A 57381-nucleotide genomic window follows, 5' to 3' on the forward strand; every position below is an offset into this window, starting at 1 on the left:
TCTCGACGCCGCTGAGGACGGCGAGTTCGTCTGCCCAGGCGCCGGCGGCGTTGACCACGACGGCGGACTGGAAGCCTTCCTGCCCGGCACCCAGTTCCCAGCCGGTGCCGAGCCGCTGGGCCGAATGGACCCTGGCGCCGGTGATGATGTCCACGCCGCCGGCCTCGGCACGGCGCCGGTGGTCCTCGAGCAGGACGGGGGCGTTGCAGGCGAAGGATCCCGTGTCCAGGCCGGCGGCGCTGAAGGATTCCGGGACAAGGGCGGGGCACAGCTCCAGCGCCTCGGCGTGGGTGATGGGGCGCATGTGGCCGCTGGCCTCCGCCCGGACGGTGGCGTCGTCCCCGATCAGCATGAAGCTGCGCGGCGTGAGCACCGGTTCCGGACGTTCGGCGTCCTGGGCCGCGATGAGGTCCAGGGTCCGGACGGTCAGTTCCTGGACCACGGGCGGGCCGTAGCTGGGAATCAGTTGCCGGGCCGAGCGGGCCGAGGTGTGGTAGGCCAGGGTCTGCTCGGCTTCGATCAGGGCCACGCTGCATTGCCCGGCCAGGGTGGAGGCAAGGGACAGGCCGGCGATACCGCCGCCGACAATTACGACATCGTAATGAGCTGACATGGTCCCATCCTTGCAGATTGTGGCGTCAGGCCGCTCCAACACCTGCGCCAGCGCGGCCGCGTGCCGGCCCGGGACATGCCCTTCCCCGGTCCGCACGACTGGACATGTCCCTCGTTGCCGCGTGCCGGCCCGGGACATGCCCTTCCCCGGTCCGCATCGCTGGACATGTCCCTCGTTGCCGCATGCCGGCCCGGGACATGCCCTTCGTTGGTCGTGGCCGTTGGACAAAGTGGCATTATGTCCAGTCCTCGCTGCCGGAGCTGGGCATGTCCCGCGGATAAGCCAGTGGAGGAAGCCTGGATGAACGAGCACGGCCGGGGCAGGCCGGACCCCTGGAGTGAGACCGGACCCCGTGCTGAACTGGGGCCCGGCCTCAGGGATCAGCCGCCCTAGGCTGCGGCCACCGCCGCGCGGCTGCGCACGAATGCCTGGACGCAGGCCTCGACGTCGTCCGTGCTGTGCGCGGCCGAAAGCTGGACGCGGATCCGCGCGGCGCCCTTGGGCACCACTGGGTAGCTGAACGCCGTGACGAAGACGCCGTTGTGGAGCATGGCGTCGGCCACCTTGGCCGCCATGACGGCGTCGCCGAACATTACCGGGACAATCGCGTGCTCGCCGGGGAGCAAGTCGAAGCCTTCCTCGCTCATGCGGTTCCGGAAGAGCTCCGCGTTCGCGAAGAGCTTGCCGCGCAGTTCGCCGGAGTTTTCCACGAGGTCCAAGGCTTTGAGCGTGGCCGCGACGATCGCCGGGGCCAGCGAGTTGGAGAACAGGTACGGGCGGGCCTTCTGGCGGAGCATGGCGATGACTTCACTGCGGCCGGAGACGTAGCCGCCGGACGCGCCGCCGAGTGCCTTGCCGAACGTGCCGGTGTAGATGTCCACGCGGTCTGAGACGCCGGCGTGTTCCGGCGTGCCGGCACCGGTGGCGCCCATGAAGCCCACCGCGTGGGAGTCGTCCACCATGACCAGGGCGTCGTACTTTTCGGCGAGGTCGCAGATCGCTTCGAGCGGGGCCAGGAAGCCGTCCATCGAGAAGACGCCGTCGGTGACGATGATCTTGCGGCGCGCCGGGTTCTCCTGCGTGCTGGCCGCGATCAGCTTCGCCTCAAGGTCCGCCATGTCCTGGTTGGCGTAGCGGAAGCGCTGGGCCTTGCAGAGCCGGATGCCGTCAATGATGGAGGCATGGTTCAGGGCGTCGGAGATGACGGCGTCTTCCGGGCCGAAGAGGGACTCGAACACGCCGCCGTTGGCGTCGAAGCAGCTGGAGAACAGGATGGTGTCTTCAGTGCCGAGGAACGCCGAGACGCGCTGCTCCAGTGCCAGGTGCAGGTCCTGGGTGCCGCAGATGAAGCGCACGCTGGCCATGCCGAAGCCGCGGGTGTCCATCGCGGTCTTCGCCGCGGCAATGATGTCCGGGTGGTCGGCGAGGCCCAGGTAGTTGTTGGCGCAGAAGTTCAGCACGTCGGCGCCGGACTCGCCGATCTGCCCGGCCTTGATGCGGTTGGCCTGCGGCGAGTCGATGTGCCGCTCGGTCTTGAACAGTCCGGCGCTGCGGATCTCATCGAGTTCGTGCTGCAGCTGGTCCTTGATGGCGGAATACATGGGTTGGCTCCTCGGCTGGTTGGATGCGGGGGCAAATGCTGTGCGTGGAAGGCGGTGTCTGGCAGGGGGGTTCTGAAAAGCGGCGGGCCTAGAAAACGGTCCAGTCGAGGACCACCTTGCCGCCGACTCCGGCGCGGGCCACCTCGAAACCCTTTTCCCAGTCGGTGGCCGGCAGCGTGTCCGTGACTACGGCCGAAATGTTCGCGTGCAGGACCGGGTTGGAGGAGAGGATGGCGCTCATCGCGTACCAGGTCTCGAACATTTCGCGGCCGTAGATGCCCTTCATGGTCAGCATGTGCGTGACCACCTTGCCCCAGTTGATGTCGATGGACTGGCTGGGCAGTCCCAGCATTGCGATCCGGCCGCCGTGGTTCATGTTGTCGATCATCTCAGGCAGCGCGGTGGGGTGTCCCGACATTTCCATGCCGATGTCGAAGCCTTCGCGCATGCCGAGTTCGCGCTGGGCGTCCTTGACCCGCATCTTCGAGACGTCGATCGCGAGGTCGACGCCGAGCCTGCGGGCCAGTTCCAGCCGCGGCGCGGAGACGTCGGTGATCGCGATCTTCCGCGCCCCGGCGTGCCGGGCGACGGCGATCGCCATCAGGCCGATGGGCCCGGCCCCGGTGATCAGGACGTCCTCACCGACGAGCGGGAAGCTCAGGGCGGTGTGGACGGCGTTGCCGAAGGGGTCGAAGATGGCGCCGAGTTCCGGCGTGACGGAGGGGTCCTGGTGAACCCAGACGTTGGTCTCGGGGATCACCACGAACTCGGCGAAGGCGCCGTCGCGCTGGACGCCGACGCTGACGGTGTTGATGCACATCTGCCGCCGGCCGGCACGGCAGTTGCGGCAGATGCCGCAGACGATGTGGCCTTCACCGGAGACCCGGTCCCCCACCTTGACGTCCAGGACGTCCTCGCCGGTCTCCACCACCTCGCCGTAGAACTCGTGGCCGGCGATCAGGGGGGCGTTGATGATGCCCTGCGCCCAGGCGTCCCAGGCCTGGATGTGCAGGTCGGTGCCGCAGATGCCGGTGGTCATGACGCGGATCTTGACGTCGCCGGGGCCGGTCTTCGGCTCGGGACGGTCGACGAGCTCGAACCCTGCGTGGGCGCCGGCCTTGTAGAGAGCCTTCATGGGCCTTCCTAACTGTGCTTTTGTGGGACAACTCACCCCATTAGACCCATCAGAAAGCATTAGCACAACCGAATTTTTCTCAATCGACGAATTAGGAAATGCTGTTGCATAGAATGGCTGGCATGGAAATCCACCAGTTGGAGATGCTGCGCGAACTCGGAGCCTTGGGCAGCGTCAAGGCCGTCGCCGAAACCCTCCTCGTGACGCCGTCGGCCGTGTCCCAGCAACTGGCCGCGCTGCAGAAGACCGTTGAGGTGCCGCTGACGCGCAAGGAGGGCCGGAACCTGGTGCTCACGGAGGCCGGCCAGGTCCTGGCGGATGCCGGAGCCGCGGTGGTCAGCGCGATGGCGGATGCGAAGATGGCGATCGGCGCCTACCACGGCTCGCCGGTGGCGCCGGTGACGCTCAGCGGTTTCCACAGTGCCGGGCAGGCCTTGTTCGCGCCGCTGGCCCGGCTCCTGGACGGCCCCGGGCAACCCCGGATCCTACTCTCCGACGAGGACGTCGCCCAGCAGGATTTCCCGGCACTGACGGCCCGCTACGACCTGGTCCTGGCGCACCGGATGGATCACAGCCCGCGCTGGCCCGAGGAACGCGTCGCGGTGATCCCGCTCGCGCACGAGCCGCTGGACGTGGCCCTGCCGGCCGGGCACCGGCTGGCCGGCCAGCCGGCGGTGACCGCCGACGACGTCGTGGGCGAACCGTGGGTGACGAGCCGTGCCGGCTACTCCCCGGCAGACGTGCTGTCCGCCGTCGCGGCGGTCTCCAGCCGTGAGCTGAACATCGTGCACCGTATCAACGACTACTCGACTGTGGCGGCGCTCGTGGCGGCTGGCGGCGTGATCGGGCTGCTGCCGCGGCACACCGCACGGCCGGTGTTGAACCCGGACATTGTGCTGCGGCCGCTGGAGGGCATCAGCACCCGGCGCCGGATCGACCTTCTGGCCAGGCCGGAGAACCTTAAACGCACATCGGTCATGATGGTCTGCGAAGCTCTGCAGACCATCATGACCGATTTAGTGGGCGGCTAGGGGCTAGCCTTCGACGCCGAGGCGTTCCAGGATCAGCTCCTTGACGCGGCCGGCGTCGGCCTGGCCGCGGGTGGCCTTCATGACGGCGCCGACGATCGCGCCGATCGCCTGGATCTTGCCGCCTCGGATCTTGTCCGCGACGCCGGGCTGCGCGGCGAGGGCCGCGTCGATGGCTTCGAGCAGCGGTGCGTCGTCGGAGACCACGGCGAGGCCGCGCTTTTCGACGATTTCCGCCGGGGTGCCTTCGCCGGCGAGCACGCCGTCGAGGACCTCGGTGGCCATCTTGTTGTTGATCTTGCCGTCCTCGACCATCTGGTTCAGTTCCACGATGGTCGCCGGTGCGACGCCGAGCTGGCCGGGATCGACGTCGGCGTTCTTGGCGCGTCCAACGATTTCGCCCATCCACCATTTGCGGGCCACGGTGGCGGTGGCGCCGGCCGCGATGGTTTCCTCGATCTCGTCCATGACGCCGGCGTTGACGACGTCGCGGAACTCCAGGTCCGAGTAGCCCCAGTCGGCCTGGAGGCGCTTGCGGCGGGCGGCCGGCGGCTCGGGCAGGGTGGCCCGGAGTTCCTCGACCCATTCGCGGGACGCGGTGATCGGGACCAGGTCAGGCTCTGGGAAGTAGCGGTAGTCGTCGGCGTCGGACTTGGCCCGGCCCGACGTCGTGGTCCGCGTGTCCTCGTGCCAGTGGCGGGTTTCCTGCGTGACCGGCTCGCCGGAGTCCAGGACGGCGGCGTGCCGCTGGATCTCGTAGCGGACGGCGTGTTCGACGGCGCGCAGCGAGTTGACGTTCTTGGTTTCCGAGCGGATGCCGAAGCGTTCGCGGCCGTGCGGGCGCAGCGAGACGTTGGCGTCGCAGCGGACGTTGCCGCGTTCCATCTTGGCGTCCGAGACCCCGAGGTTCTTGACGATTTCGCGGACCGCGGCCACGTAGGCCTTGGCGAGTTCGGGTGCGCGGCTGCCGGCGCCCTCGATCGGCTTGGTGACGATCTCGACCAGCGGCACGCCGGAGCGGTTGTAGTCCACCAGGGAGTAGTCCGCGCCCTGGATGCGGCCGGTGGCGCCGCCCATGTGGGTCAGCTTGCCGGCGTCCTCCTCCATGTGCGCGCGTTCGATCTCGACGCGGAACATGGTGCCGTCGGAGAGCTCAATGTCCAGGTAGCCGTCGTACGCGATGGGCTCGTCGTACTGGGAAGTCTGGAAATTCTTCGGGGTGTCCGGGTAGAAGTAGTTCTTCCGGGCGAAGCGGCACTTCTCGGCGATCTTGCAGTTCAGCGCCAGGCCGATCTTGATCGAGGACTCGATCGCGGTCTTGTTCACCACCGGCAGCACGCCGGGCATGCCAAGGTCCACCTCGTTGACGTTCGTGTTGGGCTCGTCGCCGAAGACGTTCGGCGCGGAGGAGAACATCTTGGTCTTGGTGTTGAGCTCCACGTGGACCTCGAAGCCCAGGACGGGATCGTACTTCTCCATCGCCTCTTCGAAGCTGAGGGTTGCGTCAGTCATTAGTGTGAACCTCCGTGGCTTGAAACGGCAGCGTCAGTAAGGGAAGGAGCCTTGTCCAGCAGCGGGCCGCCCCACTGCGCCTCGAGCAGGGATTCCAGGACTGCGCCGACGCGGTACAGCCGGGCATCCTGGCGGGCCGGGGCCAGCAGCTGGATGCCGACAGGCAGTCCGTCCTCGTCAGCCAGGCCGCCGGGCAGGGACAGGCCTGGGACGCCTGCCATGTTGGCCGGGATGGTGGCGACGTCGTTGAGGTACATCGCCAGCGGGTCGTTGAGCTTCTCGCCCAGCTTGAACGCCGTGGTCGGCGCCGTCGGGGAAATCAGCACGTCGGCCTTGGCGAACGCGGCCTCGAAGTCGCGCTGGATCAGGGTGCGCACCTTCTGGGCCGAACCGTAGTAGGCGTCGTAATAGCCGGCGCTCAGGGCGTAGGTGCCCAGGATGATGCGGCGCTTGACCTCATCGCCGAAGCCGGCGGCGCGGGTGGCGCCCATGACGCGTTCGATCGTCAGCGGTCCCTCTTCGGGCAGGACCCGCAGGCCGTAGCGGACGCCGTCGAACTTGGCCAGGTTGGAGGAGGCCTCCGAGGGCATGATCAGGTAGTAGGCGCCCAGGGCGTACTTGAAGTTGGGGCAGGAGACCTCAACGATCTCGGCGCCCGCGCCCTTGAGCAGCTCGAGGGATTCGTTGAAGCGGTTCTCGACGCCGGCCTGGTAGCCCTCGCCGTGGAGCTCCTTGATGATGCCGATCTTCATGCCCTCGACGTTGCCGGTCCGGGCCGCGGCCACGAGGTCCTCGAGCGGATCCGGCAGCGAGGTGGAATCGCGGGGGTCATGTCCGCCGATCACCTGGTGCAGCAGGGCCGAGTCCAGCACGGTGCGGGACACCGGGCCGATCTGGTCCAGCGAGGAGGCCATGGCGATGGCGCCGTAGCGGGAGACGCCGCCGTACGTGGGCTTGACGCCGACCGTGCCGGTGACGGCGCCGGGCTGGCGGATGGACCCGCCGGTGTCGGTGCCGAGGGCCAGCGGGGCTTCGAAGGCCGCGACGGCGGCAGCGGAACCGCCGCCGGAGCCGCCGGGGATGCGGTCCAGGTCCCACGGGTTGTGCGTGGGGCCGTACGCGGAGTGTTCGGTGGACGAGCCCATCGCGAACTCGTCCAGGTTGGTCTTGCCCAGGATCGGCATCTTGGCGGCGCGCAGGCGCTCGACCACCGTGGCGTCGTAGGGGCTGTTCCAGCCTTCGAGGATCTTCGAGCCGGCCGTGGTGGGCTGCCCGATCGTGACAATGAGGTCCTTGACGGCGATCGGCACGCCCGCGAGGACATGGAGCTCGGCGGCGGCGGCACCGCCGGCGGCGCGGATCGCGTCCACTTCGGCGGCCACGGCGAGCGCCTCGTCGGCGTTGACGTGAAGGAAGGCGTGGACCTTGCCGTCGACGGCGGCGATGCGGTCCAGGTAGGCCTGGGTGACCTCGACGGCGGTGACCTCCCGGGCGGCCAGCTTCTCGGCGAGCGCCGCGGCGGAGAGGCGGATCAGTTCGTTGTTCTCAGTCATGGTCTTAGTCCTCATCCAGGATTGCCGGGACCTTGAAACGGCCTTCGTACGCGTCGGGGGCACCGGAGAGGGACTGCTCGGCCGTAAACGTGTGGCCCACGACGTCCTCGCGGAACACATTGGTCAGCGGAATCGGGTGGGACGTGGCCGGGACGTCATCACCGGCAGCTTCACTGACGGACTTCACTGAATCCACGATGACGGCGAGTTCGCCGGCCATCCTGTCCAGCTCTTCAGCACTCATCTCGATGTGCGCGAGTTGCGCGAGATGCGCGACGTCGTCGCGGTTGATCGCAGCCATGGATCTCCCCTGCAAGTAAAGGATTATTTTCCGTCCCAGTCTACGTGGGTTGAACTGCTGTTACCGTCGGACGCCGAGACGACAGTTCGCGGCAGTGTTTTGTACAAACACTGCCGCGAACTGTCATCTCGTGGGGTTGGTTAGCCGATGCCGATGGCTCCCGTAAGGACTCCTACTCCGAGCATGACCAGGGAGATCACGGCCGTGCGCCAGAGGACCTTCTTGTGGTGGTCGCCCAGGTCCACCTTGGCGAGGGAGACCAGGAGCAGGATCGCCGGGACCAGGGGGCTCTGCAGGTGGAAGGGCTGGCCGGTGATGGAAGCGCGGGCCATCTCGGCGGCGCTGACGCCGTAGTGGGCCGCCGTCTCGCTAAGGACCGGCAGGACGCCGAAGTAGAAGGCGTCGTTGCTCATGAAGAACGTCATCGGGATGCTCAGGACGCCGGTGATGATGGCCATCAGCGGGCCCATGTCGGACGGGATGATCTGGACCAGCCATTCCGACATTGCCTTGACCATGCCGGTGCCGTTGAGGACGCCGGTCAGGACCGCGGCGGCCATGACCATGCTGACGACGGCGACGATCGAGGGTGCGTGGGCGATCAGCTGGGCGCTCTGGTCCTTGACCTTGGGGAAGTTGACCAGCAGTGCAATGGCGGAGCCCACCATGAAGACGAACGGGAGCGGAATGACGTTGGCGACGAGCGTCACCATGACCGCGGCCGTCAAGCCGAGGTTGAACCAGAACAGCTTGGGACGCAGGGTCTTGCGGTTGGGGTCCAGGGCGGTGTCGGCCATGGCGGAGTCGCGGTCGTCAACCAGGTCCTCGGTGCGCTCAAGCACTGCAACGGAGGAACCGCCGGTTGAGGGGCTTCCGACGGCGGCAATGCCGCCGGCGGGGCCGGAAACCTTGGGGCCAGCGCCCTTGCGGCCGAAGCCAAAGCGGCCGGTGCGGCTGCCGCCGTCGAACGATTCAGCTGAATCCGGGACGCCCCAGATCTCGGGGGCGGTGCTGCGGAGGCGGTTGCGTTCCTGCAGGCCGAGCAGCCAGGAGAAGACCAGCACCACAATGAGTCCTGCGATGAGGGACGGGATCATGGGCACGAAGACGTCGTTGACGTCGAGCTTCAGCGCGGTTGCGGCGCGGGCGGTGGGACCGCCCCAGGGCAGGATGTTCATGGTGCCGTTGGCAAGGCCGGCCACGCAGGTCAGGACCACGGGGCTCATCTTGAGCCGCAGGTAGACCGGCAGCATGGCCGCGGTGGTCAGGATGAAGGTGGTGGAGCCGTCGCCGTCGAGCGAAACAGCTGCTGCGAGGATGGCCGTGCCGAGGACCACCTTGGCGGGGTCGTTGCCGAGCTTGCGCAGAATGAACCGGACCAGCGGGTCAAAGAGCCCGACGTCGATCATCAAACCGAAGTAGATGATCGCGAACATCAGCAGCGCCGCCGTGGAGGTCATGGACTTCATCGAGTCCAGCACCATCGGGCCGATGCCGAGGCCCGCGCCGGCGAAAAGCCCGAAGACTGTGGGGACGATGATGAGCGCCAGCACGGGCGTCAACTTCTTCGTCATGATCAGCACCATGAATACCGCGATCATGGCGAATCCTAGTAATACCAGCACGGCCGGCTCCTTCTTCGTTGAATGACACCACTCCGGTGTGATGCGCACTACAGACGTTAGAGTGGCGCCCGTCACGACTGGGCCTTTGGCTCAATTGATTGGCATACTGCTTATTGGATGCATTTTGCGCATTTTGCTCACGTCCGTTCCAACCCCAGGCAGGAGCCCGATGAAGCGCCGCACAGCTCTGCCGGCCCTGCGCTTTTCGACCCAGACACTGTTATTGCAGCTCGGCGTCGTGGCGCTGGTGGTGTTGCTGAGCAGCGCCGTCCATGCCTGGCTGACCTACGACCGGCTGGGCCGGGAGGCGGAGAACCAGGCGCTGACCCTGGCCCGGACGGTGGCCTCGGACCCGTCCGTGCGGTCGCAGGTCCGGTCCATCAGCGCCCTTCCCGCCGCTCCCCCCGCGGCCGAGCTGTTGTCCGGTCCGTTGATGGCTGCCGCGGAGGGTGCCCGCACCCGCACCGGGGCGCTGTTCGTGGTCATCACGGACGAGACCGGTATCCGGCTGGCGCACCCGGACGCGGAACGGCTGGGTGAAAAGGTCAGCACCGACCCCTCGGAGGCCCTTGCCGGCCGGGAGGTCACCACCCGCAACACGGGCACGCTGGGACCGTCCGCCGGCGCCAAGGTCCCGGTGTACGCCCCGGATTCCGGAGCGGTGGTGGGTGAGGTGAGCGTGGGGTACTCCACCGAAACAATCAGCCAAAGCCTGGCCCGGGACATCATCCCCATCGCCGCCACGGCCGCCGGCGCGCTGCTGGCCGGCGTGCTGGCCTCCTTCCTGCTGCGGCGGCGGCTCCAGCGGCTGACGCTCGGACTGGAGCCCGAGGAGATCAGCACCCTGGTGCACGACCAGGTGGCCGTGTTGCAGGGCGTCGACGACGGCGTGATCGGCGTTGCGGCCGACGGCAGGGTCAGCGTTTTCAACGCCGCTGCCCAGCGGCTCCTCGGCGTCCCCGACCTCGCGGGCACCGCCTGGGCTGCCGCGCCGGTGCCGGCGCAGCTGAAGGCCCTGACCCGGGCCGACGCGGCGGAGGGCGAGGCGGTGGAGCTCGTGGCCGGCGGCCGGGTCCTGGTGGCGAGCGCCCGCAAGGCCCTGCATCGCCGCGAGGACCTGGGCTGGGTGGTGATGCTCCGGGACCGCACCGAGCTGCAGCAGCTGACCCGCCAGCTCGACGCCGTCGGCACCATGTCCGCTGCCCTGCGGGCGCAGCGCCACGAATTTGCCAACCAGCTGCACACGATCGCAGGCTTCATGAGCATCGGCCAGCCCCAGCAGGCGCAGGACTATCTGGCCAAGCTGGCGGGCACCGGGCCGCTGGCGTTCCCGGTGGACCAGGCTGAGCTGCTTCAGGATCCCTACCTGCAGGCCTTCCTGGGCGCCAAGGGCGTCGAGGCGGACGAGCGTGGCGTGAGCCTGCGCCTCGGCCCGGAATCCGTGGTCCGCGGCCACGTCACCGAACCGCAGGACGTCACCACCGTGCTGGGGAACCTGATCGACAACGCCGTGAACGCCGCCGTCGCCGGTTCGGCGGCCGAGCGCTGGGTGGAAGTGGAAGTCCTGGACGAACCGGGCATCAACGGAGGCGCCGGCACACTTCACATTGTGGTGGCGGATTCCGGTGACGGCCTGGGCACCGGACTGACAGCCGCGGAGGCCGAAGGGGTCTTCACGGAAGGCTATACGACCTCGGATCGGCCGGCGCGGGCGGGTGCCGGGCAGGGCCTGGGGCTGGCGCTGTCCCGGCAGCTCGCGCGCCGCCGCGGCGGAGACGTGCGGTTGCTCGAAGCCGGCTCCCCCGGCGGCCCGGGCGCCGTGTTCGTCGCCACCCTGCCGGGAACCACCGAATCCGGGCCAACAATGCCGGGAACCACTGAATCAAGCGGAGAGGACAACGATGTCTGAAGATTTCAGGGTGCTGATTGTCGACGATGATTTCCACGTCGCCAAGCTGCATGCCGCTTACGTGGATTCGGTGGCCGGGTTCCTGGCGCTGCCGCCGGCCGGCTCGGCGTCGCAGGCCCTGCAGGCCATCCACAGCCTGCGCCCGGACCTGGTACTGCTGGACGTCTACCTCCCGGACGCCTCGGGCCTGGACCTGCTGCACCAGCTGGACGTGGACACCGTGGTCCTCAGCGCGGCCTCGGACACGGCCTCGCTGCGCCTGGCGTTCCGTCGCGGGGCACTGGGCTACCTGCTCAAGCCGTTTACGTCCGAATCCCTCTCGCAGCAGCTGCGCTCCTATGCACGCTACCGCCGGATCCTGGCGCAGCCGGGGTCCGTCAGCCAGGAGACGGTGGAGCGCGCCAAACGCGCCCTGATCCCGGGCGACGTGGTCGCCTCGGCGCGTCCCCGTTCGGCCACCGAGGCCGCGGTGCTGGAATCCCTGGTTCCCGGTGAGCAGTATTCGGCCGCCGACGTCGCTGCCCGTGTAGGCGTGTCCCGGGCCACCGCCCAACGGTATCTGTCCGCGCTGGCGGACGACGGGGCCGTCGACATCCAGCTGCGCTACGGCACCACCGGGCGGCCCGAGCACCGCTACGGGATCCCGGCCACGGCCGGCCACTAGCCCCGGCTGGGCAGCACCGGGACACGGGCAACGCTTCTAGCTGGTCCCGTCACGCTCTTTCCGGGCTGCGGCCTGCTCCGCCTGCACGGCCCGGTAGACGTTGCCGTGAATCATGTCCGCCCCGATGCGCTCGATCACGCCGTCGCGCTCCAGGACCGCCCGAACCGCGGGTTTGAGCCGGGTCAGACGCAAGTTGACGTCCGACTCGCGGGCGAGGGTCGCGATGTCCGCCATCTTTGCTGCACCCTGGGAGTCGACGAAATTGATCCCGCCGCAGTCGAGCACAATGCCAGTGAGCCCCGGTGTTGAATGAATGACCTCGCGCAGCCGGTCCTCCAGCGCGTCGGCGGTGGCGAAGAACAGGCCGCCGTCGAACCGGATCACGGCAACGCCGGGAACGATTTCGTCGCTGGGGTGCCCATCGGCTTCACGAAAGACCTGGGTGCCCGGTTCGCGGCCCAGCGACGGCATCTCCGGGTGAGTGGCCACCCGGACGAGCCAGAAGATCGAGAGGCCGATCCCGATCACGACGCCCGCGAGCACGCCGAAGATGAGGGTGCCGATGATCGCTGCGACCGCAATCCAGAAGTCGAACCTCTGCACCCGGGCAAGCCGCCGCATCTCCGGAAAGTTCATCATGCCCATGACGACGGCCTCGATGATCAGCGCCGCCAGCACGGGCTTAGGCAGGTTCGAGAACAGCGGCGCCAGGAAGAGCAGCGTCAGCAGAACTGTGACCCCAGAAGTGAGGGAGGCAAGGCCGGTCTTCGCCCCGGAGTGGTCGTTCAGCGAGCTCGCTGACAGACTCGTCGAGACGGGCATCCCCTTGAACAGTCCAGCGGCAATGTTGGCCAGCGACTGGGCAATCGATTCCTGGTTGATGTCGATCTGGTAGCGGTGCTTGGCAGCGAACGCCCTCGCATCCCCGGCGGTCTGGGAGAAGCCGATCAGGACCACCGCCACCGCCGCGAGAGCCACGGTCCCCACGTGGTCCCACATCAGCTGGCCGTCCGGGACCTCGAGCGAGGGCAGCCCACTGGGCACGTCCCCCACCAGTGCAACCCCTTTGGCCCCGAGATCGAACAGCGCCTCAGCCAGCAATCCGCCCACCACCAGGACCAGGGCACCTGGGACTGAAGGCGCGACAGCTTTCAGCCCGAAGACGACAGCCAGGGCGATGGCTCCCACCAGTACGGTGGTCGGCTGCGCCTCGCCCAGGGTCCCCAGCCAGGACCACAGTTCCTGAATCGGGTTGGAGCCGGTGACCTCGGTACCGGTGAGCTTGGGGAGCTCCCCGATGACGACGTCGATCGCCGCGCCGAAAAGGAAGCCGGTGACCACGGCCTTCGAGAGGAACTGCGCAATCCAGCCCATCTTGAAGACGGCAAGAAGCAGGAACAGGATCCCGGCGGCGAGGGTGATTCCCGCAACGAACGAGGCGATATCTTGCTCGCCGGTGATGCCTGCCGCGAGCACGGCACTCGCGGCCACCGCCGCCAGACCCGAGCTGGGCCCCATCGAGATCTGCCGGCACGTGCCGAAGATCGCGTACACGATGGCGCCGGCGGCCGCGGCATACAGCCCGTTCTGCAGCGGAATCCCCGCGATGCCTGCATAGCCCAGGTTCTTAGGAACGATCAGGGCCGCGACGGTGACGCCGGCGATCAGATCGCCCCGCAGCCACGAGCGGTCATAGGAGCGGAACTGGCCGATGAGGGGAATCCTGGTAGGCCCCTGCCCGTGCGCCTTGGTCATGCGCCCTTCATACTCCAAGTCCGGACGTTCCGCCAGAGTCCCGGTTCCAGCAACGCGGGGTCAGCCACGGCCCAAGGGGAGCGCCGGAACGGGCGGTAAGACCCCGCGTTGGTTTCTAGCTGGCGCTCTTCTGGGCGACGAGTTCGATCTCGACGAGCATCTTGGGATCCAGGAACGGCAGCACATGCACGAGGGACAGCGTGGGACGGATGTCGCCGAAGACCTCGCCGTGGGCGCGGCCGGCCTCTTCCCACTTGCTGATGTCCGTCAGGTACAGCTTGGACTGCACCACGTCCTCGAAGCCGAAGCCGGCCTCGGCCAGCACTGCGCCGAGCTTCTGCAGGATGTAGCTGGTCTGGGCATAGAAGTCGTCGCCCACAATTCCGTCCTCGCCGCTGGCGGCGGTCGCGGAGATGTAAAGGGTGTTGTCCACCTGGACAGCCCGGGAATAGCCGAGGGCCTGTTCCCAGGTGGAGCCGGTACCGAAGGTCTTGCGCATGGTGGGCCTTTCGCAGTTGCCGCAGGGGATCGGCACAACTTTAGGTCGCCAGGGCCAAGAGCTGCCAAACCGGGTTGCTTTGTGTCGGCGGCCCTGCGCGGGGCCTCTGCCCTGGCTAGAGCTCCTGGCGGTAAACGAGCAGTTTGATGTTTGTGCCCGGCACCAGCCAGTCGCGCTCCGGCGCCCGCAGGAAGCCGGTCTTCCGGTAGAGGCCGTGGGCACTTTCCCAGCTCTCGCCCGTGGTGAGGGCCACGGCGTGGATTCCGGGCAGGGCCTTGGCGTGGTCGATGATGGCCTGGACCATGGCCTTGCCGGCGCCGCTGCGCTGGACGGACGGGTCCACCACGAGCATCCGGAACTCGAGCTCGTCGCTTTGGGCGATGTCCGCGTAGGGCTCACCGGCGACCGCCAGCGTCACGGAGCCCAGGATCCGGCCCTCGCGCTCCGCGACCCAAACCGTCGCGGCGGACGCGCGCTGCCCGACCTTCTGGATCTGCTGCATGTACGGGTGGTCGGCGCTCTCAAAATAGCCCGCCGCCAGGTAGGCGTCCCGGGTGATGCGCGCTATGGCGTCGTAATCGGCCGGAACGGCGGGGCGAATGAGGATCTGCGAAGGCACCTGTCAATGGTACGGGCGCCCGGACCGGGCCGTGCCCGGAAAAGCCGTTTCCGTGACTGAACTATCACTCGGAGGCCCATCACTCAGGAGCATCATTCGGGCCCATCATTCCGGCCAGGGCCGGCCCGGCGAGACGACGTTAGAGCGGGAACTTGCCGGAGAGTTCCAGCGGTCCGGCGCACGTCCATGCGGCGAGGCGCTCGTCGTCGGAGGGGCCGCCGGCCAGGGGGCTGGTGAGCCGCGGCCTGCGCACCCAGCAGCCTGCTTCCTCGGCGATCAGGGCCCCGGCGGCGAAGTCGTGTTCGTTGAGCCCACGCTCACCGTAGGCGTCGTGGGTGCCGTCCGCCACGAGGCAGAGGTCCAGCGCCGCCGAGCCGAGCCGGCGCATGTCGGCGAAGCCGTCCATCAGGCTGCCGAGGCCTGTGGCCTGTTCCGCCCGGACGTCGGGATCGTAGCTGAAGCCGGTGGCCAGGATCTGGCCGGTCCGGCCGGGGACCGGCCCGAAGAGGGCGGTCAGCTGGCCCTGCTCCTGGAGCCAGGCCCCCTCGCCGCGGGACGCGTAGTAGGTGCGTCCCAGCGCCGGTGCGCTGACGACGCCGGCCAGCCAGACGCCGTCGGCGTCCGCCACTGCCACGGAGGTGGCGTAGTAGACGATGTTGCGGATGAAATTGGTGGTGCCATCGAGCGGGTCGATGGACCAGCGGTAGCCGCTGGGCGCCGCCGGCAGGACGGTGCCGCCCTCCTCCCCCGTGATGATGTCCCACGGCCGGGCGGCGGTGATGACGTCCCGGACGGCGGCCTCGGCGGCGAGGTCGAAGGCCGTCACCCAGTCTCCTGAGTCGCCCTTGTTGCTGACGTCCAGGGCGGCGGTTTTCCGGGTGGCCAGGACAGCGGCCCCCGCCGCCGCGGCCGACTTGGCCAGCTCCAGCAAGGCAGGAATGCCGGGCGCGGACTCGGGAGGACCGGCGGGGCGCGTGCTCATTCGGTCGCCGCAGCCTCGACGCCGAGGAACTCGCCGTCGTCGCCAGTATCCTGGACGCCTTCCGGGACGCCGTCCGTAACGCTGTCCGCGGTGGTCCGGGCCGGCCCGTCCGCCAGCAGCGCCCGGAAGCCGTCCTCATCCAGCACCGGGACTCCGAGTTGTTCGGCCTTGTCCAGTTTGGTGCCGGCGTTATCGCCCGCCACCACGTAGCTGGTGTTCTTCGAGACCGAGCCGGCCGCTTTGCCGCCGCGGATCAGGATGGCTTCCTTGGCTTCATCGCGGCTGAAGCCCTCGAGGCTTCCGGTCACCACGATGGTCAGCCCTTCCAGGGTCCTGGGCGTGGACTCGTCGCGTTCGTCCGCCATCCGGACGCCGGCGTCCGCCCAGCGGTCCACGATGTCGCGGTGCCAGTCCTCGGCAAACCATTCGGTCAGCGCCTGGGCGATGACCGGACCCACGCCGTCGACGCTGGCGAGCTCCTCCTCGGAGGCCCGCCGGATGGCGTCCATGCTGCCGAACGCGGTAGCAAGGGCGCGCGAGGCCCGCGGGCCGACGTGCCTGATGGACAGGGCCACGAGGACCCGCCACAGCGGCTGGGACTTCGCTTTCTCCAATTCCCGGAAGAGCTTGTCCGTGGTGGCCGTGGGCTTGGACGGGGTCTTGGTGGTGGCCTTGGTGTAGAAGTAGGGCACCAGCTCGATTTCCCCCGTGCCCACGCCCTTGGAGCGCTTCTCCCGGCGGACGCGGACGTCCGCGAGCTGCTCCGGAGTGAGGTTGAACAGGGTCGCCTCGGTGGTGAGCGGCGGCGTTGCGGGCTCGGCGGGCTGGGTCAGGGCGATGGCGGCTTCCCAGCCGAGGGCCTCGATGTCGAAGGCACCGCGGCCGGCGAGGTGGAAGACGCGCTCGCGCAACTGCGCCGGGCAGGACCGGGAGTTGGGGCAGCGGATGTCCACGTCCCCTTCCTTTCCGGGGGCCAAGGGCGTGCCGCAGGCGGGGCATTCGGTGGGCATGATGAAATCGCGGACGGGCGGGTCCTGGGCGTCCCGCAGCGCCAGGACCGGGCCCACAATTTCCGGAATGACGTCTCCGGCCTTCCGCAACACCACGATGTCGCCGATCTTCACGCCCTTGGCCTTGACTACTTCCTGGTTGTGCAGGGTGGCCATTTCCACGGTGGAGCCGGCAACCTTGACTGGTTCCATCACGCCGTACGGGGTGACCCGGCCGGTGCGGCCGACGTTGACGGCGATGTCGAGCAGCTTGGTGTGGACCTCTTCGGGCGGGTACTTGTAGGCCACGGCCCAGCGCGGCACCCGGGTGGTGTAACCCAGCGCCCGCTGTGTGGCGAAGTCGTCCACCTTGATGACAATGCCGTCGATCTCGTGGGTGAGGCTGTGCCGTTTGTCGCCGTAGCGCTTGATGAAGTCCAGCACGTCCGCCAGCCCGGCGAGGACCTCGAAGTAGGGGCTCGTGGGCAGTCCCCACTCGGCGAGCTTGCGGTAAGTCTCCGACTGGCTGGCAATGTCGAGCCCCTCGCGGGCGCCGATGCCGTGGACGTACATCCGCAGCGGACGCTTGGCGGTTTCGGCGGGGTCCTTTTGCCGCAGCGAGCCGGCTGCGGCGTTGCGCGGGTTGGCCAGCGGCGCTTTGCCGGCCTCGATCAGGGCTTCGTTGAATTCCGCGAAGGCCTGGGACGGGATGAACACTTCGCCGCGGACTTCCATCTCCGCCGGGAAGCCGCTGCCGCTGAGCTGCTGCGGGATTTCCTTGATGGTCAGGACGTTGTGCGTGATGTCCTCGCCGGTGGTGCCGTCGCCGCGGGTGGCGGCCCGGACCAGCGCCCCGTCGCGGTAGAGCAGGTTGACGGCCAGGCCGTCGATCTTCAGTTCGGTGAGCCACGACGGCGGGTTGCCGCCATTGCTGCCGTTGCCGAGCTTGGCGACGCCCGCCTCGGCCTTCACCATCCAGGCCTCAAGCTCCTCGAGCGAGAAGACATCCTCCAGGCTGTACATGCGCTGCAGGTGTTGGACGGCGGTAAACGCCGCTGACACCTCGCCGCCGACTTCCTGCGTGGGCGAATCGTTGGCCACCAGTTCCGGATTCATGGCCTCGATCGTTTCCAGCCGCCGGTAAAGCTCGTCGAACTCGGCGTCGGAGATGATCGGAGCGTCCTCCTGGTAGTACGCAAAACGGTGTTTGCGGACCTGTTCCACAAGGTCCTCATACTCCGCGCGGATGTCCCCGGACGGGACCTGCCCCCCGTCGGGACCTCGAGGATCCGTGGCGTGCCCGGGGGCTGCTTCGGCTGCTTTTTCAATCCCTGCTGCGGTCTCTGCTGCGGTCTTCCCTGTGCTCACAGACCTATCCTGCCCTAGATCCACGACATTGTCCGGTCCAGGGGTAGGGCCCCGGGCCGGCCCATGGTCCGGTCAGGGGTCCGGTCGTGGGGCCGGTCAAGGGGCCGAGGTCAGACGGGCGCATCCTCGTTTGCAGTCCGGGCGTCGACCACGATCGCCGTGATGTTGTCCCGGCCGCCGCTGCGCAGTGCCGCCTGGATCAGTTCGTCTACCGCCGCCTGGGGGTCCGCTTCGGCCGCAAGGATGCCGGCAATCTGCTCATCGCCCAGTTCCCCGTTGAGCCCGTCGGAGCAGACCAGGATCCTGTCGCCGTCTTCGAGGGGCAGCAGCCAGTAGTCGGCCTCGGAGTCGTGTCCGGTTCCCAGGGCTCGCGTCACGACATGCCTGCGCGGATACACGGCGGCCTCGGCTTCGGTGATCTGCCCGGTGTCAAGGAGTTCCTGCACCTCGGAATGGTCCACACTGATCTGGGCGAGCTGGCCGTGGCTGTACCGGTAGGTGCGTGAATCACCGATGTTGAGGACAAGCCAGTACGGAACGTCCAGCTGTTCCACCACCACGACGCCGGACAAGGTGGTTCCGGCGCGGGATCCGGTGGCGTGACGGATGCCGGCGTCAGCCATGAGCAGGTACTCCTGGAGGATGTCCGCCGTCGCGTCCCGGCTGCCGGTCTTGAACTGTGGCAGCTCGGCCAGGGTGCGCACGCAGATGCCGCTGGCAACTTCGCCCGCCTCATGCCCTCCCATGCCGTCCGCCACGGCGAAGACGGGGTCTGCGGCAATGAAGGAATCCTCGTTCGCCTCCCGGCGCAGTCCCCGGTCCGTGCCGTACCCGCAGCGCAGGCGCGGTCCCCGTTTCCCGTCCGACGGCGGGAAGGGGGCGTCTGGCGTTGGGTTCATGGCGGTCCTCAATGAAGTGGTGCGCGGCTGCGGTGGTGCGCGAGGGTTGACGGCGGTCACAAACCCGGCCGGATCGCAACTGCCGGTCCGACTATTGCATATGCGCCGCACAACTGAGAAGCCCGCCACGGGCTACCGCCGGGCTGATCCGGCGATCAGTCCAGGATCAGGCCCCGGCCGCTGCCGGGCTGCAGCTGCACCGGGTGGATTTCACCGAACCCGCGGACGTCCTCGGCCGGGCGGGGCACGAGGACGAAGCGTTCGTCCTGCTCCAGCGCGGCCGCGGTCATCGAATCCACCAGTACCGTTCCGGGGTCCGCGAGGGCCGTCAGGCGGGCGGCGAGGTTGACGGTGGGTCCGTAGATGTCGCCGAGGCGGGAGAGGATGCGGCCCCAGACCATGGCCACGCGGGCCTGGGGCAGGATCTCGTCCTCGGTGAAGGCACGGCACAGTGCCAGGGAGATCTCGGCGCCGGCCGCGGGGGTCTCGGCAATGTAGAGGACTTCGTCGCCGACGGTCTTGACCAGCCGGCCGCCGCCGACGGAGATGATTTCGGCACATTTGTTCTCGAAGCGCTGCACCAGCTGGGCGAGGGTTTTCTCGTTCATCCGGCGGGACAGGCTGGTGTAGGACACCAGATCGGCGAAGCCAACGGCCCGGGCCAGCGGCAGCGGCGAATCGTCCTCGTCGCCTTCGCGGCCCTCTTCGCTGGACTGCAGTCCGGCCTCGGCCCGGACGGCCAGGCGCTGCACACCGGCGTTGAGCTGCCGGCGCCAAGAATAGACGAGCATTTCCTCGAGGGCGTCAATAAGGTTCGGCAGCTCGCTGACCAGCCGCTTGCGCGCGACGGCGTCCGGCACGCCCTGTTCCTGGACCATGTCCTCCACCAGGGCCTCGATCTGCCACACGACCATCCGGTCGGTCATCTGACCGATGGCCCGGGTGATGGAGATGGCGGCTTCCTCCGTGAGCTTGCCGTCACGCACGAGGTCCACGATGGTGGACAGGGCGGACTGGTCGCGCTCGGTGAAGGCCACATCCTCATCCCCGAGGTTGGGAAAGCCGAGGGCGCGCCAGAGTTTCCGGGCAGAGAGCAGCGAGAGTCCGGCGCCGGCGGCGACTTCACGGCGCCGGAGCTTGCGTTCGCCGCCCAGCAGGCGGGCTTCGAGGGCCTTGGCGGCAAGCCGTTCGGCGGACATCGTTCCAGTAGGCGGAGTGGCAGGTTCCGGGGCGCGCTCGAATTCGGGTTCGGCGGGTTCAGATTCGGATTCGGCGGGTTCGAATTCGGCTTCGGGACCGATGAGCGCGCCGGCTTCAGTGTCGAAGGCGGTCTCGGCGCCGCTGCCGGGCGCAGCCGGACCGGCGACGTCTTCGGACTCCCGGGGCAAATCAGGGGCAGCGAGGTCGATGTCCTGGTGGACGTTCTCAGCGTTCATCTCTTCCACCTTCTCTCGTCTCCCATGGCCAGGCCTCGCCCGGGTTGTAGGTCATGCCATCGGCCCCGAACACCTCGTCCTTGGGGAGATCGCCGATAGCGTCCAGCATGAAGTTGCGGAATGTCGCGACCTCCGGGACATCTGGGACCACCATTCCAACGGGGTACCCGGTCTCCAAGGATATATTCCCGGAGCGCAATAGCCGCTGCAACAACGATTGCTCAATGGCCACATGGCGGACGGCGGCGAGGGCAACCTGTTCATCGCGCCGCCGTAACATGCCGTACCGGGTAACTAAGCGCTGGCTGGTCAGGATGTAGCGGGTGGCGTGCCACGCAATGACCCGCGGGAGGCAGTAGCCCACCAGCACCCACGCCGCCAACCCCAGGCACACGGCAACCAGCCAGGGCGTCCAGTCCTTGGGGATGAGCGGAATGAGCCGCGCCGGCCCGCCCTTGACAACCCAGGCGCAGGCGTAGGCCGCCAAGGCCGGAACGACAATGAACATCAGCCCCGGGACAATGAGCATCCTGGGCTGGGGCCGGGTCACCACAATCACTTGCTCTCCCGGCAGGAGCACTTTACGCATAACCGCTTTCCGCGCCGCCGCGGCCGTCGCCCTGCCCGCCGGTTCCGGCCGGGTTCCACGGCCTCAGGTGCACGACGTCGCCGGCCGTCACCACATGCTCATGGCCCGCTGCGTCGACCACCAGGAGCGAACCGTATTCGTCCAGGCGCGTGGCGTGGCCAATAATCTCGTGATCGCCCGGGAGCTGGGCACGGACCTGCTTGCCGAGGGTCGACAGCAGGTGTTCCACCCTCTTATGCAGCGACGGGCCGCCGGCCATGCCGGCGGAGGGGTCGCCGTCGGCGTTGCAGAAACTCCGGTAGAGGGTGGCGAAGCGGGACAGGTAGCTCTTCAGGAGCTCCGTCCGGTCCACCGTGTCCGGATTCTCCAGCAACACGGACGTGGCGGTGGGGACCGGGAGCTCGGGCTCGGTCAGCGTGACGTTCAGGCCCGTTCCCAGGATGACCGGGGGCGTGCCGGCGCCGCCGAGCGGACCGAGCTGGGCCAGGATGCCTGCGATCTTCCGGCCCCGCACCAGGACGTCGTTGGGCCATTTGAGTTCCGCCGGAAGGCCAGCCGTTTCCGTCAGGGCCTCACGCAGGGCAAGGGCGGCCAGGAGGGAGAGCCAGGAGTAGCTGTGGGTCGGCAGCGGCCGGCCGGCCGCGTTGACGGGCCGCAGCACCAGCGAGACGGAGACGGAGCTGCGGGCCGGCGCCTCCCAGCGGCGGTCGAGCCGGCCGCGCGCGGCGCTTTGGTACTCGGCGGTAAGCACCGACAGGTCCGGCCAGGCGGTGGGATCCTCGGTCACGCCGCGGAGGAGATCGGCATTGGTGGAGCCGGTGGACTCAACCACCGTCAGCCGCGGAATTCCGTTGGCGGACAGGAACGCCTCATCGCTGAGGGCACTCAGGTCGAGGTGCGGACGGTCCGGGGTTTCCTGCACGGCTTCCATGCTTGAATCCTACCGAGGAAAGCGCACCGAGGCTCCCGCCCCCGTTGACTCAAAACCTCTGCTGAAACTCCCCACCTTTGGCCGGCATGTCCGGCGGGTCGGCCGGACACGCCGGGGATTTTCGGCGTCAGATCCTCAAAGCAGGGGAATTTCCGCAGGGCAGGCGGCCGAAAACACTCAGCAAGTTCAGAGGAAGATGTCCGGCACCAGCTGATCCTCCGGCGCGCCGAGGCTGTACGGGCTGAAGTCCGTTACCCCTGCCGCCGCCAGAACTTCTTCATCCGTGTAGAAGTTTCCGCTCCGGCTGCCGTGAGCCGGGACCGCATTGGCGCCAGTCAGCACGGCGTGGGCGGCGTCGGCCATGATTTCGGGGCTGCGGGCGCCCTTGACGATTCTGTCGCCGCCGGGCATGTTGCGGATCGCCGCGGTGTCGATCAAGGTACAGGGCCAGAGCGAGTTCACGGTGACGCCGTCGGCCTTGAGTTCCTCGGCCAGCCCCAGCGTGGTCAGGCTCATGCCGTATTTCGCCATGGTGTAGGCCAGGTGCAGGCCGGCCCACTTGGGGTCCAGGTTCAAGGGCGGGGAGAGCGTGAGGATGTGCCCGGCCTCGGATGCCCGCAGGGCCGGCAGCGCCATCTTCGAGAGCAGGAAAGTGCCACGGACGTTGATGTCTTGCATGAGGTCGTAGCGCTTCATGTCCACGTCGTCGGTCGCGGAGAGATCGATCGCCGAAGCATTGTTAATGACGACGTCGATCCCGCCAAAGCGGTCCACAGCGGCGCCGACAGCGCCGGCGACGTCGGCGTCGTTGCGGACGTCGCCGACCAGCGGCAACGCCTGGCCGCCGGCGGCCTCGATCTGTTCGGCGGCGGTGTACACGGTACCCTCCAGCCTGGCGTGCGGCTGGCCGGTCTTGGCCATCAGGACGATGTTGGCGCCGTCCCGGGCTGCGCGGAGCGCGATCGCCAGGCCGATGCCGCGGCTGCCCCCGGAGATGAGGACAGTGCGGCCCTGGAGGGAACCGGCGGCCTGGTACGGCCCTGCGGCGGTGCCCGAAGCATCATTGCTTGAAGTCATGCCCACACTCTAGCGGACTGATGTTACTGACGGGTAACAAGGCGGTGCGGGAGCTTCGCGGCGGGAAAATTGTAGGTTCCCTACAGCGGCACCTGCCAATACCGTCACTAGACTTGCCAGCAGAGCCCTGCTTTTGTGGATTCCAGCCAAAGGACACAGCAGACGGGCGCCGTACAACTTAGCAACAGAGCCGGAGACACTTGATGAGCCACGATCTGACCACGACTGCGGGAAAGATTGCAGATTTCCGCGACCGCCAGGCCCGTGCCGAGCAGCCCTCCGGTCCGGAAGCGATCGCCAAGCAGCACGCGCGCGGCAAGAACACCGCCCGCGAGCGCATCGACCTGCTGCTGGACGCCGGCTCCTTCGTCGAATTTGACGCGCTGGCCGTGCACCGCTCCACCGCGTTTGGCATGGAGAAGAAGAAGCCGCTGGGCGACGGGCTCGTCTCCGGCTACGGCACGGTGGACGGCCGCCCGGTCGCGGTCTACAGCCAGGACTTCTCCGTCTACGGCGGCTCGCTGAGCCAGGTCAACGGCGAAAAGATCGTCAAGGTCCAGGAGTTCGCACTGCGCAACGGCTGCCCGGTGGTCGGGATCCTCGACGGCGGCGGTGCCCGCATCCAGGAGGGCGTCGCCTCCCTGGCCATGTTCGCGGACATCTTCCGCAACAACGTCCACGCCTCCGGAGTCGTCCCGCAGATCTCCCTCATCATGGGCCCCTCCGCCGGCGGCGCGGCGTACTCCCCCGCCCTGACCGACTACGTGGTCATGGTGGACAAGACCTCCCACATGTTCATCACCGGCCCCGACGTCATCAAGACCGTCACCGGCGAAGACGTGGACATGGAAACCCTCGGCGGTGCCCGCCAGCACAACGCCAACACCGGCACCTCGACGTACCTGGCCTCCGACGAGGCCGACGCGGTCGAGTTCGTCCGCGAACTGCTGGACTTCCTGCCCTCCAACAACCTCGCCGAAGCTCCGGCGCTGGAGCATTCCCAGGAGCTGGAGGTCGACGACGACGACCTCGCCCTGGACGCGCTGATCCCGGACTCGGCCAACCAGCCGTACGACATGCGCAAGGTCATCGAGCAGATCGTCGATGACGCTCACTTCCTGGAGATGCAGTCCCTCTACGCCCCGAACGTCATCATCGGCTACGGCCGGGTTGAGGGCCACACGGTAGGCATCGTTGCCAACCAGCCCATGCAGTTCGCCGGCACCCTGGACATCGCGGCATCGGAAAAGGCCGCCCGCTTCGTCCGGCACTGCGACGCCTTCAACATCCCCATCATCACGCTCGTGGACGTCCCGGGCTTCCTGCCCGGCAAGGACCAGGAGTTCCAGGGCATCATCCGCCGCGGCGCGAAGCTGCTCTACGCCTACGCCGAGGCCACCGTGCCCAAGCTGACCGTGATCACCCGCAAGGCCTACGGCGGGGCCTACATTGTGATGGGCTCCAAGAAGCTCGGCGCGGACCTCAACCTCGCCTGGCCCACCGCCCAGATCGGCGTCATGGGCGCCCAGGGCGCAGTGAACATCCTGTACCGCCGTGAACTCGCCGCGGTGGCAGAGAACGGCGGCGACGTCGAGGCCAAGCGCGCCGAGGTGATCCGCCAGTACGAGGAAGAGCTGCTCAACCCCTACCAGGCCGCCCAGCTCGGCTACGTGGACGCCGTCATCGCACCGTCCGAGACCCGGGTGCAGATCATCAAGGGCCTGCGCGCCCTCCGGGACAAGCGGGCCGCCCTGCCCGCCAAGAAGCACGGGAACATCCCGCTGTGATCCCCACCGGTCCAGCCAGCACCCCCCTCGAGCCAGCCACCGGGCCAGAGGCCACACCCGAGGTCCTGTTCTCCGTCGCCAAGGGAGAACCGACGCCGGAAGAGCTGGCGGCGCTGACCGCCGTCGTGCTGACCCTGGGGCAAGCCCAGCAGGCCGCCCCGGAAAAGCCCGGTGTCCGGCACTGGGTCCGCCGGCAGCAGCTTCGGCTGGCACCCAGGCCCGGCCCGGAAGCCTGGCGCCGCAGCCTCGGCTGAGCGTCCTCGGCTGGGCGGCAGCCTGTTTCTTACCCGGCCCCGGAAAAAAGTTCAGTGACTCTTTCATAACCACCGCGACCGGGCTAGTCTCGTCGGGTGACTACCGAAATCATCGCCTCAGACAACACTGCCCCCGCGCGCCCGCAGACCGCCATTGACGCCGTCGCCGACGCCTACACGGACACCCTGATCCGGCTCAACCCGAGCTTCGCCACCGAGCTCGGCCTGCCCGGGCACGAGACCGAGTACCAGGACTTTTCCCCCTCCGGCCACGAGGAATTCGCGGCCGCCGCGCGCGAGGCCCTCGCGGCGCTGGACGGGCTGGAGCCGGTTGACGACGTCGACGCCGTCACCCTCGACGCCATGCACGAGCGGCTGGGCCTGCAGCTGGAAATCCACGAATCGGGCTGGCACACGGCCGATCTGAACAACATCGCGTCCCCGTCCCAGGACATCCGCGCGATCTTTGACCTTATGCCGACGGACACCGCCGGGCAGTGGGGGCACATCGCGGGCCGGGCCCACAATGTCCCCGCCGCGATCGACGGGTACATCGAGTCGCTGCGTTCGGCGATGCAGGACGGCAAGGTGGCCGCTGCCCGCCAGGTGTCGATCGTGATCGAGCAGGCCACCAAGCACGCCGCGGAAGACGGCTTCTTCGCGAAGCTCGCCGCCGGCGCCAAGACCGCGGAGGGCCCGCTCCCGGCGGAACTGCAGTCCCAGCTCGACGCCGGCACGGCCGCCGCCCGGGTGGCGTACTCCCGGCTCGCTGGCTTCCTCGAGGCCGAACTCCTGCCCGTCGCCCCGGCCAAGGACGCCGTGGGCCGCGAGCGCTACGCCTTGGCGTCCCGGGACTTCCTCGGCGCCACCGTGGACCTGGAGGAGACCTACGCGTGGGGCGTCCAGGAACTCGACCGCCTCATCGCCGAACAGGAACGAGTAGCCGGGGAAATCCGGCCCGGCGCCACAGTCGAGGAAGCCAAGGAGATCCTGAACAACGATCCCGCCCGCCAGCTCAAAGGCACCGACGCCCTCCAGGCCTGGATGCAGGAACTTTCCGACAAAGCCGTCGCGGAGCTCGCCGGCGTCCACTTCGAGATCCCGGACGTCATGAAAACGCTGGAGTGCCGGATCGCACCCACCGACGAGGGCGGCATCTACTACACGGGCCCCTCGGAGGACTTCAGCCGTCCCGGCCGGATGTGGTGGTCCGTGCCGGCCGGCGAAGACACCTTCACCACCTGGGCCGAAACCACCACGGTGTATCACGAGGGCGTACCCGGCCACCACCTCCAGGTTGCTACCGCCACCTACCGCCGCGAGCTGCTGAACAAGTGGCGCCGCAGCGTGTGCTGGACCTCGGGCCACGGGGAAGGCTGGGCGCTCTATGCGGAGAGGCTCATGCAGGAACTCGGCTACCTCGGCGATCCGGGCGACCACATGGGCATGCTGGACATGCAGCGCATGCGTGCGGCCCGCGTGGTGTTCGACATCGGCGTGCACCTGGAGCTTGAGGTCCCCAAGCGCTGGGGCAGCGGCATCTGGACAGCGGACAAGGGTTTTGAGTTCCTCCGCGCCAACCTGCCGATCAGTGAGGGCCAGCTGAAGTTCGAGTTCACGCGCTACCTGGGCTGGCCGGGACAGGCACCGTCCTACAAGGTGGGCCAGCGGCTCTGGGAGCAGATCCGGGCAGAGCTGGAATCCCGCCCCGGCTTCGACCTCAAGGCCTTCCACACAAAGGCCCTGAACATCGGCTCGGTGGGCCTCGACACCCTCAAGCGCGCGCTGCTGGGGTAGGTCGCGTTCCGCGCGAACCGAAACTCGGCATGGCAGTTCGCGGCAGTGTTTCCCAAAAAACACTGCCGCGAACTGCCATCTCGCGTGACCGGCGGCGCCCGGGACGAGACAATCACCACATTCCGCCCGGGAATAACTTCACAATCGGGCAGTCTTCCGGCAGAATTCCCGGGATTTGGCCGTCGCGGCGAAAATACCGCCGCGTAACATTTCTCAACATCCGTTGGTCATGCTATTCGTGACGGTCCTAGCGTGTTCCGGTGACCACTCAGACAAGCACCCCCGCACCTGCTGGAAAGACCGGGTTCCAGCTGCCCAAATGGGCCGGCTCGTTCGGCTTCCAGATCATCGCCGCCCTGATCGTCGGCCTGGGCCTTGGCCTGCTGGCCAAGTACACCGGCAGCACCAAGGCAAACCCCAACGCCCTCGGCACAACGCTGCAGACCATCGGCTCGAGCTACGTCTCGCTGCTGCAGACCGCCGTGGTCCCCCTGATCTTCACCGCCGTCGTCAGCTCAATCTCCAACCTGCGCGCCGTTTCCAACGCGGCCCGGCTGGCCTGGAACACGCTGCTCTGGTTCGCGATCACCTCGCTGATTGCCGTGCTGATCGGCATCGGCCTGGGCGTGCTGCTGCAGCCCGGTGCCGGCACCGGCATCAGCCAGGAAGCGAAGTACGCCGGCAAGTCCGGTGACTGGTGGGCCTTCCTCACCGGGCTGTTCCCGAAGAACTTCCTGGGCCTCGGCGCGAGCACCACGGTCACCGACGGCGTCGCCACCACCGCCGTGAGCTTCAACGTCCTCCAGATCCTCGTGATCGCGATCGCCGTCGGCATCGCCGCGCTCAAAGTGGGCAAGGCGGCCGAACCCTTCCTGGCCCTGAACGCGTCCGCCCTCGCCGTCATCCAGAAGGTCCTCTGGTGGATCATCCGGATCGCGCCGCTGGGCACCGTGGGTCTGATCGGCAACGCCGTGGCCGTCTACGGCTGGGACACCATCGGCTCGCTCGGCAAGTTCACTGTGGCGATCTACATCGGCCTGGCTCTTGTGCTGTTCGTGGTCTACCCCGCCCTGGTCCGCAGCCACGGCCTGTCTGTCAGGCAGTACTTCTCCGGCGTGTGGCCGGCCGTGCAGCTGGCCTTCGTCTCGCGCTCCTCGATCGGCACGCTGCCGCTGACCCAGCGCGTGACCGAGCGGAACCTGGGCGTGCCCCGCGCCTACGCCTCCTTCGCGGTGCCGCTCGGCGCGACCACCAAGATGGACGGCTGCGCCGCGATCTACCCGGCCGTGGCGGCGATCTTTGTGGCCCAGTTCTTCGGCATCCAGCTGGACTTCACCCAGTACCTGCTGATCGCGCTGGTGTCCGTCCTCGGCTCCGCCGCGACCGCCGGCACCACGGGCGCCGTCGTCATGCTGACGCTGACACTCTCCACGCTGGGACTGCCGCTGGCCGGCGTCGGCCTCCTGCTGGCCATCGACCCGATCCTGGACATGGGCCGCACCGCCGTCAACGTGGCCGGGCAGGCCCTGATCCCGGCGATCGTGGCAAAGCGCCAGGGCATCCTGGACGAAGCGCTGTACAACGCGCCGCGCAACGGCGACCCGTTCAGCGACGACGTCGACACGTCCGCCGTTGATCCGTCCGCTGCCGCAGCTCCCGCGAGTGGACGGGACGAACGCGAACTGGCCGACGCGAAGGCGTAGCTGCTGAACGAGCGTTTTACAGGAAGCGTGTACAGGAGAAGTCCCCGGGAACCCCCGGGGACTTCTCTGGTTTTAACCAACGTTGACCTAAATCCATCGGCCCAAATCCACCGGCCCAATTCCACAGCAGCCTAGCGGCCGCCGATCACACCCTTTTCGGCGGCCTTGGTGACGGCATCCGCTTCTGCCTGGGTCAGGGTGCCGTCCTTGACGGCCTGGTCCAGCCGGGGCTTCAGGGCTGCCGCGTGCTTGGCCTGCTCGGCGGTGCGCAGTTCCTCCAGGGCGGCAGTGACCTTGGCTTCATCGATGCCGAGCGACTTCGCCAGGGAAGCGGCCAGGGCCTTCTCCATCGCGGCACGGTCCGGTTTCTGTCCTGGCTGCCCGGGGGCCGGCGCGGTGGTGGGCTTGTTGGCTTCGCGGAAGGCCTTCAGGGCGTCGGCGACCTTGGCCTCGTCGACACCCAGCTTGGCCGCGAGCTCCTTGGCGCGGGCGCCGAACTCCGCGCCGCCGTGGCCGTGGCGTCCACCGCGCATGCCGTAGCCGTCGGCAGGGTTGGTCCCGGGGGCACTCGAGCTGGGGGTGGGGGTGGGGGTGGGCGCCGTGGTCGCGGAGGCCATCCCGGCGACTCCGAGCCCGGCGCCCAGTGCGACGGCCGCCGCCCCGAGGCCGAGCGCGATTTTGGTTGTGCGTGACATGTGCTGTCTCCTGATCTGCGCAGTGGTGACGGCGCTTGAAGCTGATGGTTCTGCTCCGCGAGCACCTCCAGTCTGCACCCGCCCCAGCAGGGATAGCTGTTTCCCAGCTTTCACTTTCCTGTGAATCCGGCAGGGATACTGTGCAGCATGGCGCCGGTCGCGCGGGCGGCAAAAGTGGGTAGGCTCCGGGCATGCTGATCGTGACATCGAACGACATTCCGGGCATCGGATCGACGCCGTCTTCGGCGAAGTCATGGGCCTATTCCGGCGGCACGGCCAATTCAGGCGGCCAGACCAATTCAGGCGGCACGAAGGTCCCGCTCAAGCCCTGATTCCAGGCCTACCGGTCTCCCCGAAAATACTTGCGCAGAGTGCAAACATGCACGTAGTGTAAGCGCGTGTCCACACCACCACCTCCTTCCGCCGCCCAGGCTTCGCCATCCGGTGAGTCCGGCGAATCCGGCGCCGCACCGCCATCGCGCCGCGAACTGAATAAGGCGGCCACCCGGCAGGCCATCACGGCCGCCGCCATGGACTTGCTCCGCACGCGGGGTCCCGGAAACTTCACGGTGGAGGACATTGCCGAGGCAGCCGGCATATCCCGCCGCACGTTTTTCAACTACTTCGCCAGCACCGAAGTGGTCATTGCCTCGGTGACCCACGGGTTCCTGGACACGGCACTCCAGCAGTTCCGGCTCCGCCCTGCTGGCGAGCCCATCCTGGAATCTGCGCGGGCGGCCCTGGTTGAACTCGCCGACCCCATGACAGTGGCGCCCCTAGCCGAGCTGTACAGCATGGGCCAGGCGAACCCGATGCTCAGCCGTTCCGAACTGGAAGCCTGGGACCACTGCACCGTTGAGATCATCGACGCCGCCCGTGAGCGCTTCGCCCAGGGCTCCGGCGTCGAGATCGACGAACTGTACCTCCGCGCCCTCGCGGGCTCCATCATCTCGTGCGGAAAGGCCGCCATGGATGTCTGGTTCGCCCGGTGCGGCGGCGACCTCAGCCCGGATTCCCTGTCCATCCTGCGCCAGCTCCTCATTGATTCCATGAGCTTGCTCGGCTCCGGTTTCGCATCACACTCCCCCGCCACCCCTTCCCAAGATCGGCACTGACATGGCCCTATTGCTCTACCGTCTCGGCAAGTTTTCCTACCGCCACCGTTGGCTCGTCATCTCCCTCTGGCTCGCCGTCCTGGTGGCCGTCGGCGGCGCGGCGGCGGCCTTTCACGGCACCATGTCCAACAACTTCCAGATTCCGGGCACTGAAACCCAGCAGATGGCGGACAAGCTGAAGCGGGAACTGCCCAAGTCCTCGGGCGGCTCGGCCGGCATCGTGTTCGAGTCAAAGGACGGCCAGTTCACCCAGGCCGGCAAAGACGCGGTCTCGGCTGCCCTGGCCAAGCTGAAAACCCTTCCCGACGTTCAGGGCACCGTGGACCCGTTCGCCACCCAGGCCCAGCTGGACAAGGCCGTCGCGGACCTTGCCGCCGGCGAGCAGCAGGCCTCCGCAGGCAAAGCGCAGCTGGACGCCTCAGCCGCCCAGCTGGCCGCTGGCAAGTCCAAGCTGGCCGCCGCCGAGGAGCAGATGACCGCGGCCGGCATGTCCGCCGGGGCCATCGACGCCCAGCTCGGCCAGCAGAAGGCTGCCCTCGCCGCCGGACAGGAAAAGCTCGACGCCGGGACCAAAGAACTTGAGGCCGGCGCGGCGAAGCTCGCTCTCGCCATGCGCCAGCTTGAAGCCTCGCAGGGCATGCGGTTCGTTTCCGAAGACGGCACGGCGGCGATCGCACAGGTCCAGTTCAAGACCTCGATCAACGGGCTGGCCCCCGAAGTCCGCCATCAGGTCCAGGACATCGCCCACGAAGTCTCTTCTGCCGGCGTGACCGCACTGGCCAGCAAGGAAATCACCGAGGACGTCTCGGAGCTGTTCGGCATCTCCGAGATCCTCGGCATTGCCATTGCGGCCCTGGTGCTCATCGTCATGCTGGGAACCCTCATCGCCGCCGGTCTCCCCCTGCTGATGGCCCTGGTCGGTGTGGCCGTGGGCGTCGGCGGCACCTTCGCGCTCAGCAGCGCCGTCGACATGAGTTCCATCTCCCCGATGCTGGCGCTCATGCTGGGCCTCGCCGTCGGCATCGACTACTCGCTCTTCATCGTCAACCGGCACCGCGGCCAGCTCCTGGCCGGCATGGACGGGGAGGAATCCGTCGCCCTCGCCACCGGCACCTCCGGCAACGCCGTGCTGTTCGCGGGCCTGACGGTCATCATCGCCCTTGCGGCCCTCGTTATTCCGGGCCTTCCCTTCCTGGCCGTCATGGGCCTGTCGGCCGCCGCAACGGTGGCAGTCGCCGTCGTCGTCGCCCTGACCCTCACCCCTGCCATGCTGTCCCTGATCGGGCCCAGGCTCATTTCCCGCCGCGTCTGGGCCAAGGCGGAGAAGCACAACGCCGCCCCCGGCCACGAAAGCGCGGACCGTGCCCGCGACGAACGCCGCAGCAAACAGGGCTGGGGCGGCCTTGTCACCCGGCACCCGGTCCTGGCGCTGCTGGCCGGTGTCCTGCTGTTGGGCATCGTGGCGCTGCCGGCCAGCCAGTTGCGCCTCGCGCTGCCCGACGGCGGGTCCGAGCCCGTTGAGTCGCAGGCGTTCAAGGCCTACGACGTCACCGGCCGCAGCTTCGGCGAAGGCATGACAGGCCCGATCGTGGTGGTGGGCGACTTCCCCGTCGGCCTGAGCGAGGACGAAGCCACGGCAAAGCAGCTCGACGTCGCCGGCATCCTCCGCGGCACGGCCAACGTCACCGCAGCCGTTCCGGTGGCATTGAGCGAGGACCGCCGCACCGCGGTGTTCCAGGTCATTCCCAAGGAGGGCCCCGCCAGCGCCAGCACCGTCAAGGTGGTCTCCGAGCTCCGCGCCGAAAAGGACCGTATCAAGGACTCCACCGGTGTCAGCATCGGCCTCACCGGCCAGACGGCCGGTGAGGCCGACGTCTCCACAAAGCTCGGCGACGCCCTGCCCCCGTACCTGGGCATCGTCGTCGGACTGTCGCTGATCCTGCTGCTGCTCGTGTTCCGCTCGATCGTCGTGCCGCTGCTGGCCACGGGCGGCTTCCTGCTCTCGCTGGCGGCCGCCTTCGGAGCCGTCGTCGCGGTTTACCAGTGGGGCTGGCTGGGTCCCGTTTTCGGCGTCGAAAACCCGGGCGCAGTGCTGAGCTTCCTGCCGATCATCCTGATCGGCGTGCTGTTCGGCCTGGCCATGGACTACCAGGTGTTCATCACCTCCGGCATGCGCGAATCATTCATGCACGGGGAATCGGCCAAGCATGCGGTCCGCACCGGCTTCAGCCATGCCGCGACCGTGGTCACCGCCGCCGCGATCATCATGGTCAGCGTGTTTGCCGGCTTCATCTTCTCGCACCTGAACATGGTCCGGCCGCTGGGCTTCGCGATGGCCTTCGGTGTCCTGGTGGACGCGTTTGTGGTCCGCATGACGATTGTCCCGGCTGTGATGTACCTGCTCGGCGATAAGGCGTGGTGGCTGCCCCGCTGGCTGAACCGGATCCTGCCGGACGTGGACGTTGAAGGTGCGAAGCTCGGGCCCGCGGCTTCGGCCTCAGCCTCGGCCGACAGCGAGCCCGAGCCGGAGGAGATCGGCGCGCGCTGACACTCACGGTTGGCCGGTGAGTCGCCCCAAAATCGAGTTGCCCTGAAGCCGAGTTGCCCTAAAGCCGCCCGCTGATCATTCCGATCGGCGGGCGGCTTTTTTGTGCGTGCAAGCCTGGACAGCTTGAGATCCGTTCGACGCCGGTTCCCCGCCAACGCCGCAGCGGTCACATTCTGCTCATCACCTTCTGCCATCCGGCCGGAAAGCAAGCCCTGTCGGTAGTAACTCCGGCATGGAAACTTTCCTCTGGCCGGGCTGTGAGTCCACTCACGGTGAGACCAACGTGACTGTGCTCGTGCCAGGTGCGGGGTACAAGGTCGAAGCGCCTCTTCTTTACTGGCCTGCAGAACAGTTGAGAGACCGCGGCTGGCAAGTGCAGGCAATTCGCTGGACCGACGATGATGAACCTGGGGATGACCCCCACGGGTTCGCGGCTCGTGCAGTTCAACAGGCGTTCGCCGAGTTTCCGCACGCCGACCATCGACTCATCGTGGCCAAGTCGTTTGGCACGTTCTCCATTCCTTGGGCAGAAGAGGCTCAAGTGCCAGCTATTTGGCTCACTCCTATCCTCACGGATGACGTCATTCGGCGGACACTTGCTGAAACAAGTAATCCGGATCTGCTCATCGGTGGATCCAAAGACAAGTCTTGGGCAACCGCTGCGTTGTCAGAAACCGCACCGACGTTCGTTGACATTCTGGACGCCAATCACTCGTTGGAAGTCCCGAACGACTGACGTGCCTCCTTGGCCGCGCACGTTCAGGTGTTCACTGCCATTGAGCGATTCCTAACCAGCCGACTCGTCGAACCGTCCCACTTCCTTCACCGGTAGAAAGTGCTTCTCAAACCACGTCAAGCCTCCGGGCCGCTCAGGCCGCCAGTGAGCCTGAGGGCCGCATACGCTTGAGCGTCTTCGTGCGGTGGCGCTCGTCGCGGCGCTGGCGGCGGGAATCCGCGCTCGCTTCGCCGGCAGGCGATCCTGGCAACGGTGGCGCGGTGGAGTTGTAGGTGTGGCCTGTCGGTGTCGTCAGCTGGAGGGTGTGGCGGGGACCGGGTGCGGGGCGGGCTCTCCAGCCGGGGGTTTCTTTGGTGTGGTTGCAGGCTTCGCAGAGGCCGGCGCCGTTGTCCGTGGTGGTCGGGCCGCCGGTGTGCCAGGGAATGATGTGGTCCAGGTGGCGGATGGGCGCGTCGCAGTAGGGGGTGCGGCAGGTGTCGTCGCGGGCCTGGATGAAGCGGCGCAGGCCGGGCGGGAAGAGCCGGGCGCGGGAGTCCATGCCGACGAGGTCGCCGGACCCGGGGTGGGTGTAGAGCCGCCGGAGCCAGAGTCGGAACGCGGGGTCATCGCCGCTCCCGGCGGTGCCGCCCGGTCCAGGGCGACCGCCGGACTGGCCGTCATCGTTTCTGTCCGTGTTCGGGGCCGCGGCGCCGGGTCCAGGGGGACTGCCGCCGTCACCGCTGTGGGCGCCGGCCGTGCCGTTGATGAGGGTGCGGGCCCAGGCGGCGGGGACGGTGCCGTAGCCGGGGAGCCGGGCGGGTTCGGCGCCGGCCTGGAAGAGGGTGCGGTCGGTGATGACGAGCTGGATCTCGACCCCGCTGATCCCGCCCGGGGTCCCGGTGGTGCGTTCGACCAGGGCATCGGCCATGAGCTGCCCGCGGCCCCTCGGGTCCCCGGCGGCGCGGAGGGTGTCGGCGTGCCCGCTCAGCGCCTTGTAGACGGCGACGCCTTGGGCCACGGACAGCAGGGCGGTCAGATGACACATGGTGTCGGGGGCCGGGCGGAGGCTGACGTGCCGCTCGGTGGCGGCGTGCGCGGCGCGCTGGGTCACGGAGCGGGGGTCACGCCGGTACGCGGCGGCCCGGGCCGCGGCGACCAGGGACCGGTCACCGGCGCCGGCGAACGTCCCGGCGTCGGCGGCGAGGTCGGCGTCGACGGCGGCCCGGTCCGCGGCGGTCAGGCAGGCGGTTTCGCGCACGAGCAGGGTGGCGCGCCATTCGTTGAGCTGACCGGTCTGCAGGGCGGTGAGGGTGTGGGGCATTTTGGTCACGAGGGCTTTGGCCAGGCCCAGGAGCCGGCCGCCCTTGGCCGGGGATTCGCGCCGGGCCAGGGCGATCTGCGCGCCGATCCCGGCGCCGAGCTTCTCGGCCGGGACCCCGAGCCGGGCTTGTTCGCGGCGTTGGAGCAGGTCGAAGGCCACGGCGAGCCGGGCCTGTTCCGCGGACGCGGCGGACTTCCAGTCTTCCAGTTCCCGGATCCTGTCAATGATCCCGGCACTGTCCGTGGCCATGCGCACGGAACCCAGCGGTCCGGCGGCCGCGCCGCTCCCGGCGCGGCTGAAGCCACCGTCGCCGTGTCCTGCCGGAGCCACTTCGGGCCCGTAATTGCCGTCCATGAATCCAGTGTTTCAGGGACCTCTGACAATAACGCGCCTGTACTCCTCAGCCGAAGCTAGGCGTCACGGATTGCCGGCAGACTCAGCGGTTGCGGTAGTAGTCCTTCCAGATCAGGCGATGGAGGGGGATCACCCGCGGCAGCGACCGTAGTCCGGGGATGAACGGCAACAGGGCCAGCAACGCCGTCAGCACGAACATCGTGACGACTACGAGGGCATCGGCATTGGGCGCGGACTTGAACGGTTCCACTTGGTAAAGGAGCGAGAAGAGCCACAACCAGGACTGCCCAGGCGTATCGCCGGTTTCGTTCATCACGCCCCACTGATCCCCGGAGAGGTGTTGGCTGGCCGCAAGATCCGGGAAGTAGCCGCCGTCGCCCAAAAAGAGGAGGCCGCGCGTGTAGTCCATGTTGTAGAAGTTTCCACCGTTCTGCAGCACGCCGTCCAAACTGCCTTGGCGCGCCATATCCAGCAACGCTCCGGTCAGTGCAGGGACCGGGCCATAGTCGCCGTCGCCCACCTGGGCCGGGTCGTTATCCGGCGCAGCGGCAAGGGCGTCCGAATAGGCAGCTGCCCAGGCTGAGCGCTGCTGATCCGTGGCGGCCGTCCAGCTCGCCAGCTCTGCCGGCGGCGACGGCAGCGTCGCCAGCGGGGCGATCACGAAGTCATTGGCGGTATCAACCGGAAGGCGGACGCCGGAGAGGCTTTGAAGGTCCACGGGGCCGATCTTCTGCGTCGCGTCCGGGGTCGAGTTGTAGGGCGGCCCGTATCCGGCAGTATCGCTGGTGCCGGCAAGCTCTTTCGCGGCGGTGCCAACGAAATCCGCGGGGGCGGCCGTGGCCCACGTCTTGAGGCTCACGCTGGGCTCATCAGGGGACCCGAAGATGGCGGACACACCGAGCACGAGCAGGCCGACCACCACAACGCCGATGATCAGTTCTTTGATGAGGTCATATTCGCGGACGCTGCCCGTCCAGGGCCTGCTGGCAACGTCGTCCGCCTTCCGCCAGGAGGTACTGCTGCTTTTCCTGGTCATTGCACTGCGCCCCCGGATTCGGTGGCCTTCGGAGGTTCGGTGGCCTCCGGGCGGTTGTGAAGCAGCTGGGCGTCGGACTGCGCGGCATCTAGTGGAGGTGCAACGCCGTGGACCCGGACCAGCAGGACGTGCAGGACCACCACAGCGCCCACGGCCAAGGGCAGCAGCGTGACGTGCCAGGTGAAGAGCTGACCGACGTTGGCCACATTGAACCAAGCGCCTACTCCGACCGCGTTCAGCGCATCCTTCGCTTCGAAGGCAATCCACTGCGAATCGAAGTTCGTCTGGAGCAGATACCCGGTGAAGGCCGCCACGATGGAAACGACAAAGGAGATCACGCCGGTGATCCAGGTCAGGACCCGGCCCCCGCGCCAGGCCGCCATCCAGAATTTCAGCCACAGGTGCACCACCATGAAGATGAAGAAGAACTCCACGCTCCACAAATGCGTGCTGTTGACGAAACTCCCCAGCGAGGACACGTGATACCACTGGGGTCCGTTCAGTCCCAGCACGATCCCGGAAACGATGATCCACAGCAGGGACGCGATCGCCCCCATGCCGAATACGTACGCCCAGGATGCCACAAAGCTTGGCTGGTCCTCGGGCAAGAGTTTGTCCGGCGGAAGCTTCCTCAGGAGCCACCGGCGGGCCCTGCCGGTCAAGGTGCGGGCGTCTGTTTCATCGACCTGCGCGCCGTGTCCCGGTGTTGCAGGGGCAGTCATTTCCGCCGCTTCCCTCCGGGAAAAGGCAGGACCAAGGCCAGGATGAACAAGATGATCATCACGACGATCACGATCAGGTTTCCGGATTGGATGGTGAAGCCGTCCCAGCCAAAATATGTTCCATCACCAACCATGCCAACGCTTGCCACGAGCCATCCAGACATGAGCTGCTCGATTCTTTTTAGGATGCCGGTTCAACTCCACCACTGTCACGTATCCGCAAACAGGGTCTTCTGCCCCGTCCAGGCGCCCATCCGGGACCCCGTGTGGCTGTGCTGCGGTGGATTAGGCTGGAACGGTGACCCGCCTCATTCTTGCCTCCCAGTCCCCCGCCCGCACCAAGCTGCTCAGCCATGCCGGCATCCGGCACGAGGTCCTCGTCTCGGATGTGGACGAGGACGCCGTCCAGGCCAGCTATGGCGTGACGGATCCGCATGACACTGCCCTCCTGCTCGCCCGGGCCAAAGCCGAGGCCGTCGCTTCGCTGCCCGAGGCGGACGGTGCAATCGTGATCGGCTGCGACTCGGTCTTCGAGTTCGACGGCGAGGCCCACGGCAAGCCCTACACGGCCGACGTCGCCCGCGAACGCATGCTCCGCATGAGCGGCAGCATGGGTGTCCTGCACACCGGCCACTGGCTCGTGGACTGCCGCGACACGGACAGCGATACCGATGACGATACCGACGGCGAAGGGGCGGACGACGACGGCGCCGGCACCGCACGCGGCACCGGTGCCACCCTGGGCTCGGTGTCCTCCGCCGAGGTGCACTTCATGGAGATGAGTGCCGAGGAAATCGAAACTTACATCGCCACCGGCGAGCCGCTCCAGTGCGCCGGCTCCTTCACGATCGACGGCTATGGCGGGGCGTTCATCCGCAAGGTCGACGGCGACCCCCACACCGTCGTCGGGCTCTCCATCTCTACCCTGCGCGCGCTGCTCGGCCAGGCAAATGTGGGCATCACCGAGCTCTGGACCGGCGGGGCCGTGGACCCGGCGGACGTCCGCGCCGAGTGAGGACGCAGTAAAGACAGAGTAGAGACAGAGTGAGCGCGGAGTGAGCCATTTCGCCGCCCTTTGTGGCAACCCTACAAAGGAAGGGCCGTATACGCGCGGAATCCGCAAGTAATATCGGCGGAACCCTCAAAACCGCGCTAGGCTCCCTGAAGGAAAGAAGGAGACGCCTTGTCAGCAAATTCGGAGCAGTCCGCACCCACCGTGCCGGGATCAACACAGTCATCTACAGCCGCGGGCACCCGCCGGCTGACCAAGGTGCTGATCGCCAACCGCGGAGAAATTGCGGTGCGCATCATCCGCGCCGCCCGCGATGAAGGCATCGCCTCGGTGGCTGTCTACGCGGACCCCGACCGCGACGCGCTCCACGCCCGGCTCGCCGACGAGGCCTACGCCCTCGGTGGCAACACCGCGGCGGAGTCCTACCTCGTGATGGACAAGATCATCGACGTCGCCCGCCAGTCCGGCGCGGACGCCATCCACCCCGGCTACGGCTTCCTGGCCGAGAATGCCGAATTCGCTGCCAAGGTGATCGGTGCCGGCATCACGTGGATCGGGCCCTCCCCCGAAGCGATCTCAGCTCTCGGGGACAAGGTCCAGGCCCGCCACATCGCCGAGAAGGTCGGCGCCCCGCAGGTCCCCGGCACCGCCGACCCGGTCGAATCCGCCGAGGAAATCCTCGAGTTCGTGGACAAGTTCGGCCTGCCGGTCGCCATCAAGGCGGCCTTCGGCGGCGGCGGTCGCGGCATCAAGGTGGCCCGCACCCGCGAAGAAATCCCCGAACTCTTTGAATCCGCCGTGCGCGAGGCCACCGCCGCCTTTGGCCGCGGCGAGTGCTTCATCGAGCGTTTCCTGGACGCCCCGCGGCACGTCGAGACGCAGTGCCTCGCCGACGCCCACGGCAACGTCGTGGTGGTCTCCACCCGCGACTGCTCGCTCCAGCGGCGTAACCAGAAGCTCGTCGAAGAAGCCCCGGCCCCCTTCCTCACCGAGGAACAGAACCGCCGGCTCTACGAATCCTCCAAGGCCATCCTCAAGGAAGCCGGCTACCTAGGCGCCGGCACGTGCGAATTCCTCGTCGGCCAGGACGGCACCATCTCCTTCCTCGAGGTCAACACCCGCCTCCAGGTGGAGCACTGCGTCTCCGAGGAAGTCACCGGAATCGACCTCGTCCGCGAGCAGTTCCGGCTGGCCTGCGGCGAAGAACTCGGCTACGGCGACCCGGAAGTCCGCGGCCACTCGATCGAATTCCGCATCACCGGCGAGGACCCGGGACGCAACTTCATGCCCGCTCCGGGCACCATCACGACACTGAAGAACCCCACCGGACCCGGCGTCCGCATCGATTCCGGCGTGGAGCAGGGCGATGTCATCAGCGGCAACTTCGACTCCATGCTCTCGAAGCTGATCGTCACCGGCGCCACCCGCACCCAGGCCCTGCAGCGGTCCCGCCGCGCCCTTGAGGAAATGGTGGTGGAAGGCATCCCCACCGTCATCCCGTTCGACCTCGCGGTTGTCACCAACCCCGATTTCGCACCGGCCGACGGCGCGTTCAAGGTGCACACCCGCTGGATCGAGACCGCGTTCGTCAACGACATTCCCGCCTGGACCCCCACGGGCACCGAGGCCGAAGCGGCCGACGCCGGCGACCGCCAGCGCGTCGTCGTCGAGGTCGGCGGCAAGCGCCTGGAAGTGGTTCTGCCGGCGTCGCTGGGCTCGATCAGCAACGCGGCAGGCGCCAAGCCGGCCAAGGCCAAGAAGCGCTCCCGCGGTGGCGGCGCAGCCGTGGCCGCGAGCGGCAACGCGCTGACCTCCCCCATGCAGGGGACCATCGTGAAGGTGGCCGTGGCCGAAGGTGACACCGTGGCCGAGGGCGATCTCGTCGTCGTGCTCGAAGCGATGAAGATGGAACAGCCGCTCACCGCCCACCGCGCCGGGATCGTGATCGGCCTCTCCGCGGCGGCCGGCGAGACTGTCTCCGCCGGCGCCGTGATCGCCATGATCGAGGACGGCGAGGAGTAGTCGACACTGCCGGTCGCGGGCGCGCCTCTGGCGCCTCCGTGACCGGCCAGTAGAGACTAGGTGTGTGAAGCCATTCCTGCTCCTCGCCTCGCGCGCGGAAGACACCGCCGCCGAGGAAGAATACCGCGCCTATCTTCGTTACTGCGGGCTCAAGCCGGAGCAGCTGCACCGCATCCGGATGGAAGCCGCACCGCTGCCTGACCTGGAACTGTCAGACTATTCGGGCGTCATTGTGGGCGGCAGTCCCTTCACCTCCAGCGACCCGGCCGAGCACAAGAGCGCCACCCAACACCGGGTGGAGCGAGAACTCGCCGGGCTGCTGGACAGGATCGTGGCCGAGGACTTCCCGTTTCTCGGCGCCTGCTACGGCGTCGGCACCCTCGGACTGCATCAGGGCGCCGTGATCGACCGGACCTACGGTGAAGGCCTCGGTGGCGTAACCATCAAACTGACGGCGGAAGGGCTGCAGGATCCCCTCCTGCGCGGACTGCCGGAGAGCTTCACGGCGTTCACCGGCCACAAGGAAGCTTGCACCGTCCTGCCCTCCCACGCGGTGCTGCTGGCGAGCTCGGCCGCCTGCCCGGTGCACATGTTCCGGATCAAGACCAACCTGTACGCCACCCAGTTCCACCCTGAGCTCGATGCCGAAGGGCTCGTCACGAGGATCGATATCTACCGCCACGCCGGCTACTTCCCGCCGGAATCGGCCGAAATGCTCATGGAGGACGCCCGGCGGTTCACCGCGACGGAACCGATGAAAATCCTGCGGAACTTCGTGGAGCGCTACGCCGGCTGAGGGCCCCGCCCACGGAAAAGCCCGGTGTGTTCACTGAACACACCGGGCTTTTTGCCTTAGTGGAGAGCGTTAGGCCACATTGTTGGTGTAGTCGATGTCCCGGGTTTCCTTGCTCACGAACAGGGCGATCAGCGTCAGCACGGCCATGGAGGCGAGGTAGACGCCCACCAGCACTGTGCTGCCTCCCGCCAGTTCCCAGAGCCAGACGGCGATGAACGGAGCCACGGCTGCACCCAGGATGCTGGAGACGTTGTAGCTGATGGCGGAGCCGGTGTACCGGACATTGCCCGGGAACAACTCCGGCAGGAGCGCACCCATGGGACCGAACGTCAGGCCCATGAGCGAGAAGCCGATGATCAGCAGTGCCATGGCGCCCACGAATCCGGCGCTGAACAGCGGAACGAACAGCAGGCCGAAGGCGAGGATGCCGGAAGTTACAACAATCAGCATCTTGCGGCGGCCGAATTTCTCAGCCAGCGGGCCGGAGACCAGCGTGAAGATACCGAAGAATACGACGCCGGCGATCAGCATCCAGAGGAAGTCGTTCCGGCTGTAGCCCAGGCCCGGGACGAACGCTGCGGCAGCGGCCTCGGTCATCGGTTTGCCGGCCTTTTCGGCGGCGGCCTTAGCGGTGTCCAGGCTGGACGCCCGGGTGCCGTAGGTCAGCGTGAACGTGGTCATCAGGTAGAAGAGCACGTAGGTGGCGAGCATGATGAACGTGCCCAGGATCAGCGGACGCCAGCTGGTCTTGAAGACCCGTGCCAGCGGCAGCTTGGCAACCTCATTGGATTCGAGGACCTTGGTGAAGGCCGGGGTTTCGATCAGCTTGAGGCGCACGTAGAGGCCGATGATGACCATGACGGCACTGAGCAGGAACGGCACCCGCCAGCCCCATTCCATGAAGGCCTCCGGCGTCAGGGTGTAGCTGAAGACCAGGAAGATCACGTTGGCGATGATGAAGCCGATCGGGGCTCCCAGCTGTGGGAACGTGCCGTAGATGGCCCGCTTGTTCGACGGGGCGTTTTCGGTGGCCAGCAGCGCCGCGCCGCTCCATTCGCCGCCGAGGGCCAGGCCCTGGCAGAAGCGCAGGACCACGAGGAGCGCCGGGGCCCAGAAGGCCCAGCCCGGGACGCTCGCCGTCGGCAGGCAGCCGATCAGGAAGGTGGCAATGCCCATGGTCAGCAGCGAGGCAACGAGCGTGCCCTTGCGGCCGAACTTGTCACCGAAGTGGCCGAAGACCACCGAGCCGAGCGGGCGGGCGATGAACGCGACGCCGAATACAGCGAAGGATGCCAGCAGCTGGGTGGTCTCGTTCTGCCCGGGAAAGAAGAGCTTCGGGAAAACCAGCACGGCAGCGGTGGCGTACACGTAGAAGTCATAGAACTCGACGGTGGTGCCGATCAGGCTGGCGACAATCACGCGGCCGCGCGAATTCACCTGCTTGGTAGACCCACGCTCCGCGGAGGTTGCAGTGGATGACATGTAGTAACGCTTTCATGAAGACCGGTCGGATGTTCCCCAAGAGCCCGATGCCCGGGGCCGCCGGCTAGGGATTCGTATAAGTCCGATATTAGTTCCCACCGTCCAGTAAATGGACAAATGGTCCGTTATTTGGACACCGTGTCGTTGTCTCACGTGGTGGTCGTCACACCCATTCTCACACCGTCATAAAAGCCCCGATAGGCAAAAGTCACAGCGCGTTAATAAACCGCGACCGTCCCTGAAACGCGGCATCCCTACCTTTGAAGGACAACACCCCCCAAGGAGGTCTCCTAAGTGACTGCTGAACGCACCGCCGAAATCGGCACCGCAGATGCCGGCGCCGCCCGCACCGACGCCCTTACCCTCGACCACCGGCCCGGCCGCTGGATCGCCAACTGGGATGCAGAAAACAAGGAACAGTGGGAATCGGCCGGCCGCTCCATCGCCCGGCGCAACCTGAACTGGTCCATCTTCGCCGAGTTCCTGGGCTTCGTGGTCTGGCAGCTCTGGTCGATTGTTGTGGTCCAGCTTCCCGCCGCTGGTTTCACATTCTCCACCAGCGAGATCTTCTGGCTGATCTCCATGCCCAGCCTGGTAGGCGCCACGCTGCGGATCCCCTACACGTTTATGGTCCCCCGCTTCGGCGGCCGCAACTGGACCATCGCCTCGGCCCTGCTGCTGCTCCTCCCCTCGATCGGGCTGGCCATGTGCGTCTCCAACCCGGAGACCCCTTTCGGCACCATGCTGTTCGTGGCAGCCCTCGCCGGCTTCGGCGGCGGCAACTTCGCCAGTTCGATGGCCAACATCACCTTCTTCTACCCGGCCCGCGAAAAGGGCTGGGCCCTGGGACTGAACGCCGCCGGCGGCAACCTCGGTGCCGCCGTCGCACAGCTTGCCGTTCCGATCGCCATCACGCTGTTGGCAGCCGGCACCGTCAACCTGCCCGTCGCCGGCCTCATGTGGGTTCCGCTGATCCTCCTGGCAGCCTTCGGTGCCTGGAAGTACATGGACAACCTCACCAGCGCCAAGGGCGATGTCGCGGGCTCGCTCGCCGCGCTCAAGGAACCGCACCTGTGGATCATGGCGCTGCTGTACATCGGCACCTTCGGCTCCTTCATCGGCTTCGCCGGCGTGTTCCCCAAGCTCATCAAGGACTACTTCCCGGCGTTCTCCTCAATCGGCGTCGGCACTGTGGCACTGTCCCTGGCCTTCCTCGGCCCGCTGGTCGGATCCCTGGCCCGCCCCTTCGGCGGACGCCTGGCGGACCGGATGGGCGGGGCCCGCATGACCGTCGCGGCGTTCGCGGCCATGGCCGTCATCACCCTGACCATGCTCTGGACCCTGCCGCTGAAGAACTTCTGGCTCTTCCTGTTCCTGTTCCTGCTCCTTTTCACCGCCAGCGGCTTCGGGAACGGCGCCACGTACCGCATGATCCCGATCATCTTCGCCACCTCCAGCCGGGCCGCCCGCTCCGGTGCCAGCACGGTGACCACCCAGCGGCTCGCGTCCTCGGCCCTGGGCCTGATCTCGGCCATCGGCGCCTACGGCGGATTCATCATCCCTCAGGTCCTCAACGCCTCCAACACCGCCAGCGGCTCCTACACGTCAGCCTTCTACGGCTTCATCGGGGCCTACGTCCTGATGCTGGTGGTCTGCTGGTTCTTCTACATCCGCAACGCCAACCGAAACGCGATGGGACACGTCTAACATGACCACCGGCGCCGACACGCACTGCCCCTACTGCGCCCTGCAGTGCGCCATGACGCTCACATCTCCAGCGGCTCTGACCCCGGCTGTCCAGCCGGGGTCAGACCCCGTGTCGGAGCAGTCTGCGGCCGACACCCCCGTCGCCCTGCCTCTTCTGACAGTCGCCGGCCGGGATTTCCCCACCAACCGCGGCGGTCTGTGCCGCAAGGGCTGGACCTCGGCCTCACTGCTGAACCACACCGGCCGCGTCACGGAGCCCCTGCTCAAGGGCGCCGACGGCGTCCACCGCCCGGTCAGCTGGGACGAGGCCCTCGGGCGGATCGTCTCGGCTGTGAAGCAGGCCCGCGCCGAGCACGGGGCGGACGCCGTCGGCGTGTTCGGCGGCGGCGGCCTCACCAACGAGAAGGCCTACCAGCTGGGCAAGTTCGCCCGGCTGGCCCTGGGCACTTCGCGGATCGATTACAACGGACGGTTCTGCATGTCCTCGGCCGCCGCGGCCGGCATGCGCGCGTTCGGCCTGGACCGCGGGCTGCCGTTCCCGCTGGCGGACCTCGACGCCGCCAGCACCATCCTGATGCTCGGCTCCAACGTGGCCGAGACCATGCCGCCCTTCGTCCAGCACCTCCAGGGTGCGCGCGACGCCGGCGGGCTGATTGTGGTCGACCCCCGCCGCTCCGCCACCGCCGCTTTCACGTCCGACGGCGGCGGCCTGCACCTGCAGCCGTTGCCCGGCACCGACCTCGCCCTGCTCCTGGGGATCTCCCACGCGGTGATCCACGAGGGCCTCGCCGACGCCGGGTACATCGCGGACCGGACCACCGGTTACGAAGCCGCGGTCCGCAGCGTCGCGAGCTTCTGGCCGGAACGCGTCCAGTCGATCACCGGCGTCCCGGCCGGTCTGATCCGTGAAACCGCCCGGCGGCTGGCCGACGGCGCCGGCAAGGGCGGCAGCTATATCCTCACCGGCCGCGGCGTCGAACAGCACGTCGACGGCACCGACACCGCCACGGCCGCCATCAATCTCGCCCTCCTGCTGGGCCTGCCGGGCTCCGCGCGCAGCGGCTACGGCACACTCACCGGCCAGGGCAACGGCCAGGGCGGCCGCGAACACGGCCAGAAGGCGGACCAGCTCCCCGGCTACCGGAAGATCACCGATCCCGCCGCCCGCGCCCACATGGCAAAGGTCTGGGGCGTGCCCGAAGCCCTGATCCCGGGCCCCGGCCTCCCCGCCGTCGAACTCCTCAAGTCCCTTGGACAGCCCGACGGCGTCCGGTGCCTCTTCGTGCACGGCGCCAACGTGGCGGTGTCCGCCCCGGATGCGAACGCCGTGATCGCGGGCCTGCGCAGCCTGGACTTCCTGGTGGTGTGCGACTTCTTCCTCTCCGAGACCGCCACCGAGGCGGACCTGGTCCTGCCGGTCACCCAGTGGGCCGAGGAAGAAGGAACCCTGACCAACCTCGAGGGCCGCGTGCTGCGCCGCCGCCGGGCCCTCACTCCCCCGCCCGGTGTCCGCAGCGAACTGTGGATCATGACCCGGCTGGCCGAAATGCTGGACGCGCCGTCCACGTTCAGCGAGGACCCCGAAACCGTGTTCGAGGAACTCCGGCTCGCATCCTCCGGGGGCCTGGCCGACTACTCCGGGATCGACTACGCCATGCTGGACCGCGGCGAGGCCGCCTACTGGCCCTACCCCGCCGGAAGCGAAGGAACGCCGCGGCTCTTCCTGGACGCCTTTGCCCACGCGGGCGGCCGGGCAGTGTTCACGGCAGTGACCCCCCGGCGTCGTTCTGTTTCTTCGAGCTCTGCGGACCGCGCCGGTGCCGGTCAGTCCGGAACGCCGATGACCCTCATCACCGGCCGCCTCATGGAGCACTACCAGTCCGGCGCGCAGACCCGCCGGGTGGCCGCGCTGGCCGAAGCCCAGCCGGAGGCGCGGCTGCAGCTCCACCCCGCCGCTGCCGCCGCCCAGGGAATCGCCGACGGCGACTACGTCTCGATATCCAACGAACGAGGCGTGGTCAGTTGCCGGGCCGAACTGAGCACGGACATCCGCCCGGAGACGGTGTTCCTGCCGTTCCATTTCCCGGAACTCGAGAGCGCCAACCGGCTCACCGAGGCCGCCACGGACCCCATATCCGGGATGCCCGAGTTCAAGACCAGCAAGGTGTGGATCCGCCCGGCGGTTCCCGGCGGCGCGATGTGCGGGGACGCAGTTTCCGTGGGCGCGGCCGGCAATCGCAGCGGAGTTCCGGCCCGCTTTCTTCAAGCAGAGGAGACCTCATGACTGAGCGGATTGTGGTGGTGGGCTTCGGGCCCGTCGCCGCGCGGCTGATCGACGAGCTGTTGCCGGCCGTGCGCAGCGGCATCGCCCACCTGACGGTGATCGGTGACGAGCCGGAGGCAGCGTACAACCGCGTGCTGGTGGCCGATCTTGGCGTCGGCCGGACCACGCCGGCCGCCCTGGCCCTGGCCGACGCGGCAGCGTTGGTGGCCGACGGCGTCGACGTCCGGCTGGGCGTCCGCGTCCGCCGTGTGGACCGGGCCCGGCAGCAAGTCTTGTTGAGCGATGGCACCTCCCCCGGCTATGAGCGGCTCGTCTTCGCCACCGGTTCGCGCCCTGTCATCCCCAACCTCACCGGCCTCAACCCGGACCCGGCCGCGCCGGTGCTGCCGCCGGGCGTGACCGCCCTGCGGGATCTCCGCGATGCCTCCGTGCTCCATTCCGCCGTTGCAGGCGGAAAGCGGGTGGTGGTCCTGGGCGGCGGCGTGCTGGGCCTGGAGACGGCCCTCGCCGCGGCCGAGGAAGGCGCCACCGTGACTGTGGTGCACAACGGCCCGCACCCCCTGGGCCGGAACATCGACCGCGGCGGCGGCGCCGTACTCGCGGCCTCCTTGCGGAATTGCGGCGTGCGGGTGGCCGGCAACGCCCGCTCGGTCGGCGTGGAGCACAACGCGCCCGACGGCGGCTTCTCGGCCCTGCTGCTCGATGACGGCTCCGCGATCGACGGCGACCTTCTGGTGCTCTCCTGCGGTGTCCGGCCGCGGACCGAACTGGCGGAGGGCTGCGGGCTCTCCACCGCCGCCGGGATCCTGGTGGACCACAAGCTCCGCGCCCACCACGAACCCCACATCTTTGCGATCGGCGACTGCGCCGAAGTCCGCTGCCCGGACCCCGAGTGCGTCCAGTGCCGGACCGCGCGCGGCCCGTCCGGCCTGGTGGGCCCGGGCTGGCGGCAGGCCGAATGGCTCGCCGACTATCTGTCCCTGTTGGCATCCGGCGCTTCTGCCGAGGCGGAAGCCTTGCCGTCCCTTGCGGCGGAGCTTCCGGGCGTGATCGTGCTCAAGGCCCGCGGCATGAACATGGCCGTGGCCGGGGATGTTTCCGCAGACCCGTGGGACGAGGAAGCCCTGACAGCCGGCGCCGTGAACGGCCGGGCGCGGCTGCAGATTGCCCAGTGGGCCGATCCCGAGCACGGCCGCTACGTCAAGATGACCACCCGCGCCGGCGTGCTCGAGGGCCTCGTGTCCGTGGGCATGCCGCGCACCTCGGCCGAGCTGGTGCAGCTGTTCGAACGCGGCGCGGAACTCCCCGCGGACAGGTCGCTGCTGCTGCGCCTGGACGGGCCGGACCAGGCCGCTGCCGCGGGTTCCGCCGACCCGGCCCGGACGGTCTGCCGGTGCGCCGGCGTCAGCGGGACCGCCATTGCCTCTGCCGTTACCGAGGGTTGCGGGACGGTGCCCGAGGTATCCGCGGCCACCCGCGCCGGCACCGGCTGCGGCGGCTGCCACGACGACATCAAGGGGATCATCGAGGCCCACTTTCAGGGGGCGGTTGCCTGATCGTGGGGTGTCCTGAAGGCAGGGAGCCCGGACCAGCCTGAGGCACAGTTCAGAAACGTTTACTGCGCTGCGCTGTCGAACGTCTTCTGCCACTGGGCATGCTCGCGGCCTGCGTCCAGCCGGCGGTTCGCAGTCCACCTGGGCAGGTATTCGGGCGCGGGCATCTCGCGGGCAGGCTGGGGCTTGGACTTGGGCTCAGGCCGGGTCTGGACAGGCTTGGGTTTAGGACGCGTCTGGACAGGCTTAGACACAGGCCGGGTCTGGACGGGCTTCCGGGGGTAGCTCGGCCTCGTGTCGGCCGCGGCGTGCCTCTTCCAGGCCACAAGCGCCCAAATGGCGAGTCCGGTCAAGGTGAGTTGCCAGTAAGTGACCAGTATCGAGATGACGACCAAGATTAGGAATAGAGCGGGGATCCACATGGCGACATTATGCATATGGGACACGCCCGGAGGTAGAGGACTTAATCCCTGATCGCCCGCACGGGAATTGTCGTCCGCATGGTCCTCCCCGCCGTCCGGATGATGAGGTCCACGGGCGGCGGAATGCCCGCCGGATTGCGAAGGGGTTCGGTTGCTGCAAGTTGCTTGCGCCGTAACCTCCGACAAACGCAAAAGCGTCCCCGGAAGTTGCCGGGGACGCTTTTGCGCTGGAATCTGGCGTCGCGGAGTTCAGTGCGTTCAACGCTCACAACTCGACTCCCCGTCGCGAAGCGGGCCTTTCTCCCCTTGGCGCAGCCGCTGCTGCAGCGATGCAATGGACTGAGGTCCGTTCGTCTGCAGGAGGCATTCCATGAACGTCCCGGTTATTTTGGCGCTCGGTGCAATAATTGTGTTCGCCGTCGTGATGGGTGTTGTCATGTCACGAGAAAAGGATCCGCAGCGGCGGGCCGCCGCGCTGACGCGCACCGGAGCGGCCGTCATGGCGGCGTTCACGGTCCTCGGGGGAATCTTCATCGGCGGGTTCGCGATGCAGGAGCCGGGCGGAACAGCCGGAACGCTGATAACGCTCGCCTGGGTCGTGCCGATGCTCATCCTCGGGGTCTCGGCCTGGTTTTGGCCGGCGGCAACCGCCCCCCTGCTGCTCGCCCTCGCCTCTGCCTTCATTGCCGCGTGCGTGTGGCTCGCCTTCGACCCCGCTGCCCTGAGCACCTTCCTCAGTGACAACGGCCCCGTTATAGCCGTCAGCGTGCTCGCGTTGGCTTTCCCGGCCGCCATCCTCGGGCTGAAACTCACCGCCCTGGCCGGCTGGCTGCTGGTGGCCCTGGGGGTTCTGCCGCTGTTGATTACGGTCATCGGAAGGTCGGGCGCGGTCGGATCGCTGATCGCTGCCAGCCTGGTTCCCCTGGTCTGCGGGATCGCCTATCTGCTGTCCGCCCGGATGGCTGGGGCCAGTTCGACGTCGGGAACCATTCACCCGGCGGCCGCCTAAAACTGCCGCGCCGCCGCCGAACCCGGCCGCGTAACGCAAATCGGGCCACGGGCAATCGGCGGGTAGCATCGGGGGCATGAGCGCCGAAGACGACGACATCACCGAAGAGTTGCTGGCCGACGCCGGGAAGCTGACCGGATTGAGCCTGGAACTGCTCGGGCTCGACCCGCACCCGGATGATATGACGGCCGAGCAGCGGCTCCAGTTTGATCCCGAGGACCTGGCCGAGATGGCCGCCGTCGATCCGGACGACCGTCACAAGGCCGTGGGCCAGACCCGCCTGCTGGCCGGACTCCTGTGGAACTCGTCCAGCATCCTCATCGACCAGTTATTCCGCGATCTCGGCACCCTCAGCACGCTGGAGGTTGTCACGCCGGCCGACATCGCCGGGACCTCCGTCCTGTCCTCGCTGCCGCCTCAGTTCGCCGCCAGCTACGACGCGAAGTTCACCCAGAAGTTCATCGTGGTCGCAGCAGATGTCACCGCGTCCCTGGTCCGGGGCTGGACCGCGCCCGGATGCCTCGCAGCGGAACTCGCCGTCCGCTGCCTGCTCGATCAGGCGGAAATCACTGAGGAAATCTACGAACTGGACCTTCCGGAGAACTGGCGGGCCGCCGTCGGGGAAGTCCTGCTGGAGGACGCCGAAAGCGACGCTCTGTACTCCGACGACGACGGCGACAGCCCGGACAGTGCCGACGCCGACGCCGGGAAGCTGGGTTTCGAGCACTGGTACCGGCCCTTTGCGCCCGGCGATACCGTTCCGCCGTACGCCTACTCCTGATCCCTGCTTCTGAGTCCTACTTCTGACTGCCCGCGCTAGGCGAATGCCGCCAGATAGTCTTCGGTGAAACGCCGGACGCCGTCCCACTCGGTGTAGACATAGTCCCGGGTGGTGTCGGTGTCGAGGGATCCCTTGTCCTTGGCGATCTTCTTCATGACGAGCTTCTTGATGAACCCGTAGTGGGTATAGAGCAGGGCGCCGGCAAACAGCCCGACTTGCGCGGGCCGCCACCCCGTGTCCTGCTCAAACTTCTCCACGTAGCTCTCCGCCGTCTCCTCGTCCCCTTGGGAGGCCATGCTCACCGAAACCAGGGCGGAAGGCAGCCGCTCGAGCTCAGCGCGGTTCTTCTTGACGAAGTCTGCGACGTATCCCTCGTGCTTTCCCACGTGCACCGAGGCCGCCACGATCACGCCGTCGTAGCCGCCCGGCAGAGGGTCTGCAGAATGTTTGAGGTCCGCCGTCTCTGCCTGGTGCCCGTTCGCCCGGATTACCTCGGCAATATAATCCGCGATTTTTGCTGTTTGTCCTTCAACGGTCCCGTAGGGGATATAGATTTTGGCCATGTGCCAACTTGACCTCCCCCGGCTGTGACGCACTACGGCCGAAGGTCCCGCGGGCGGCAACGCACGGCCCTCTTGACGCCCGCACTCTTGACGGCGGCGGCGTACCGACATGTGATGGACGAAGGCCCGGTCCGGTCCTGATTCGACCGGCCGGTACACAAGCAGGACCCACGATGAAAGGACGCAACATGTCCCTGCTCGACTCCGCCCTCTGGGACGGCAAGATCTACCTCAGCGGCTGGCGGCCCGGGCGCGGCGGGACCGGTGACGCCGTCGAACCAGCCACCGGAGAAACGCTGGGCCGCTATGGCGTGGCCTCAGTGGAGGATGTCCGCGAAGCCGCCGCGGTGGCCGCGAAAGCGCAGAAGGACTGGGCCGCCCGCAACCCGGAGGACCGCGCCGCCGTGCTCCGCCGCGCGGGACAGCTCTGGGAGGAACACTCGGCGGAAATCCAGGCCTGGATCGTCCGCGAATCCGGCGGCATCCCGCCCAAAGCCGGGCTGGAAACCCACATCGCGGCCAACGAATGCTACGACGCCTCCGCCCTGCCCTCACTCCCAGCTGGCGACGTGCTGACCTCGAACGAGAGCCGCTGGTCCTTCGCCCGGCGCCGGCCCGTCGGCGTCGTTTCGGTGATTGCACCCTTCAACTTTCCGCTGATCCTCTCCATCCGCGCAGTCGCCCCGGCGCTGGCCCTTGGCAACGCCGTCCTGCTCAAACCGGACCCGCGCACTGCGGTCTGTGGTGGCGTCACCTTGGTCCGGGTGTTCGAGGAGGCAGGTCTTCCGCCCGGCCTGCTCTCCCTGTTGCCCGGAGGCGCCGAGATCGGCTCGGCCGTCGTAGAGGCACCCGAGGTTCGCGTCATCGCCTTCACGGGGTCGACGGCGGCAGGGCGCAAAGTGGGCGAGGCGGCCGGCCGGCTGCTCAAGCGTGCCCATCTGGAACTCGGCGGGAACAACGCACTGATCGTGCTGCCCGGCGTCGACTTCCCCAAAGCTGTCTCCGCCGCCGCGTTTGGCTCCTTCATGCACCAGGGTCAGATCTGCATGGCGTCCGGCCGGCATATCGTGCACGAGGATATCTACGAGGACTACGTCAGCGCCCTGGCGGAAAAGGCCCGCCATTTACCGGTAGGCGACCCGAAGAGCGGAACAGTGGCGCTGGGCCCGGTGATCGACGAGAAGCAGCTCCACCGGGTGGACACGATCGTTCAGGACGCGGTGCAGGGCGGCGCGCGCCTGGCCGCCGGCGGCAGCCATGACGGCCGGTTCTACCAGCCCACCGTGCTCGCCGACCTCGACCTCGCCAGCCCGGCGTGGAAGGACGAGATCTTCGGCCCCGTCGCCCCGGTGATGAAGTTCTCCACCGTGGACGAGGCCGTTGCCCTGGCCAACGACAATGAATACGGGCTTTCGATAGGAATCCTCGGCGACGTCGGGATGGCCATGGCGATCGCCGACCGGCTCGACTCCGGAAAGATCCATATCAACGAGCAGACGGTGTCCGACGAGGCCAACTCGCCCTTTGGCGGGGTCAAGAACTCGGGCAACGGCTCGCGGATCGGCGGCCATCATGCCAACATCGAATCCTTCACGGAAATCCAGTGGCTGACCGTGCGGCCGGACATCGCACCGTACCCGTTTTAGGCCGGGTAAATGCGGGAGTTCCCCGCCGCGGATGGCGCGGAGCCGGACTCCGCGGGCAGATCAGGGCGAATGTCCGGCGGTCATTCGCCCTGATCTGCCCGTAAGATGGCCGCTCCCGGTACTTAGGGCTCGAATAAGACCGAACCGGTCATGAAGATGCCGCGCTGCGGGACCCAGAATTCCCCGAGCCGTTCCTGGACGGGCAGTGCCGACGTCTGTCCCAGGCTGTGCCCCTGCAACTGCGCCTTGCTATCGCGGACGAACCACATCCGCCGCGGGCGCGCCAAAAAGGTTTGGCCGTTGGGCGCCGCGCCCGTCAACCCGAGGTGCCCCGCCCCCAGCACCGGGCCGGCAACGGCCCCCATGGCACGCAGGAACGTCCGGCTGCGCCACAGCCGCTCCGGAACGGCGCCGGACACCGCGGACATAAGCCGGGTGACCGGCGTCGCCGCCAGCTTCAGGTCCCAGCTCAGGTCCACGCCGGCTCCGACGTCCACGCTGAAGGAATAGCCGTCGCGCCACCGGATGGAGATCCGGCGAGTGGACGCCGAGCCGATGGCGCTGCCGAAGTAGCGGGGGCAGGAGGTCCCGGGGTCGGTGGTGCTGTGAATCGTCCAGACACCGGCAGGGTCGCGGATCCAGACCGAGATGTAGCCCGGGCCGACGGACGACGCCGGAAAATGCCGAAAGGCCAGGACGTAGCCGGAGCTGAACGGAACGCCCATGACGGCGTAGCCGGCAAAGCGTTCCTCCGCACCGGAGGGCAGCGCACAGTTCTGTTCCATCGGCTCAACAAGCGAGCGGGGACTCTGCATGGCTTCGGCCTCCGGTTTTGCTACATGTGAACTGTTACATGTGAACGTGGAGCCGCCGGGCCGCTTCGGAGATGGAGCCGCTCAGCGACGGGTACACGGTGAAGGTGCTGGCAATGTCGTCGACATGCAGTTTCTGGGTCACGGCGATCGATAGCGCGAAGATGAGCTCGGAGGCGTTCGGGCCCACCACCACCCCACCAATGACGGTGCCAGAACCCTTGCGGGCGAAGATCTTGATGAACCCGTCGCGGTGGTTGCGCATCTTGGCGCGGGCGTTGCTGCGCAGGGACAGCTTGATGATGTCGCCCTGGTACTTGCCGGATTCGATCTCCGCCTCGGACACGCCCACGGAGGCGATCTCGGGCGAGGTGAAGATGTTGGATGCCACCTGGTGCAGCTTGATCGGCATGACGGCGTCGCCCAGGAAGTGGGCCACGGCAATCCGGCCCTGCATCGCGGCCACCGAGGCCAGGGCCAGGACGCCGGTGCAGTCGCCTGCGGCGTAGATGTTCGGCGCCGTGGTGCGCGAGACGCCGTCGACCTTGATATGGCCGCTCTCGGTGAGCGCGACGCCGGCTTCCTCCAAGCCGATTCCGGCCGTGTTCGGGATGGAGCCGACGCAGACGAGGCAGTGGCTGCCGGTCACCTTGGAACCATCGCCGAGGGTGACCACCACGCCGTCCTCCGTGCGCTCCACGGTCTCGGCGCGGGCCCGGGAGAGGACCTTCAGCCCGCGGCGCTCGAAGACGCCCTCGAGGACCTCGGCGGCATCCGTGTCCGAGCCCGGCAGCACGCGGTCGCGGCTGGAAATCAGGGTGACTTTGGAGCCCAGGCCGTTGTAGGCCGAGGCGAATTCCGCGCCCGTGACACCGGAACCCACCACGATGAGCTCCTCGGGGAGTTCGTCCATGTTGTAGATCTGGGCCCAGTTCAGGATGCGCTCACCATCCGGACGCGCCGTGGGCAGCTCGCGCGGGTGGGCGCCGACCGCCAGCAGGATGGTGTCCGCCTCCACCGTCTCGGTGCCGTCGGCGGTCAGGACCTCAATGGTGTGGTTGTCCAGCAGCTTGCCGGAGCCGATCAGGATGCGGACGTTCTGGTGTTCCAGCCCGGCCTGGATGTCCTCGGACTGCTTCCGCGCCAGGCGGAGCAGGCGGTCGTTGATGTGCTTGAGGTCCGCGCGCATCGACGGGGCAAAGTCGCCGCCGTCGACGTCGAACTTGACGCCCAGCTCCCCCGCCTCACCGACGCGGGTCATCAGGTCCGCCGTCGCGATCAAGGTTTTGGAGGGCACGACGTCGGTCAGCACCGCGGAGCCGCCGAGTCCCGCACGCTCGATGATGGTGACCTGCGCCCCCAGCGAAGCGGCGACCATGGCGGCTTCGTAGCCGCCGGGCCCTCCGCCGAGAATTGCGATGCGGGGTGAGCTGAAGTCAGGATGCGTAGTCACAATCAACCATTGTCCACCATCCGAACCGGAGCCACCAAGAATCCGGGCCCTGCGCTCGTCCCGCCGCGCATGCTGGGCAGCAGGGCCGAGCCGCGATAACTTGTACCGGTGAGTACAACAGAATTCCTGAACACGGACCCTTTCGACGCCGCCCGCGCCGCCGCCGACTACATCGCCGAAGAGACGGGCGTCGATTCCCATGACGTCGCGCTGGTCCTCGGCTCGGGCTGGGGCGACGCCGCCGAGCTGATCGGCGAGACCACCGCCACCTTGTCCGCCGCCGAAATCCCCGGCTTCTCCGCACCCTCCGTAGTGGGGCACGTGGGCACCATCCGCTCGGTGCTGACCAAAGAGGGAAAGCGGGCCCTCGTCCTGGGCGCACGCACCCACTACTACGAGGGCAAGGGAGTCCGCGCCGTGGTTCACGGCGTACGCACCGCCGCGGCCGCCGGCTGCAAGGCCCTCGTGCTCACCAACGGCTGCGGCGGGCTCAACGAGAACTGGACGCCCGGCACCCCGGTGCTGATCAGCGACCACATCAACCTCACCGCCACCTCTCCGCTGGAAGGCGCCACGTTCGTGGACCTGACAGACCTGTACTCCTCCCGGATCCGCGGCCTCGCTCGCGAAGTGGACCCGTCCCTGGAGGAGGGCGTCTACGCCCAGTTCACCGGCCCGCACTACGAGACGCCCGCCGAGGTGCAGTACGCCAAACGGATCGGCGCCGACCTGGTGGGCATGTCCACGGCCTTGGAGGCCATCGCCGGCCGCCACGCCGGCATGGAAGTCTTCGGCATCTCGCTCGTGACCAACCTCGCCGCCGGGATCAGCCCCGTGCCGCTCAGCCACGGGGAAGTCCTTGAGGCCGGCCAGGCCGCCGGACCGCGGATTTCCAAGCTGCTCGCAGAGATCATCGCCAAGCTCTGATCACTGCATTACTGGTGCCGGCTAGGTCCTGGACTACCTCGCTGCGGTTATTCCGCAGCCAGGTAGTCCAGGACCTTTGCCTTGTCCGACGGGAACCGCCGCTCGATCGAGTCCGCGATTCCGGCGATGCTCTGGCGCGCCAGCGCCTGGCGCCAGGCGAGTTCGGCCTGGCGCATGGTCTGGGAAATAAGGCACGTCCGTGCGAAGTTATCCCGCCGATCCGGATCCGGGACATTCCCGAGGATCGCCTCGCACCGGAAGGCCGGGTCCTGGCCCTCCAGCGCCAGCACAATGTCCAGCACGGTGATGTTTTCCGGCCGGCGCGCCAAAAGAAATCCGCCGCGGGGCCCGGAGACTGACTCCAGCACACCGGCCCGGACCAGCGACTGAAACTGCTTGTTGAGATAAGCGGCCGGGAGTCTGTAGAATTCGGCCAGCCGTGCGCTGTTCACCGGCTCGCCCGGCGGTGTCCATGCCATGTTGACGCAACTGTGCACGGCCCATTCCACGCCACGGCCCATCTTCATATTCCAGACGCTACGTGTCCGGAAATTTGGGTGTCAAGGTCCTGCTTGAGGCGTTGAGATGGAACTGAAACCCCAACTCCCGATTCTTTGGGCAGGAATCCCTCGCGATTGGCGATAGTTTGGTTCCTATGACGTCTTCTGATGCCGAACTCGCCCGACTCCTGAGCGATGCCCGAGACTGGGCAAACCGGGACCCGGACCCCGCCACCGCCGCCACCTTGTCTGAGCTGATTCGTCTCACCGATGGCGGCGTCGCCGCGGCCCGCCAGGAGCTGGCCGACAGCTTCAGCGGCACCCTCCAGTTCGGCACCGCCGGACTACGGGCGGCCCTTGGCCCGGGGCCGAACCGGATGAACCGCGTGGTGGTCCGCCGCGCCGCCGCCGGCTTCACCGCCTTCCTCACCAACGCCGTCGAGCAGGCCTCCCCCGGCACCCGGCCGCGCGCCGTCGTCGGCTACGACGCCCGCTACAACTCCGATATTTTCGCCGAAGAAACCGCTGCGATCCTCACCGCGGCCGGTGTCGAAACCTTCCTGATGCCGGCCGCGCTGCCCACCCCGCTGCTCGCGTACGCGGTCCGGGCGCTGGACTGCGACGGCGGCGTCATGGTCACCGCCAGCCACAACCCGCCGCAGGACAACGGGTACAAGGTGTACCTGGGCCGCCACGCGGTTGAGGAAAGCGGCCGCGGCGCCCAGATCGTGGCACCCTACGACGCCCTGATAGCGGCGAAGATCGACGCCGTCGGCGACCTGGACTCCATCCTCCTGGCCGCCGACGGGTGGACCGTACTGGAGCCCTCGATCGCCACCGAATACCAGCGCGCCGTCGCGGCCCTGGCGGTTCCGGAAAACTTCCCGGCCCGCAGGCTGAAGATCGTCCTGACCCCCATGCACGGCGTGGGCGGGGAAACGGCGGTGGCGGTGCTGAACGCCGCCGGTTTCGACGACGTCACGCTGGTCACGGAACAGGCGCACCCGGATCCGGACTTCCCCACGGTGAACTTCCCCAACCCGGAAGAGCCCGGGGCTCTGGACTTGGCCCTGGAGGCGGCGACGCGTGAGGACGCCGACATCGTGATCGCCAACGATCCCGACGCCGACCGGGCGGCCGTGGCGGCGAAGGACCCGGGCACCGGCGCGTGGCGCATGCTGCGCGGTGATGAGGTGGGCGCCCTGCTCGGCGCCCACGTCGTAGCCCGGCAGGCCGCGGGCGGCGAGGCACCGGCCGGCGTGTTCGCCAACTCGATTGTG

General features: G+C 67.7%; 49 protein-coding genes (2 of these 49 running past the window's edge). 22 read left to right on the plus strand and 27 right to left on the minus strand.

All coding sequences use genetic code 11. The features are described from left to right. From AC1D2F_RS07815 to tdh, 3 genes are all read right to left on the minus strand, one after another. Positions 1-613, minus strand: the 5' portion of a protein-coding gene (locus AC1D2F_RS07815; protein WP_364747319.1) for an NAD(P)/FAD-dependent oxidoreductase. It extends 530 nt beyond the left edge of the window; only the first 613 of its 1143 coding nucleotides appear in the window; the start codon lies at positions 611-613; its stop codon lies off the left edge, out of view. A gap of 389 nt (positions 614-1002) precedes the next feature. Continuing rightward, positions 1003-2214 (minus strand): glycine C-acetyltransferase, encoded by a 1212-nt coding sequence (locus AC1D2F_RS07820; RefSeq protein ID WP_229993764.1) that lies wholly within the window; start codon positions 2212-2214, stop codon positions 1003-1005. 88 nt (positions 2215-2302) lie between these two features. After that, the gene (gene tdh / locus AC1D2F_RS07825; RefSeq protein ID WP_229993765.1) at positions 2303-3349 is read right to left on the minus strand and encodes an L-threonine 3-dehydrogenase; all 1047 of its coding nucleotides are present in this window, start codon (positions 3347-3349) and stop codon (positions 2303-2305) included. Positions 3350-3471: 122 nt separating this feature from the next. Between tdh and AC1D2F_RS07830 the strand changes: the two genes are divergently transcribed. Then, positions 3472-4380: a LysR family transcriptional regulator gene (locus tag AC1D2F_RS07830; RefSeq protein WP_229993766.1), complete on the plus strand. Its 909-nt coding sequence runs from the start codon at positions 3472-3474 to the stop codon at positions 4378-4380. A 3-nt stretch (positions 4381-4383) separates the two neighbouring features. On the opposite strand, the gene gatB is transcribed toward AC1D2F_RS07830, so the two are convergent. From gatB to AC1D2F_RS07850, 4 genes are all read right to left on the minus strand, one after another. Further along, positions 4384-5889 carry an Asp-tRNA(Asn)/Glu-tRNA(Gln) amidotransferase subunit GatB gene (gene gatB / locus AC1D2F_RS07835; RefSeq protein ID WP_229993767.1) on the minus strand — a complete coding sequence of 502 codons (1506 nt, stop codon included), beginning with the start codon at positions 5887-5889 and terminating at the stop codon, positions 4384-4386. Next, on the minus strand, positions 5889-7442 hold the full coding sequence (gatA, locus tag AC1D2F_RS07840; RefSeq protein ID WP_229993768.1) for an Asp-tRNA(Asn)/Glu-tRNA(Gln) amidotransferase subunit GatA: 1554 nt from the start codon (positions 7440-7442) through the stop codon (positions 5889-5891). Before gatA ends, gatB begins: the two co-directional genes overlap by 1 nt. Before the next feature lie 4 nt (positions 7443-7446). Continuing rightward, entirely contained in the window at positions 7447-7743 is a 297-nt protein-coding gene (gatC, locus tag AC1D2F_RS07845) for an Asp-tRNA(Asn)/Glu-tRNA(Gln) amidotransferase subunit GatC (protein ID WP_026537696.1), read from the minus strand. 140 nt (positions 7744-7883) lie between these two features. Continuing rightward, on the minus strand, positions 7884-9368 hold the full coding sequence (locus AC1D2F_RS07850; protein ID WP_229993769.1) for a CitMHS family transporter: 1485 nt from the start codon (positions 9366-9368) through the stop codon (positions 7884-7886). A gap of 169 nt (positions 9369-9537) precedes the next feature. On the opposite strand from AC1D2F_RS07850, the gene AC1D2F_RS07855 reads away from it, so the two are divergent. Both AC1D2F_RS07855 and AC1D2F_RS07860 read left to right on the plus strand, forming a co-directional pair. After that, positions 9538-11277 (plus strand): sensor histidine kinase, encoded by a 1740-nt coding sequence (locus AC1D2F_RS07855; RefSeq protein WP_364747314.1) that lies wholly within the window; start codon positions 9538-9540, stop codon positions 11275-11277. Further along, on the plus strand, positions 11270-11941 hold the full coding sequence (locus tag AC1D2F_RS07860) for a response regulator (RefSeq protein ID WP_229993771.1): 672 nt from the start codon (positions 11270-11272) through the stop codon (positions 11939-11941). Before AC1D2F_RS07855 ends, AC1D2F_RS07860 begins: the two co-directional genes overlap by 8 nt. Positions 11942-11977: 36 nt before the next feature. Here the strand turns inward: AC1D2F_RS07860 and AC1D2F_RS07865 are convergent, their stop codons facing one another. The 10 genes from AC1D2F_RS07865 to AC1D2F_RS07910 all read right to left on the minus strand — a co-directional run bounded on the left by AC1D2F_RS07865 (position 11978) and on the right by AC1D2F_RS07910 (position 23085). Next, complete coding sequence (locus tag AC1D2F_RS07865) at positions 11978-13696, minus strand: SulP family inorganic anion transporter (RefSeq protein ID WP_229993772.1); 1719 nt, start codon at positions 13694-13696, stop codon at positions 11978-11980. Between the two features lie 115 nt (positions 13697-13811). Next, on the minus strand, positions 13812-14195 hold the full coding sequence (locus tag AC1D2F_RS07870; protein WP_229993773.1) for a RidA family protein: 384 nt from the start codon (positions 14193-14195) through the stop codon (positions 13812-13814). Positions 14196-14310: 115 nt separating this feature from the next. After that, positions 14311-14814, minus strand: coding sequence for a GNAT family N-acetyltransferase (locus AC1D2F_RS07875; RefSeq protein WP_229993774.1), 504 nt, complete (start codon positions 14812-14814; stop codon positions 14311-14313). Between the two features lie 139 nt (positions 14815-14953). Further along, entirely contained in the window at positions 14954-15796 is an 843-nt protein-coding gene (locus tag AC1D2F_RS07880; protein ID WP_364747310.1) for an inositol monophosphatase family protein, read from the minus strand. Then, on the minus strand, positions 15793-18153 hold the full coding sequence (gene ligA / locus AC1D2F_RS07885) for an NAD-dependent DNA ligase LigA (RefSeq protein WP_364747308.1): 2361 nt from the start codon (positions 18151-18153) through the stop codon (positions 15793-15795). Before ligA ends, AC1D2F_RS07880 begins: the two co-directional genes overlap by 4 nt. A gap of 110 nt (positions 18154-18263) precedes the next feature. Next, positions 18264-19052: a PP2C family protein-serine/threonine phosphatase gene (locus AC1D2F_RS07890; protein WP_229993777.1), complete on the minus strand. Its 789-nt coding sequence runs from the start codon at positions 19050-19052 to the stop codon at positions 18264-18266. A gap of 155 nt (positions 19053-19207) precedes the next feature. Continuing rightward, positions 19208-20488 (minus strand): adenylate/guanylate cyclase domain-containing protein, encoded by a 1281-nt coding sequence (locus AC1D2F_RS07895; RefSeq protein WP_229993778.1) that lies wholly within the window; start codon positions 20486-20488, stop codon positions 19208-19210. Beyond that, entirely contained in the window at positions 20478-21077 is a 600-nt protein-coding gene (locus AC1D2F_RS07900; RefSeq protein WP_476966505.1) for a PH domain-containing protein, read from the minus strand. Before AC1D2F_RS07900 ends, AC1D2F_RS07895 begins: the two co-directional genes overlap by 11 nt. After that, positions 21070-22008: a biotin--[acetyl-CoA-carboxylase] ligase gene (locus AC1D2F_RS07905; protein WP_476966506.1), complete on the minus strand. Its 939-nt coding sequence runs from the start codon at positions 22006-22008 to the stop codon at positions 21070-21072. The genes AC1D2F_RS07900 and AC1D2F_RS07905 overlap by 8 nt, the downstream gene beginning before the upstream one ends. Positions 22009-22194: 186 nt before the next feature. Next, entirely contained in the window at positions 22195-23085 is an 891-nt protein-coding gene (locus AC1D2F_RS07910) for an SDR family oxidoreductase (protein WP_229993781.1), read from the minus strand. A 203-nt stretch (positions 23086-23288) separates the two neighbouring features. Here AC1D2F_RS07910 and AC1D2F_RS07915 point away from each other — a divergent pair, with 203 nt between their 5' ends. The 4 genes from AC1D2F_RS07915 to AC1D2F_RS07930 all read left to right on the plus strand — a co-directional run bounded on the left by AC1D2F_RS07915 (position 23289) and on the right by AC1D2F_RS07930 (position 28626). Beyond that, positions 23289-24872, plus strand: a complete 1584-nt coding sequence (locus AC1D2F_RS07915; protein WP_229993782.1) for an acyl-CoA carboxylase subunit beta — start codon at positions 23289-23291, stop codon at positions 24870-24872. Further along, positions 24869-25126, plus strand: a complete 258-nt coding sequence (locus tag AC1D2F_RS07920; RefSeq protein ID WP_476966507.1) for an acyl-CoA carboxylase subunit epsilon — start codon at positions 24869-24871, stop codon at positions 25124-25126. The genes AC1D2F_RS07915 and AC1D2F_RS07920 overlap by 4 nt, the downstream gene beginning before the upstream one ends. Before the next feature lie 96 nt (positions 25127-25222). Next, a complete protein-coding gene (locus AC1D2F_RS07925; RefSeq protein WP_476966508.1) occupies positions 25223-26923 on the plus strand; it encodes a DUF885 domain-containing protein in 1701 nt (566 codons plus the stop codon). Positions 26924-27183: 260 nt separating this feature from the next. Next, the gene (locus AC1D2F_RS07930) at positions 27184-28626 is read left to right on the plus strand and encodes a dicarboxylate/amino acid:cation symporter (protein WP_476966509.1); all 1443 of its coding nucleotides are present in this window, start codon (positions 27184-27186) and stop codon (positions 28624-28626) included. Between the two features lie 131 nt (positions 28627-28757). Here AC1D2F_RS07930 and AC1D2F_RS07935 read toward each other — a convergent pair whose 3' ends face one another. After that, positions 28758-29321, minus strand: coding sequence for a hypothetical protein (locus tag AC1D2F_RS07935; protein ID WP_476966510.1), 564 nt, complete (start codon positions 29319-29321; stop codon positions 28758-28760). Between the two features lie 191 nt (positions 29322-29512). Here AC1D2F_RS07935 and AC1D2F_RS07940 point away from each other — a divergent pair, with 191 nt between their 5' ends. The 4 genes from AC1D2F_RS07940 to AC1D2F_RS07955 all read left to right on the plus strand — a co-directional run bounded on the left by AC1D2F_RS07940 (position 29513) and on the right by AC1D2F_RS07955 (position 33720). Next, positions 29513-29653: a hypothetical protein gene (locus AC1D2F_RS07940; protein WP_476966511.1), complete on the plus strand. Its 141-nt coding sequence runs from the start codon at positions 29513-29515 to the stop codon at positions 29651-29653. 66 nt (positions 29654-29719) lie between these two features. Then, entirely contained in the window at positions 29720-30436 is a 717-nt protein-coding gene (locus tag AC1D2F_RS07945; RefSeq protein ID WP_476966512.1) for a TetR/AcrR family transcriptional regulator, read from the plus strand. Position 30437: 1 nt separating this feature from the next. Continuing rightward, positions 30438-32984 (plus strand): MMPL family transporter, encoded by a 2547-nt coding sequence (locus AC1D2F_RS07950; protein ID WP_476966513.1) that lies wholly within the window; start codon positions 30438-30440, stop codon positions 32982-32984. Positions 32985-33216: 232 nt separating this feature from the next. Continuing rightward, positions 33217-33720, plus strand: a complete 504-nt coding sequence (locus AC1D2F_RS07955; protein ID WP_476966514.1) for a hypothetical protein — start codon at positions 33217-33219, stop codon at positions 33718-33720. 133 nt (positions 33721-33853) lie between these two features. On the opposite strand, the gene AC1D2F_RS07960 is transcribed toward AC1D2F_RS07955, so the two are convergent. The 4 genes from AC1D2F_RS07960 to AC1D2F_RS07975 all read right to left on the minus strand — a co-directional run bounded on the left by AC1D2F_RS07960 (position 33854) and on the right by AC1D2F_RS07975 (position 37296). After that, positions 33854-35374 carry an HNH endonuclease gene (locus tag AC1D2F_RS07960; protein WP_476966515.1) on the minus strand — a complete coding sequence of 507 codons (1521 nt, stop codon included), beginning with the start codon at positions 35372-35374 and terminating at the stop codon, positions 33854-33856. A gap of 82 nt (positions 35375-35456) precedes the next feature. Next, positions 35457-36410 (minus strand): hypothetical protein, encoded by a 954-nt coding sequence (locus AC1D2F_RS07965; protein WP_476966516.1) that lies wholly within the window; start codon positions 36408-36410, stop codon positions 35457-35459. Continuing rightward, entirely contained in the window at positions 36407-37132 is a 726-nt protein-coding gene (locus AC1D2F_RS07970) for a cytochrome b N-terminal domain-containing protein (protein ID WP_364747291.1), read from the minus strand. The genes AC1D2F_RS07965 and AC1D2F_RS07970 overlap by 4 nt, the downstream gene beginning before the upstream one ends. Beyond that, positions 37129-37296, minus strand: coding sequence for a hypothetical protein (locus tag AC1D2F_RS07975; protein ID WP_223914108.1), 168 nt, complete (start codon positions 37294-37296; stop codon positions 37129-37131). The genes AC1D2F_RS07970 and AC1D2F_RS07975 overlap by 4 nt, the downstream gene beginning before the upstream one ends. Positions 37297-37430: 134 nt before the next feature. Here AC1D2F_RS07975 and AC1D2F_RS07980 point away from each other — a divergent pair, with 134 nt between their 5' ends. The 3 genes from AC1D2F_RS07980 to AC1D2F_RS07990 all read left to right on the plus strand — a co-directional run bounded on the left by AC1D2F_RS07980 (position 37431) and on the right by AC1D2F_RS07990 (position 40962). Beyond that, complete coding sequence (locus AC1D2F_RS07980; protein WP_476966517.1) at positions 37431-38147, plus strand: Maf family protein; 717 nt, start codon at positions 37431-37433, stop codon at positions 38145-38147. Positions 38148-38315: 168 nt separating this feature from the next. After that, a complete protein-coding gene (locus AC1D2F_RS07985; RefSeq protein WP_476966518.1) occupies positions 38316-40166 on the plus strand; it encodes an acetyl/propionyl/methylcrotonyl-CoA carboxylase subunit alpha in 1851 nt (616 codons plus the stop codon). Positions 40167-40230: 64 nt separating this feature from the next. Further along, a complete protein-coding gene (locus AC1D2F_RS07990) occupies positions 40231-40962 on the plus strand; it encodes a glutamine amidotransferase (RefSeq protein WP_229993233.1) in 732 nt (243 codons plus the stop codon). 69 nt (positions 40963-41031) lie between these two features. Here AC1D2F_RS07990 and AC1D2F_RS07995 read toward each other — a convergent pair whose 3' ends face one another. Beyond that, complete coding sequence (locus AC1D2F_RS07995; RefSeq protein ID WP_229993232.1) at positions 41032-42444, minus strand: MFS transporter; 1413 nt, start codon at positions 42442-42444, stop codon at positions 41032-41034. Between the two features lie 294 nt (positions 42445-42738). On the opposite strand from AC1D2F_RS07995, the gene AC1D2F_RS08000 reads away from it, so the two are divergent. The 5 genes from AC1D2F_RS08000 (at position 42739) to AC1D2F_RS08020 (ending at position 50200) form a co-directional block, all read left to right on the plus strand. Continuing rightward, the gene (locus AC1D2F_RS08000; protein WP_414645527.1) at positions 42739-44151 is read left to right on the plus strand and encodes an MFS transporter; all 1413 of its coding nucleotides are present in this window, start codon (positions 42739-42741) and stop codon (positions 44149-44151) included. A 1-nt stretch (position 44152) separates the two neighbouring features. Next, positions 44153-46435: a molybdopterin oxidoreductase family protein gene (locus AC1D2F_RS08005; RefSeq protein WP_476966519.1), complete on the plus strand. Its 2283-nt coding sequence runs from the start codon at positions 44153-44155 to the stop codon at positions 46433-46435. Continuing rightward, on the plus strand, positions 46432-47991 hold the full coding sequence (locus AC1D2F_RS08010) for an FAD-dependent oxidoreductase (RefSeq protein WP_476966520.1): 1560 nt from the start codon (positions 46432-46434) through the stop codon (positions 47989-47991). The genes AC1D2F_RS08005 and AC1D2F_RS08010 overlap by 4 nt, the downstream gene beginning before the upstream one ends. 789 nt (positions 47992-48780) lie before the next feature. Continuing rightward, complete coding sequence (locus AC1D2F_RS08015) at positions 48781-49419, plus strand: hypothetical protein (RefSeq protein WP_229993228.1); 639 nt, start codon at positions 48781-48783, stop codon at positions 49417-49419. Positions 49420-49495: 76 nt separating this feature from the next. Continuing rightward, the gene (locus AC1D2F_RS08020; RefSeq protein ID WP_229993227.1) at positions 49496-50200 is read left to right on the plus strand and encodes a hypothetical protein; all 705 of its coding nucleotides are present in this window, start codon (positions 49496-49498) and stop codon (positions 50198-50200) included. Between the two features lie 35 nt (positions 50201-50235). Here AC1D2F_RS08020 and AC1D2F_RS08025 read toward each other — a convergent pair whose 3' ends face one another. Next, the gene (locus AC1D2F_RS08025) at positions 50236-50763 is read right to left on the minus strand and encodes a flavodoxin domain-containing protein (RefSeq protein WP_476966521.1); all 528 of its coding nucleotides are present in this window, start codon (positions 50761-50763) and stop codon (positions 50236-50238) included. Between the two features lie 188 nt (positions 50764-50951). Between AC1D2F_RS08025 and AC1D2F_RS08030 the strand changes: the two genes are divergently transcribed. Continuing rightward, positions 50952-52409: a benzaldehyde dehydrogenase gene (locus AC1D2F_RS08030; protein ID WP_364747518.1), complete on the plus strand. Its 1458-nt coding sequence runs from the start codon at positions 50952-50954 to the stop codon at positions 52407-52409. A 122-nt stretch (positions 52410-52531) separates the two neighbouring features. On the opposite strand, the gene AC1D2F_RS08035 is transcribed toward AC1D2F_RS08030, so the two are convergent. Both AC1D2F_RS08035 and AC1D2F_RS08040 read right to left on the minus strand, forming a co-directional pair. Further along, positions 52532-53224, minus strand: a complete 693-nt coding sequence (locus tag AC1D2F_RS08035; RefSeq protein WP_364747285.1) for a hypothetical protein — start codon at positions 53222-53224, stop codon at positions 52532-52534. A 34-nt stretch (positions 53225-53258) separates the two neighbouring features. Beyond that, positions 53259-54674, minus strand: a complete 1416-nt coding sequence (locus tag AC1D2F_RS08040) for an NAD(P)H-quinone dehydrogenase (protein ID WP_229993224.1) — start codon at positions 54672-54674, stop codon at positions 53259-53261. 108 nt (positions 54675-54782) lie between these two features. Here AC1D2F_RS08040 and AC1D2F_RS08045 point away from each other — a divergent pair, with 108 nt between their 5' ends. Beyond that, complete coding sequence (locus AC1D2F_RS08045; RefSeq protein WP_229993223.1) at positions 54783-55601, plus strand: purine-nucleoside phosphorylase; 819 nt, start codon at positions 54783-54785, stop codon at positions 55599-55601. 47 nt (positions 55602-55648) lie between these two features. Here AC1D2F_RS08045 and AC1D2F_RS08050 read toward each other — a convergent pair whose 3' ends face one another. Continuing rightward, complete coding sequence (locus tag AC1D2F_RS08050; protein WP_229993222.1) at positions 55649-56128, minus strand: RrF2 family transcriptional regulator; 480 nt, start codon at positions 56126-56128, stop codon at positions 55649-55651. Between the two features lie 128 nt (positions 56129-56256). On the opposite strand from AC1D2F_RS08050, the gene AC1D2F_RS08055 reads away from it, so the two are divergent. Continuing rightward, a protein-coding gene (locus AC1D2F_RS08055; RefSeq protein WP_229993221.1) for a phospho-sugar mutase crosses the window boundary here: on the plus strand, positions 56257-57381 show its 5' portion. The gene runs 615 nt beyond the window's last position; only the first 1125 of its 1740 coding nucleotides appear in the window; it begins with the start codon at positions 56257-56259; its stop codon lies beyond the right edge, outside the window.

It is taken from the genome of Arthrobacter sp. P1_B3 (assembly GCF_056406615.1).

Bases quoted from the DNA above. Each gene is read 5' to 3' on its own strand.
- AC1D2F_RS07965 (WP_476966516.1), bottom strand. From the start codon at position 36,410: ATGACCAGGAAAAGCAGCAGTACCTCCTGGCGGAAGGCGGACGACGTT.
- AC1D2F_RS08015 (WP_229993228.1), top strand. From the start codon at position 48,781: ATGAACGTCCCGGTTATTTTGGCGCTCGGTGCAATAATTGTGTTCGCC.
- AC1D2F_RS08030 (WP_364747518.1), top strand. From the start codon at position 50,952: ATGTCCCTGCTCGACTCCGCCCTCTGGGACGGCAAGATCTACCTCAGC.
- AC1D2F_RS07900 (WP_476966505.1), bottom strand. From the start codon at position 21,077: ATGCGTAAAGTGCTCCTGCCGGGAGAGCAAGTGATTGTGGTGACCCGG.
- AC1D2F_RS08035 (WP_364747285.1), bottom strand. From the start codon at position 53,224: ATGCAGAGTCCCCGCTCGCTTGTTGAGCCGATGGAACAGAACTGTGCG.
- AC1D2F_RS07905 (WP_476966506.1), bottom strand. From the start codon at position 22,008: ATGGAAGCCGTGCAGGAAACCCCGGACCGTCCGCACCTCGACCTGAGT.
- AC1D2F_RS07995 (WP_229993232.1), bottom strand. From the start codon at position 42,444: ATGTCATCCACTGCAACCTCCGCGGAGCGTGGGTCTACCAAGCAGGTG.
- AC1D2F_RS07870 (WP_229993773.1), bottom strand. From the start codon at position 14,195: ATGCGCAAGACCTTCGGTACCGGCTCCACCTGGGAACAGGCCCTCGGC.
- AC1D2F_RS08050 (WP_229993222.1), bottom strand. From the start codon at position 56,128: ATGAAGATGGGCCGTGGCGTGGAATGGGCCGTGCACAGTTGCGTCAAC.
- AC1D2F_RS08010 (WP_476966520.1), top strand. From the start codon at position 46,432: ATGACTGAGCGGATTGTGGTGGTGGGCTTCGGGCCCGTCGCCGCGCGG.
- AC1D2F_RS07890 (WP_229993777.1), bottom strand. From the start codon at position 19,052: ATGAACCCAACGCCAGACGCCCCCTTCCCGCCGTCGGACGGGAAACGG.
- AC1D2F_RS07910 (WP_229993781.1), bottom strand. From the start codon at position 23,085: ATGACTTCAAGCAATGATGCTTCGGGCACCGCCGCAGGGCCGTACCAG.
- AC1D2F_RS07880 (WP_364747310.1), bottom strand. From the start codon at position 15,796: ATGAGCACGCGCCCCGCCGGTCCTCCCGAGTCCGCGCCCGGCATTCCT.
- AC1D2F_RS07820 (WP_229993764.1), bottom strand. From the start codon at position 2,214: ATGTATTCCGCCATCAAGGACCAGCTGCAGCACGAACTCGATGAGATC.
- AC1D2F_RS07865 (WP_229993772.1), bottom strand. From the start codon at position 13,696: ATGACCAAGGCGCACGGGCAGGGGCCTACCAGGATTCCCCTCATCGGC.
- AC1D2F_RS07935 (WP_476966510.1), bottom strand. From the start codon at position 29,321: ATGTCACGCACAACCAAAATCGCGCTCGGCCTCGGGGCGGCGGCCGTC.
- AC1D2F_RS07960 (WP_476966515.1), bottom strand. From the start codon at position 35,374: ATGGACGGCAATTACGGGCCCGAAGTGGCTCCGGCAGGACACGGCGAC.
- AC1D2F_RS07955 (WP_476966514.1), top strand. From the start codon at position 33,217: ATGGAAACTTTCCTCTGGCCGGGCTGTGAGTCCACTCACGGTGAGACC.
- tdh (WP_229993765.1), bottom strand. From the start codon at position 3,349: ATGAAGGCTCTCTACAAGGCCGGCGCCCACGCAGGGTTCGAGCTCGTC.
- AC1D2F_RS08020 (WP_229993227.1), top strand. From the start codon at position 49,496: ATGAGCGCCGAAGACGACGACATCACCGAAGAGTTGCTGGCCGACGCC.
- AC1D2F_RS07855 (WP_364747314.1), top strand. From the start codon at position 9,538: ATGAAGCGCCGCACAGCTCTGCCGGCCCTGCGCTTTTCGACCCAGACA.
- gatC (WP_026537696.1), bottom strand. From the start codon at position 7,743: ATGGCTGCGATCAACCGCGACGACGTCGCGCATCTCGCGCAACTCGCG.
- AC1D2F_RS07975 (WP_223914108.1), bottom strand. From the start codon at position 37,296: ATGTCTGGATGGCTCGTGGCAAGCGTTGGCATGGTTGGTGATGGAACA.
- AC1D2F_RS07860 (WP_229993771.1), top strand. From the start codon at position 11,270: ATGTCTGAAGATTTCAGGGTGCTGATTGTCGACGATGATTTCCACGTC.
- gatB (WP_229993767.1), bottom strand. From the start codon at position 5,889: ATGACTGACGCAACCCTCAGCTTCGAAGAGGCGATGGAGAAGTACGAT.
- AC1D2F_RS08025 (WP_476966521.1), bottom strand. From the start codon at position 50,763: ATGGCCAAAATCTATATCCCCTACGGGACCGTTGAAGGACAAACAGCA.
- AC1D2F_RS07915 (WP_229993782.1), top strand. From the start codon at position 23,289: ATGAGCCACGATCTGACCACGACTGCGGGAAAGATTGCAGATTTCCGC.
- AC1D2F_RS08005 (WP_476966519.1), top strand. From the start codon at position 44,153: ATGACCACCGGCGCCGACACGCACTGCCCCTACTGCGCCCTGCAGTGC.
- AC1D2F_RS07950 (WP_476966513.1), top strand. From the start codon at position 30,438: ATGGCCCTATTGCTCTACCGTCTCGGCAAGTTTTCCTACCGCCACCGT.
- gatA (WP_229993768.1), bottom strand. From the start codon at position 7,442: ATGACTGAGAACAACGAACTGATCCGCCTCTCCGCCGCGGCGCTCGCC.
- AC1D2F_RS07830 (WP_229993766.1), top strand. From the start codon at position 3,472: ATGGAAATCCACCAGTTGGAGATGCTGCGCGAACTCGGAGCCTTGGGC.
- AC1D2F_RS07895 (WP_229993778.1), bottom strand. From the start codon at position 20,488: ATGAACGCTGAGAACGTCCACCAGGACATCGACCTCGCTGCCCCTGAT.
- AC1D2F_RS07940 (WP_476966511.1), top strand. From the start codon at position 29,513: ATGCTGATCGTGACATCGAACGACATTCCGGGCATCGGATCGACGCCG.
- AC1D2F_RS07970 (WP_364747291.1), bottom strand. From the start codon at position 37,132: ATGACTGCCCCTGCAACACCGGGACACGGCGCGCAGGTCGATGAAACA.